Consider the following 57,671-nt stretch of genomic DNA (forward strand, 5'->3'; position numbering starts at 1 on the left):
GCGCGGCCGGCTGGCCGCCGGCGGCCGGCGCCGGCGCATCGGCGAGCCGGCCGGTCAGCTGGGCCGGGTCGTCGGCGAATCGTTCCAGCAACGCGCGGATGGTGTCCAGCATCTGCCGGACCACCTCGGGGGCGACGCGGTGCGCATCGTGCGCGATCTGGAAGCTGACGCGCGTATCCGGGTGTACGGTCAGGGTCAGCGGGTAATGCGCTTCCGCGAAGGCGCGGGTGTCGAGGATCTCGATGTCGTCGGGCCCGAGATCGGGGGCGGCGGCAACCGGGAAGTTCTCGAACACCAGCAGGCTGTCGAACAGGCTGTCGCGGGCGGGCAGTTCGCTCCACGACTGGATATCGACCAGCGAGCTGTACGAATGCGGCTCCATCGCCGTCTGGGCTGCGTGAACCGTCGCCAGCCATTCGATGAAGGGGCGTTCCGGCGCGATGCGCAAGCGAAACGGCAGCGTGTTGATGAACAGGCCCACGATCGACTCGACGCCGTCGAGCTGCGGCGGGCGACCGGACACGGTGACGCCGAAGACGACGTCGTCCGTCCCGGCGTGGCGCCGCAGCACCAACGCCCAGACCGCGCGGATCAGGACGTTGAGGGTGAGGCGATGGGTTCGCATGAGCGCTTGCAGCCGAGCGGTCAGGGCCTCGTCCAGCAGGAATTGCTGGGTCCTGCGTTTGTCGTGCCGTGCGGCATCGCCGGAGATCTGCCCGGCCGGATGGGCTGCGATCGGCGTGGCGGCATGAAACCCGGCCAGTTCGGCGCGCCACCAGGTTTCGTCGGCCGAACGAGGATGGCGCGCGAGCCAGTCGATGTACCTGCGGTATCCCGGCGCCGACGCTGCGACCGCAGGCACGCCGGTGCGGACGAGCGACAGGTAATCGGCGAACACTTCCTTCATCAGGGTGGCGGTGCTCCAGCCGTCGAGAATGATGTGGTGTGCGCTCCAGCAGAACCGATGGCGTGCCTCCGCTTCCTGAATCAGCGTGCAGCGGAACAACGGCGCCCGCTGCAAATCGAAGCCGCGCTGCCGGTCGTCGGCGAGGAATGCATCGAAGTCCTGCGCGCGGCGGGATGCATCGCGGTGTCGCCAGTCGAGGAACGTCCACGGCAGATCGACCGTGTGCCGGACGGTCTGGACGGGATGATCGCGATTGGCCCACGCGAACGCGGTACGCAGCACGGCATGGCGCGCGAGCGCATTGGCCCAGGCTTGCCGGAGCGCCGGCACCTGGAGCGGGCCGCTGACGACGAAGCTGAACTGCTGGAAATAGGCAGCGGGATCCAGCTCGTATAGCGAATGGAACAGAATGCCCTGCTGCAGGGACGAGAGCGGGTAGCTGTCTTCGAGGTCGTCCCACGCGGTGTCGGGAACCGACGCCGCGAAGTCGAGCAACCGGTCCTTGAAGTGCGCGGCCAGGTTTTCGACCGTCTGCCGCTGGTGGAGACGCTCGCCGTAGCGCCAGTCCACCTGAAGCCTGCCGTCGGAAACGGCGGCGACGATCTCGAACGCATGCGTGCGCAGGGCTCGCTCGGAGCGCAGCGAACCGAGGTCTTCGGCAGCCGGGCTCCAGCCATCGGATTGCTGCAGCACGGTATCGAGTTGTCCGTGATAGTTGAAGAGGATGTCGGCATTCGGCAGCGCGGCGAGGCTGTCACGAACGGCGTCGTCGGGGCCCAGGTAGCGGAGCAGCGAATATCCGAGGCCTTCGGCCGGAATCCGGCGCAACTGTTGCTGCGCGTCGCGCAACGCCTGCTCCGGCGTCTGCGTCGCGTCGACCTCGAGGACGATCGGATAGATGGAGGTGAACCAGCCCACCGTCCTGCTGACGTCGATCGGCGCATCGGACACGTGGCGGCCGTGACTTTCGACATCGATCCGGGTGCGCGCGTTGCCCGTGACCATGCTGCATGCTTGCGCGAGCGCGACGAGCAGGACGTTGTTGATGCGGGTGTCGTAGGCCCGCGGCAGCCGGCGCAGCAACGCCGCGGTTTCGGCTTCGTCCAGCTCGAATGAAACGGATGCCGCGTCGCCGACCGCGTTGTGGGCCGCGCCCGCGGCCGGATAATCGACCGGCATGGGCTCGACGTCCTGCGACAGGAGGGCTTGCCACAGTGGGGCTTCGTCGCCGATGGCAGGCGACCGGGCCAGTTGCTGCAGGTGCAGGGCCCATTCGCGGAACGAAGTCGTCTTCTCGGACAACGGCTGGCCGTGGTAGGCGGCATGCAGGTCCTCGAGGAGCACGCGCCATGACACGCCGTCCACCGCAAGGTGATGAATCGACACGAACAGGCGGGCGAGCGGCTCGTCGGCAAAGCAGAAAAGCCGGGCCGCCAGCAACGGGCCATGCGTGATGTCGATGCCGCGTTCCGCTTGCGCAGCGGCTGCGCGCATGGCCGCCATGCGCTCGCCGGCGTCGCCTGCTATCGCTTGCTTCGCAAAGAGCGCCGGCATCTCGCCAGCTGCGACGACTTCTTGCGTCCAGCCGCCGGCGCTGCGCGAGAAACGCAGGCGCAACGCATCGTGATGTTCGTAGACTTGTCGGAACGCGTCGGCGAGCTTCGACGCGTCGATATCCGACGGCACCTGAATCAGGACCGTTTGATTGTAGTGCGACGGCGCATCGATCTCCTGTTCGAAGAACCAGTGCTGGACCGGGGTGAGCGGCGCATCGCCCAGCGGGCTGACGCTCGGCGCATGCGCTGCCCGTTCTTCAGGCGCGGCGGCCAGTTGGGCGACGGTCTGATACTGGAACAGTTGTTTCGTCGTCACGCGAAGTCCCGCCTGATTGGCGCGCGAGATCACCTGGATGCTCAGGATGGAGTCGCCTCCAAGTTCGAAGAAATTGTCGTGAATGCCGATGGACTGCAGTTGCAGCACGTCTTGCCAGATGGACGCCAGCAGGACTTCCCTGGGTGTGACGGCAGGCGCGTGCAACCGGGCCGCGTTGACCGTGTCCGCCGGGACGGGCAGCGCCTTGCGGTTGATCTTGCCGTTGGGCAGCATCGGCAGGGATTCGAGCGCGACGAACCTCGACGGCACCATGTAGTCCGCGAGCTTGCCGCTCAGATGGCCGCGCAGATCGGCGATGTCCGGCGATGCGGTCGCGACATAGGCGATGAGGAACGTTCGGGCTCCGTCGGTTTTCGCGATCACGACACAGTCGTCGACCGACGGATGCTCGCGCAGCGCGGCCTCGATTTCGCCGGGTTCGATGCGCAGGCCGCGCAGCTTGATCTGATGGTCGATGCGGCCGAGGAACTCGATGTTGCCGTCGGGCCGGTAGCGCGCGAGATCGCCGGTGCGATAGAGGCGTGCATGCGGGGCGGCGGAGAACGGATCGGCAATGAACTTCTCGGCGCTCAGTTCGGGCTCGCCGTGGTAGCCGCGGCCGACCGGCGTGCCGCCGATCAGCAGCTCGCCCGCCACGCCGACCGGCACGGGTTGCAGCTGCGCGTCCACGATATAGAGGCGGGTATTGGCGATGGGCCGGCCGATCGGCACGATGCGGTGCGGGTCGTCGCGCCGGCATTCCCAAGCGGTCACGTCGACGGCGGCCTCGGTGGGGCCGTAGAGGTTGAACAGCCTGACGTCGAGGCGCGCGAAGCAACGCTGCTGCAGGTCGAACGGCAGGGCCTCGCCGCTGCATACGACGCGGCGCAGCGACGCGCAGTGCGCGTCGAGGTCCGGATGATCGAGAAAGGCGCGCAGCATCGACGGCACGAAATGGATCGTGGTGATCCGTTCGCGCTCGATGAGTTCGACCAGGTAGTCGGTCTCGCGCTGGCCGCCGGGGCGGGCGAACACGAGGCGCGCGCCGGTGATGAGCGGCCAGAAGAATTCCCAGACCGAGACGTCGAAGCTGAACGGGGTTTTCTGCAGCACGGCATCGTCGGCGTCGAGCGCGTAGGCGTGCTGCATCCAGAGGATGCGGTTGGTGATGGCGCGATGGGTGTTGAGCGCGCCCTTGGGCCTGCCGGTCGAACCGGAGGTGTAGATCATGTAGGCGAGGTTCTCGCCGCTCAGCGCAGGCGCGGGGTTGGACGCGGGCGCGGCGTCGAGGTCGAGCGCGTCGCGATCGACGACGATCACGCGGGCGTCGGTGTCGGGCAGCGCGTCAAGCAGATGCTGCTGGGTGAGGAGCCAGCGCAACTGCGCGTTGTCGATCATGAAGCGCACGCGCTCGGCGGGGTAGTCGGGATCGACGGGGACGTAAGCGCCGCCGGCCTTGAGGATCGCGAGCAGCACGACGATCATGTCGAGCGAGCGCTCCATGGCGACGCCGACGAGAGCATCGGGAACGACACCGAGTTCGATGAGGCGATGGGCGAGGCGGTTGGCGCGCAGGTTGAGTTCGGCGTAGGTGAGCGAGGCGTCGTCGCAGACGGCGACGACGGCGTCGGGCGTGCGCTCGACTTGCTGTTCGAACAGCCAATGCAGCGGTTGTTCGGCGTCGGCGCCGAAATCCATCTCGGTCCGGTTCCACTCGACAGTCAGCAGGTTCCGCTCCGCATCGCTCGACAACGAAAGCTCGCTGAGCGGCCGGTTCGGATCGGCGACCACGGCATCGACGAGCGTGCGGAAGTGTTCCGCCATGCGATCGATCGTGGCGGCGTCGAACAGGTCGAGGTTGTATTCCAGCGAGCCCGCGAGGCCGTGGTCGGCATCCTGGATATGCAGCGTGAGGTCGAACTTGGCGGTGTGGGTCTCCACCGACACCGGCGTTGCCACGAGACCGGGGAAGTTCACCGCATGGGGCTGCGCTTTCTCATACGCGAACACGGCCTGGAAAACCGGCGTGCGGCTCAGGTTGCGTTCGAGCTTGAGCGAGTCCACCACCTGCTCGAACGGAATCTCCTGGCGGCTGTAGCCGTCCAGCGCGACGCGCTTCACGCGCGCCAGCAGTTCGCCGAAGGTCGGATTGCCCGACAGATCCACGCGCAGCGCGAGCATGTTCGCGAAGAAGCCGATCAGCGGCTCGGTCATGCTGGAACGCCGATTGGCGATCGGGGAGCCGATGACGAGGTCTTGCTGGTTGCTGTACCGCGAAAGGAGCAGCGCATACGCGGCGAGCACGACCATGAACGTGCTGGTGCCGGACGCACGCGCGATCGCGCGCAGGCCGTCCGTGCGTTCGCCGTTCAACTGGAACGGCAGAACCGCGCCGTGAAAACGCTGGATGGCGGGCCGGGGGCGATCGGTGGGCAGTTCGATCAGGTCCGGCGCGTCAGCCAGCGCCGCGCTCACGAGCGCCAGTTCCCGATGCGTGTCGGCCGACGCCAGGCGTTCGTGCTGCCAGGCGGCGTAGTCCGCGTACTGGACGGCCAGTTCCGGCAGAGGCTGGCCGGCATAGAGCGCGGCCAGTTCGCCGATGAGGATGCCTGACGACCATGCATCGGAAATGATGTGATGCATCGTGATGCCGAAGACGTGCAGGCGCTCATGCACGCGATACAGCACGACACGATAGAGCGGCCCGGCGGCGAGATCGAATGGGCGGTCGGCTTCCTCGGCGAGCAGCGCGAGCGTGTCGGACTCGGTGTCGACGTCGACGACGTCGAGCGCGACCGGCGCCGGCGGGGCGATGCGTTGAACCCCGCGGCCGTCGACCGCGGGAAACGTGGTGCGCAGGATCTCGTGACGCCGGCTGATTTCGGACACGGCGGCCCGCAGGCGCGCGATGTCCAGATCGCCGTCGAAACGCAGCGCGCTCGAGATGTTATAGGTGGCCGACGGGCCTTCCAGTTGCGCGAGGAACCACAGGCGCTGCTGCGCAAAGGACAGCGGCAGGTCGTTCGCGCGCGAGCGGGGCAGGATGTTGCCGGCCGTCGAACCGGTCCGGTGCGACGACGCTTCGATCAGGTCGGACACCGCGCTGATGGTCTGGAGTTCGAAGATCGCGTCGATGCCGATTTCGACGGAGAAACTGCCCCAGATCCGCGAGACGAGCTGCATGGCCTGCAGCGAATCCCCGCCGTAGTCGAAGAAGCGGCCGGTGAGATCGACGGCCGGATTGTCGAGCACTTCGCGCCAGATGCGCACCAGTTCGAGCTGGATCGGCGTGGCGTCGAGACTGGCGGCGTCGAGACTGGCGGCGGCAGGCTCCAGGGCCAGGAGCGCCGGGCGATCCAGCTTGCCGTTGGCGTTCAGCGGAAATTCGGCGATCGGGACGATGTCGGACGGGACCATGTAGTCCGGCAGTTTCCCGGCCAGATAGGCCCTGAGGTCCGGCACGCTCAGGCTCGCGGAACCCTTGACGTAGGCCGCCAGCTTGCGCACCCCGTGGGCCGATTCGCGCAGCATGACCGCCGCGCCGACGACATCCTCATGCGCGGCGATCGCGGCCTCGATCTCGCCGAGTTCGACGCGGTGCCCGCGGATCTTGACCTGATCGTCGACGCGTCCATAGCACTGGATCTGTCCGTCGGGCAGCCAGCGGCCGATGTCGCCGGTGCGATAGAGGCGCGCTTCGCCGGTGAACGGATGCTCGACGAATTTCGCGGCGGTGACGTCGGGCCGCTGGTGGTAGCCGCGCGCGAGGCCGTCGCCGGCGATGCAGATTTCCCCCGGCACGCCGATCGGAACCGGCCGCAGCGCTTCGTCGAGCATGTACACGCGAGTGTTGGCAATGGGCCGGCCGATCAGCACCGTGGACGGCGCGTCCTCGACGCGCTCGACGATGCAGCCGACCGTCGCCTCGGTGGGACCGTATTCGTTGTAGATTTCGATCGCGGGATCGATCTTCCGCAGCGTGGCGATGTGCTGGGGCGTCAGTTCCTCGCCGCCGACGATCACCTTGCGCACGCCGGAGCGTGCCAGGTTCATGTATTCCAGCAGGTGAATGTGGGTGGGCGTGAGCTTGAGGGTGTCGACGCCGCTGCCGGGCTGGAACATCCGGGCCAGGATGGTGTCGATGCTTTCCGACTGCGGATAGATGCGCAGCGTCTTGCCGCGAACCAGCGGGCAGAAGATGTTGGTCAGCGTGAAATCGAAGCACAGCGAGCTGTACAGGCCGAAACTGCCGGTCGAGCTGTCCGGAAAGTAATACCCGGCGGCCCAGGCAATGTAGTGGGCCAGGTTCCGGTGTTCGAGCAGGCAGCCCTTCGGTCGGCCGGTCGAGCCGGACGTGTAGATCACGTAGGCCAGGTTCGCCGGCTCGGCGCGGCGCGGCGGATTGTCCGGCAGCGGCGTCCAGCCGGGAAGCTCCTGATCCAGCAGCAGCGTCGCGCCGGAGAATTCATACCACTGCGCCAGTTGACTCGACTGGGTCACCAGCAGCGGCAGGCCGGTGTCGCCGAGAATGTGATTGATCCGTTCGGCCGGATACGCCGGATCCAGCGGAACGAACGCCGCCCCCGCCTTCAATATGCCGAGAATCGCGACGATCATCCATTCGGAACGGTCGAGCATGACGCCGACCAGCGATTCCGGGCCGACGCCGTAGTGGTTGACCAACTGATCCGCCAGACTGTTGGCCCGGGCGTTCAGGTCGGCGTAGGTCATCAGCGAACTGTCGGTGACCAGGGCCGGCGCCGCCGGCGTGCGGGCGACCTGCGCCTCGAACATGTCGACGACCGTGAGGTGGCCGGGCCCGGCCGCCGCGGTTTCGTTGAAGGCGGCCAGCAGCCGGCGCTCTTCCGGCGGGCTCGATTCGATGTCGCCGACCGGCTTGTCGAGGTGTTCGAATGCCTCCAGCACCGCGCCGAGGCTGTTCGCGAAACCGTCGATGACGAACGGCTCGATGGCGCCGGTATGACGGAGCTCGATTTCGCCGCGCGCGAGCCGCAGGTGCAACTGCAGGTCGTCGTCCTGATCGGTCAGCGCGTGGTGCACCCGATCATCCACCAGCGCGACTTTCGTGAGCTGCGCGAGATCCATGTCCTTTTCGTTGCGCACGAGCGTTTCCAGCGGGAAATGGTGCTCGGCGTAGCTGTCTTCCACGATTCCCGCCACGCGCGACAGGTAGTCCTCGACGCGCTCCTCGGGACGGACCTCGATGATCAGCGGAACGGTGGCGGCACGGGCCGGCGGATGCTCGGCAAGCCCCGGCGTTCCGAGCACCGTGACCGGAATCCGGAAGTATTTCCAGAGCAGGAACGCAATGCCCGCGGCCGTGACGGCGAACTCGGCAAGCTCGCCGTCGCCGATGCGCCGCAACAGGTCGAGCGACGCGGGCGTGAGCGGCACCGTGCGGGACAGCAGGCGACCCGGCTGCCGACTCGGGGCGTGCGCTGCGATCCGGTAGACGCCGGTCACCAGGGAAAGGCTTTCGCGCCAGAAGCGCGCGGTATGCGCATAGCGATGGTCGGTGACCAGCACGTTATTGTCTTGCACAGGAAACTCCTTGAGACGTTTTGTTCACCTGAAACAACCCGAAGCAGCGCGCACGGCGCCCGCTGCTCGAACTCCGGCCGGCCCGCATCACGTCTTCTCCTCGAGCACGTCGTCGGCCGTGACTTCGGGCGCGCGCTTCAGGCGCAGGCCGACCCGGACCCTTGGGCTGGCGGCGGGCGCGTCGGCGGAGAGCGGGATGCGATCGACCGGCGTGGTCGGATCGCGGCGGAAGACGTCGTGGATCGCGAGCAGTCGATCGCGCATCGCGGCGATGGTCGCGGGGCGGAACAGGCGGGTGTTGTAGATGAACTGGATAAGGTGCCTGCCTTCGCTTTCCACGATCTGGAAGGACAGGTCGAACTTGGCCGTGCTGTCCGTCTGCGAGATGTCCGTGATGTGCAGACCGGGCTGCGGCGCGGGTATCGAAACGTAGTTCGCTTGAATGTCGAAGATCGGGAAATGGCTCGCCGGGGTACGGATCTTCAGGTCTTCCAGCAGCACGTCGAACGGATAGGACGCATGCTCCAGCGCTTGCGTGGAGGCCTTCGCCACACCGTCGATCACCTCGGCGACGGTCGCGGATTTCCGCACCGGCACGCGGAGCACGACGGTGTTGAGGAACACCCCGATCTGCGATTCGAGCTGTTCGCTGTCACGCCCGGCCGACACGCTGCCGATGACGATGTCTTCACGCCCCGTGTAGCGGTGCATCAGCACGCAGAACGACGCCAGGAGCACCGCATAGAGCGACGTATGGTGAGCGCGGGCCAGCGTCGCGAGTCCCGCCGCCTGCGGCTCCGACAGTTCGACTTCGAGCGTCTGCCCGGCATGACCGAGCCGCTCGGGACGCGGGTAGTCCGATGCCAGTTGCAGGCGGGGCAGCGGCGGCGCCAGTTGCTCGAGCCAGTAGGCGCGATGCGCGGCGGCGCGCGGACCTGCGAGGCTCGCGTTGTGCCACGCGGCGTAGTCGCGGTACTGGATCGAAAGCGGCGGCAGGTCGCGTCCCGCATAAAGCGCATGCAGGTCGTCGGTCAGCACGCGGATCGACCACGCATCCGATATCGCGTGGTGCATGTTCAGCAGCAGCAGATGTTTCGTCGGCGAGAGCCGGACCAGCTTGACGCGAAAGAGCGGTCCCGACGCGAGATCGAACGGCTGCTCGCTTTCCGCGCGAATCAGCGCATCGATCGTTTGCGGGCCGGCATCGTCCGCCAGATCCATTTGCTCGACCCGGAATCCGGATGCCTCGCGGGTGAGGATGCGTTGCCGCAGCTCGCCCTCGATCATCGCAAACACGGTGCGCAGGCTCTCGTGGCGATCGACCAGCGCGTCAAACGCGCGAACGAGGCGCGCCGTATCCACCGCGCCGTCCAGCTGCAGCGCGCCTGCCATGTTGTACGTGGACGGATCCGCGCTGCGGCTGGCGAGCCAGATCCGCTTCTGCGCGCGAGACACCGCGTAGGACGGTTGCACGGCAAGCGCCGGGATGATCGCGTCGCCGCCGGCGCCGTCGACGGGCGTGGCAGCCAGCTTCTGCGCGAGCGCGCGCGGCGACGGCGCATGGAAGATGTCGGCGACCGCGACGTTCAGTTTCAGTTCGCGCCGGATCCGGCTGACCATCTGGATCGCCTTGAGGCTTTGGCCGCCATGCTCGAAGAAATCGTCGTCGACGCCGTTCGGCCGGCGGCCGAGCACCTCGGCGAAGATGCGCAGCAGCGCCGCTTCGACAGGCGTCTGCGGTTCGGCCGGCACGCCGTCGGGGACGGACGCGGCATCCGGGAGCGGCAGCGCGGCGCGGTTGATCTTGCCGTTCGGCATGACGGGCAGCGCCGGCAGCAGCATCACGGTGTCGGGCACCATATGCGCCGGCAGCTTTTCGCGCAGTGCGTCGCGCAGGCCTTTGGGCGTCCAGCCGGTACCCGACGCGTAGCCGCACAGGGTCTTTTCCGGGCCCGACGTCTCGCGGGCGACCACGACGGCGTTGGAGATGCCTGCGAGACCGGTCAGCGCGGCTTCGATTTCCCCGAGCTCGATGCGATACCCGCGGATCTTGACCTGGAAGTCGCGGCGGCCGAAGAAGTGGAGATTGCCGTCCGGCCCGAAGCAGCCGATGTCGCCGGTGCGATACAGGCGCGCACCCGGTTCCGGACTGAACGGATCGTCGCGGAACACCGCCCGGGTGCGTGCTTCGTCGAACAGGTAGCCGCGCCCGACGCCGACGCCCCCGATGCAGATCTCGCCCTTGACGCCGGCCGGGCACGGATTCATGTCGGCATCCACGACGTAGAGGCGCAGGTTCTCGATCGGGCGGCCGATCGGAATCGCCGGCAGATCCGGCGCACGCTCCATGCTGTAATGCGCGACGGAGTCCGACGCCTCGGTCGGCCCATAGGCGTTGATGAGCCGGACCGCCGGATTCAGGCGGAACCAGGCTTGCGCGGCGGCGGGCTGCAGGGTTTCGCCGATCGTCAGCAGCGTTTCGAGGTGCGGGAAGGCCGGCGCCGCGTGCCGTTCCAGCTCGCCGAGAAAGGTCGCCAGATAGGACGGCACGAATTGCATCGCCGTGATGCGGTCGCGGTGCAGGCTGTCGATCAGGCGCGCGGGCTCGAGGATGACGGCATCGGGATAGATCACCGTCGTGCCGCCCGACGCCAGCGCGGCGAAGCACTGCCAGACCGAAATATCGGAGCAGTGCGAAGCGGTCTGGGCGACCGCGCTCTGAGCGCCGAGCCCGACCCTGCGCGCCATCGCGAGCACGTGATTGAGCATGCCGCGATGCTCGACCATCGCGCCCTTCGGTTGGCCGGTCGAACCCGACGTGAAGATCACGTAGGCGAGGTCCGCGGGCCGGCAGCGCGGCGTCGGCGCTCCCGTGTCGTGACGGACGGGCAGGCGGGCGGGATCGACCAGCGGGATCGACGCCAGCGCCGGCGGCGGCTGGCAGTCGGTGCCGACGATGATGGTCGGCCGGGCCAGCGTCAGGATGGTCTCGACCCGCTGGGCCGGATAGGCGGGATCGACCGGAACATACGCCGCGCCGCACTTCCAGATGGCCAGGATCGTTTCCAGCATCAGCGGCGAGCGCGGCATCCAGACGGCGATCCGGTCGTCCGGCCGGATCGGCGCCGTCTGCAGCAGATGATCGGCGATCCGGTTGGCGCCTTCGACGAGGTCCCGATAGGTGCGGACCTCCGTGCCGTGGCGGATCGCAATGCGCTCCGGGTGAGCGGCGGCGACGGCCTCGATCAGTTCGGGCAGCGTCCGGTCGGACGGAACCGGCGCGACGGTATCGTTCCAGCCCAGCAGGATGGCGTCCCGCTCGGCGGCGGTGAGGAGCGCAACGCTGCGGTTCGGGCGATCTGCCGCGCCCGCCAGGCCGACGAGCAGGGTTTCGACATGGCGCAGCAGGCGGACGATCGTTTCGCGATCGAACCGGCCATCGTCGTACAGCACCTGCAGCGACAGGCGCTTGCCCGGCGTCACGACCAGCGTCAGCGGGTAATTGTTCGGATCGGACACCTGGAATTCGCCGATCCGCAAGCCGGGCAGCGCATCGGCCAGCGCTTCCTCGACCGGATAGTTCTGGAAGATGAGCAGGCTCTCGAAGAGCGGTACGCCGGGCGGCAGGCCGGCGAATTTCTGGATGTCGGCCAGCGGATAGTGCGCATATTCCTCCTGCTGCGCGAGATCCATCTGCAATTGCGCCAGCCACGCGGACGTCGGGCGCGCGTCGATGCGGACCCGCACCGGCAGCGTGTTGATGAACAGGCCGACCATCTCGTCCGACGCCGGCAGCGACGCCGGGCGACCGGAAACGATCGTGCCGAACACGACGTCCGCTTCGCCGCTATAGCGGCTCAGCAACTGCGCCCACGCGCCCTGCGCGAGCGTGTTGAGGGTGAGGCGATGGGTTTGCGCGAAGGCGACGAGCCGTTGCGTGTCGCTTTCGGAGAGCAGCAGCGGCTCTTCCACATAGGCGCCCGGCGCGGCCGTGCCGTCGAGTTCGGGGCGACCCAGCACGAGCGGCGTCGTCGCCGGGAAATCCGCCAGCTTCGTCTTCCAGAAGCGTTCCGCCGCGGCGGCGTCCTGGCGCGCCAGCCAGCGCACGTAATCGGCGAAGGCGGGCGGCGCGGCCTGCTCCGTGGCGCCTTCGTCCGCCAGGTCCTGATAGGTGGCGGCCACTTCGCTCAGGAGTCGGGCTGAGCTCCACCCGTCGAGCAGGATGTGGTGATGGCTCCAATGGAAGCGCCAGGCCCGATCTTCCACGCGGAACAGCGCGAGCCGCATCAGCGGTGCGCGGGTAAAGTCGAAGCCGCGCGCCCGGTCTTGCGCCACGTGGGCTTCCCAACGCTGCTCGGCCTCCACGGCGGACGCCGCGCGCAGATCCTCCTCGTGCCACGGCAAGTCGATACGGCGATGCACGACCTGCACGGGGCTTTCGATTTCTTCCCAGTGAAACGAGGTTCGCAAGATGTCGTGCCGGTGCGCCACGGTATCCCACGCGCTGCGGAACCGTTCGACGTCGAGCGCTCCGTCGATACGGAAATTCAGGCTGCTGAAATAGGCATCCGACGCGGGTTCGTACAGGCTGTGAAACAGCATGCCCTGCTGGGTCGGCGTCAGCGCGTAGACGTCGGCGATCTCGTCCGGCATGACCGAGGCCGGCGCCTGCGGCAGACCGGTCGCGGGCCGGGTCGATGCGGATTGGACGGCATGGTCGGCGACCAAAGATTCGAGCGCCGTGACGTAGGCTTGTGCGACGCGCCGGATGGTGTCCGTGTCGTGGCAGGCCCGGCTGAATTCCCACGCAACGTGCAGGCGGTTGCCGGTCACGTAGGCGTTGACGTCGAGCAGGTGCTCGCGCAGCTGGTTCGCATTGCGGCCGTCTCCGCTTGGCTCCGCGGCCTGTTTCCAGTCGCGTGCGGCGTTCAGCATCTGGTCGGTCTGACCCAGGTAGTTGAACAGCAGTCGAGGCTGCGGAACAGGGCCGTCGAGCCTGTCCTGCAGCAGACCGTAGGTGATGCCCGCGCTCGGGACGGCGCGCAGTTGCGTCTTGACCGACGCAACCAGGCGAGCCGGATCGTGCGGGCCGGCATCGACCGTCAGCACGACCGGGAAGACGGACGTAAACCAGCCCACCGTGCGCGAGATGTCGAGGTCTTCGATCAGTTCCTCGCGACCGTGCGCTTCGAGATCCAGCAGCACGTCGGCGCATCCGCTCCAGTCGCTGACGGCACGCGCGAGCGCGGCAAGCAGCACGTCGTTGATCTGCGCGTCGTAGGCGCGGGGCGCTGCGCCCAGCAGGGCCGTGGTGGCGGATTCGCCCAGTTCGACCACGATCGTTGCGGCGGACGACACGGTATTGGCGTCGGCCGACGCGGCGCGATCGAGCGGCAGGCCGGGCAGCGCGGAACGCGCCAGGGCGTTCCAATGGGCGATGTCGGCGTCGGCGGCGCCGGAGCCGGCCCAGTTCGAGATGGCCCGGGTCCAGGCGGTCCACGTCGCGCCGCCGCCCGCGAATTCGGGCGCCTGGCCGTTGCGCAGGCGGGTATAGGCGTCGTACACGGTTTCGAGCAGTGCGCCCCACGACACGCCGTCGACGACCAGATGATGGGCGACCAGCAGCAGACGCAGCGAACGGCCTTCATCGAGGCGGAACAGGTCCGCGCGCACGACGGGGCCGTCCGACAGATTCAGGCTCGCATGAGCCTGCGCGACGTGCTGCGCGAGCTGATCGCGCCGGATCTCGAACACGCCGACGGGGATATCCGGATCGTCGACGACTTCCTGAATCCAGCCGGACTCGCCCGCACGAAAGCGCAGCCGCAGCGCGTCATGCCATTTGATCGCGTGCCGCAGCGCCTGGCGCAGCAACACCGGATCGAAATCCGCCGGCACGTCGAGCAGGACCGCCTGGTTGTACTGGGCCTGGTCGTCCTTGCGCTGCGCGAAGAAATCCTTCTGGATGGGCGTCAGCGGCAGCGGGCCGGACGACGCGACGAACTCCGCCGCGCCGACCGTGCCGCGCGTAGCCACGGCGGCGAGCTCGGCGACCGTCGGATGCTGGAAGATGAGCCGGGTGGTGAGCTTCAGGCCCGCCTTGGCGCCCAGCGACACGATGCGCATGCTGAGAATCGAATCGCCGCCCAGCGCGAAGATGTTGTCGTGGATGCCGGGCGGCGCAATACCCAGCGCTTCTCCCCAGATGCGGCACAGCAGCGTCTCGGTGGGCGTGCGGGGCAGCGTCGGCGCGTGTGCCGCGGCGGACAGCCGCGACCGGTCCAGCGGGGGCAGCGCTTTGCGGTCGATCTTGCCGTTGCCGCTCAAGGGCAGCGCGTCGAGCACCACGTAGATGCCGGGCACCATATAGTCCGGCAGCGTGGCGGACAACGCGGCGGCAATCTCGCCGTCGCTCAGCGACGCGCCGTCGCGGAACGCGACATACGCGCACAGCGCGGCGCGGCCGGTCTCGTCGCGATAGTCGAGCGCGGCCGCCTGGCGGATTTCCGGAATGGCGGCCAGCGCGTTGTCGATCTCCGCGAGCTCGATGCGGTAGCCGCGGATCTTCAGCTGGTGGTCCTTGCGGCCGTGGAGCACGATCGTTCCATCGGGGAGATAGCAGCCGATGTCGCCGGTGCGATACAGGCGGACACCGCGGTCCGGATGGAACGGATCCTCGACGAAAGCCTCCCGCGTAGCGGCTTCGTTGTTCAGATAGCCGCGGCCGACGGCGACGCCGGACACGTAAAGTTCGCCGGGAATCCCGATCGGGCACAGGTTCATCTGCGGGTCGACGACGTAGATGCGCACGTTGCGGATCGGCTTGCCGACCGGTACGTAAGGCGTGGTCGGCGCACACGTCATGCGGTGCTGCGCGACGTCGTCGGACGCTTCCGCCGGGCCGTACGCGTTCACCATGGGGATGTCCGGGAACACGTCGAACCACTGTTTCACCAGCGCCGGGCTGACCATCTCGCCGGTGACGAGCAGGTGCCGCAGGTGCCGCATCAGCGCCGGCCGTTCCGATGCGCGGTCGAGCACGGCGGACAGATAGGACGGCACCAGTTCGACGATGCTGATCCGGCTGGCTTCCAGGGTCGTGACGAAACTTGCGGGATCGCGAATGCATTCGTCGTCGACGATCACGGTCCTGCCGCCGACGAGCGGCGCCGTGAAGAATTGCCAGACCGAAATATCGAAGCAATGCGGCGCGGTTTGCGCGATCACCGACGACGCCGAGATCGAAAATTCGTCGATCTCGGCGAGCATATGATTCAGCATGCCGGCGTGCTCGACCATCGCCCCTTTGGGCTTGCCGGTGGAGCCGGACGTATAGATCACGTAGGCGAGGCTGTCGGGCGATACGGGGCGGCCGGGATTGGTGTCGTCGACGATATCGGTGGCGTCGTCGAGCGACACGACCGGTGCGAGCGCGGCCAGCTCGGGGGGGAGGAGGCCGTCGCAGGTAATCACGAGGGCGGCGCCGGAATCCTCGAGAATGGTGCGGATGCGGGCCACCGGATAGTTGGGGTCGATCGGAATATAGGCGGCGCCGCACTTCCAGACGGCGAGGATCGCCTCCATCAGGCGCGCCGACCGGTGCATGCAGATCGCGACCAGCGTGTCCGGCCCCAGCTCGGCGGCGGCCAGCAGGCGGTGAGCGGTGCGGTTGGCGCGCGCGTTCAGTTCGCCCGCGCTCAGGACGTCATCCCGGTACTCGACCGCGGGCCGCTCGGGGTGGTCCGCGGCGGCCTGCTCCAGGCGATGCACCACGGTGCGCGCGGCGTCGAACGGCACGGCGGTGTCGTTGAAGGTCTCCAGCAACTGCCGGCGTTCGGCCTCGGGCAGGATCGGCAGGCGGCCGAGCAGCCGGTTCGGATCGGCCGCGAAGGCGTCGAGCGTCGCGGCCACGTGGCCCAGCATCCGCTGCATGGTGTCTTCATCGAAGCGCCGCGGGTCGAACGACAGTTCCATCTTCCAGTCGTCGCGCGCCGTCACCACGAATTCGAGCGGAATGTCGGCGCGGTTGTACAGCAGCACCTCGTCGACCGCCAGCCCGTGCGCGCCATGCGTCAGCGACGCGTCGAGCGGGTAATTCATGAACGTGAGGTTGCTCTCGAACAGCGGCGTCGTCAGCGGCACTTCGCTGCAGCGCTGAATGTCGGGCAACGGGGTGTGCTCGAACTGCGCGCGGGCGGCCACGCGCGCCTGGATCATCTTCAGCCAGGGCACCAGCGGCTGCCGCGGGTCGACCCGCACCCGCACCGGAACCGTATTGATGAACAGGCCGAGCATGGTTTCGATCCCCGGCAGATTGGCGCCCCGTCCGGACACGACCGCGCCGAACACCACGTCGGCCTCCCCGCTGTAACGCGACAGCACGAGCGCCCAGGCCGCTTGCGCGAGGGTATTGAGGGTGACGTGATGCCGGGCCGCGAATTGCCGCAGGCGTGCGCTCAGGTCGGCCGACAGGTCGGCCTGCACTTGCGCGAGACCCTGGCCGAAGCGCTCGCCCGCTTCCGCGCGCGCGGCCGTGGGCAGCGGGGTCGGCGAGTGGAAACCTTCGAGATAGCGTGTCCAGTACTGCTGCGCGGCTTGCGGCTCGCGCTGCTGCAGCCACTGGATATAGTCGCGATAGGGGCGCACCGCGGGGAGCGCCGGCGGCACGCCGCGCGCGAGCGCGCCATAGACCTGGAAGATCTCCTCGATGACGAGCGACAGGCACCAGCCGTCGGCAAGGATGTGATGGTGGCTCCAGCTGAACAGGTATGCGTCAGCGGCGACGCGCACCAGGCGACAGCGCACGAGCGGCGCGCGATCCAGCGCGAAGCCCTCGGCCAGGTCGTTTTCGAGATGCGCGCGCCACCGCGTGCGCTGTTCGTGTTCCGGCAGGTCGCGCCAGTCGTCCTGCACCCACGGCAGCGTGGCGTGCGCGTGCACGACCTGCATGGGCTTGTCGAATTCCTCCCAATGGAACGACGTGCGCATCACCGGATGCCGATCGATGAGCTGCTGCCATGCGGCATGAAACAGCGCGGGATCGAGGCTGCCGGTGATCCGGCAACCGAGCTGGTTGAAGCTGCTTCTCGTGCCGGGCGAGTGCACGGCATGAAAGAGCATCGCCTCCTGCATCGGGGAGAGCTCGTAGATATCGGCGATGGTGGGGGATGTCACGATTTGATCCTTGAGACAAGGGCGTCCAGCGCTTCCTGGCTGATGCGCGCGGCCGGGAAGTCCGACGGGCTCAGCCCGCGCGGGCCGTCGCCGCTGGCCGCGACGATCGACAGCAGACGGCTGCGGTAGCACTGCGTCAGCTGCTCGATGACGCCGGGTGTGCAGGCCTCGCGGTTGTAGTGCCAGGTCAGGTGCAGACGCCCGTCGAACACCATCCCGTCGATCTCGAACAGATGGCCGCGACGCGCGCGCGGGCTGTGCTCGGGGCTCTGGAAGTCGAGCACCGGTTTCCAGCCCGTGTCGTCGGCCAGCACGCGATCGACCTGGCCGAGATAGTTGAAGCGCACCGGCGCCGGCGGCTGCCGTTCCAGCGCCGCCGCGATGCCTTCGTCGTTGCCGAGGTAGCGGGCGATGCCGTAGCCGAGCCCGCGCATCGGCACCGCGCGCAGCTGCTCCTTGACGTGGCGCAGCGCCTCGACCGCCACGGTGGCGTCGCCGGCGTTCAGGAACACCGGATAGTGCGCGGTGAACCAGCCGATCGTGCGTGACGTATCGACGCCGTCGAAGAGGTCCTCGCGGCCGTGGCCTTCGAGATCGACGACCAGCGACGCGTTGCCGGTCCAGTCGCCGAACGCGAGCAGCAGGGCCGTCAGCAGGACTTCGTTGATCTGGGTATTGAACGCGCGCGGCACGTCCTGCAACAGCGCGAGCGTTTGCTGCGCGTCGAACTCGATGACCGCCGTGCCGGCTTCGGCGACGGTGCCGACCGGCATGTCGTCGAAGCACGCGTGCTCGTCGGCGTGCTCCCGGAGCCAGTAGCCCAGCTCGTCGAGCGCGGTCGCGCCGAGTTCGGACAGACGCGCCGACCAGTCGCGCCAGGCCGTCGTCCTGGCCGGGAGCTGCACCGCTTCGCCCGCTTCGAGCTGGCGACACGCGGTGTACAGGTCTTCGAACAGGATGCGCCACGAGACGCCGTCGATCACCAGATGGTGCGCCACCACGAGCAGGCGTTGCGGTTCGTCGGGGCCGAACTGGAACAGGTGAGCGCGCAGCAGCGGCGCCACGGACAACGTGAAGCTTTCCTGCATGCGGGTGGCCGTCGCGAGCATCTCGGCCTGCCGTGCGGCGGGCGCCGCGTCCGCCAGCGACGTGACGCCGAGCGGAATCGCCAGCGGCGGCGCCGCATGCGATTGCTGCCACACGCCGGCGACGCGCTCGAAACTCAGCCGCAGCGCGTCGTGATGCGTCGCGACGGCCGCCAGCGCGCGCTCGATCACGTCCGGCTGCAGCGACGCGGGCACCTCGATCATCGTCGACTGGTTGTAGTGGTGCGGATCCGCCACGTCCTGCGCGAAGAACCAATGCTGGATCGGCGTCAGCGGCGCGGGGCCGACCACCGGCTCCTGCGAAATCCGGATCGACGGCGCCTGCACCGCAACCTGCGCCAGCTCGGCGATGGTCGGATGCGCGAAAAACTGGTCGGCGGTGAATTTGAGGCCGATTTGCTGGGCCAGCGACATCACCTGGATGAGCAGGATCGAGTCGCCGCCCAGTTCGAAGAAATTGTCGTGCACGCCGATCGGCTCGCGGCCCAGCACCTCGGACCAGATCTTGCCCAGGCGCGCTTCGACGTCATTGGTCGGCGCGGCGTACGCGGTTTCGCCCGGCACGGGCGCCAGTTCCAGCGCGGCGAGCGCCTTGCGGTCGGGCTTGCCGTTCGGCGTCAGCGGCAGGCGTTCGAGCGTCACGATCGACGCCGGCAGCATGAACTCGGGCAGGCGTTCCTTCAGGTGTTCCCGCAGGCTGGCGACGCTGGCCGTCGCCGTCGCGACGCAGGCCACCAGCTGCTTGTGCTGCGGCGCGTCCTCGCGCACGAACACGATCGCGTCGGCGACGTCGGCGTGCTGCCTGAGCGCCGCTTCGATTTCGCCCATTTCGATGCGATAGCCGCGAATCTTCACTTGCGTGTCGCGGCGCCCGGTGACTTCCAGGTTGCCGTCCGGCAGCCAGACGCCGAGGTCGCCGGTGCGATAGAGGCGCTCGCCCGCCTCGAACGGGTGGTCGACGAAAGCGGCGGCCGTCAGGTCGTCCCGGCCGAGATAGCCGCGAGCCAGTGCGGTGCCGGACACGCAGATCTCGCCCGTGCAGCCCTCGGGGGCCAGCGCCCCGTGCTCGTCGAGCAGGTACAGGTGCGTATTGTGGATCGGGCGGCCTACCGGCAGGCGGGCGCCGTAGGCGGTTGCCGGGTCGACCACGTAGTCCGCGATGCACACGGTTGCCTCGGTGGGGCCGTACGAGTTATGGCACGTGCGGGTCCGGGCCAGTTCGCGCAGATCCGCCGCGCGGGCGTTGTCGCCCGCGCTGATGACGCGTTTCACGGCGCCGAGCGCGGTCCAGTCGAGCGCGGCGAGATAGGCAGGCGTCGCGTTGACGGTGGTGACGCCCTGCTGCGCGATATATTCGACGAAACGCGGCACGTCCCGGATCACGGCGGGCTTCGCCAGCACCAGGCGCGCGCCCGCGAGCAGCGTGACGAAAATCTCCATGATCGAGCCGTCGAAGCCCGGCGAGTAGAACTGCACGAACCGGTCGGCGGCATCGAAACCGAAGGCGTCCACATGGTACTGCGCCATGTTCAGGAGCCCTGCGTGTTCGAGCACGACGCCCTTGGGCACGCCCGTGGAGCCGGACGTGTAGATGATGTACGCCGCATCGTCCGGCCGGACCTCGACCTGCGCCGCCGCCGCTGCAGGCGCCAGCGTGTCGAGCTGGAAGTCGAGGGCGAACATCGGGATCGCCCAGAAATCGGCGAGCAACGGCAGGTGTTCCGAGTGCGTCAGCAGCGCCTTGACCTTCGCGTCCTCGATCATGAAGCGCAGCCGCTCCCGCGGAAACTCCGGGTCGAGCGGCAGATACACCGCGCCCGCCTTGAGGGCGCCGAGCATGCCGACGATCCAGCGCTCGGAACGGTCGGCCACCACGCCCACCACGTCGCCGCGTTCGATCGCGTATTCCGCGAGCAGGAAGCTCGCCAGCCGGGACGCCTGGTCGTCCAGCTCGGCATAGGTCAGCGATGCATCGGCGGTCACCACGGCGATGTCGTCCGGCGCGGCCGCGACCCGTTGCGCGAACTGCTCCAGGAAGGTTCCATGTACCGCGACGGGCGCCGCATGCGAACGAAGGCGCGCGCGTTCGTCGTCGTCGAGCAGCGAGACGGCGTCGAGCTGAGCGTCCAGCGTGCCGAAGCCGGCCAGCACGTTGCGCAGGTGTCGCGCGACATGCTGCAGATAATGCAGCGTGAACACCGTCGGCCGGCCCGTCAGCACGATCTCGTAGCGCTCGCGATGGCGGATCTCGATCGACAGGTCGTAGTCGGCCGACGCCCAGGCTTCGTGCAGACCGTCGAAGCGCACGCCGACGTTGGTCGTGCGCCGTTCGCCATGCCGCTTGTGCGCGAGGGCGGCGATCGGAAAATCCTGATACGAATAGCTGCGCTGCACCCTGTCGCGCACCTGGTTCAGATACGCGCGAACCGTGGGGCCGGGCTCGATGGCGTCGAGCAGCGGGACGCGATCGGCGGAACCGCTCGCGGGTTCGGCGATCAGGCGCGGCGTATCCAGGAACAGGCCGGCCGCGCCGTTGTAGCGCCCCAGCACACGGAACAGCGCCGCCAGCAGCACGACGAACGCGCCCAGCTCGTTGCCGGCGGCGAGCTTCTCCAGCACCTGCGCCGCGTCGCGGTCGAGCTCGAACGTCAGTTCCGGCGCGGGGCCGAGCGGCAGCGCATACGCCTGCCACGCCTGCTGAAGGCGGAAGTCTTCGTCGATGCGGCCGAGCGCGTCGCTCCAGAACGCCACATGTTCCTGGTATTGCCCGCTGGTCGAGAGCGTGTTGAGATTCAGTTCTGACAAAGCACGATCTCCCTCGTCGCGTACAGGATTTCGGAAGCGATGCCCTTGGCCTTGCAGTGCGCGACGAACTGGGTGGACTGGATATGGCTGGGCGAGTTTTCGTCGAAGGTGTTGTCGAGGAGGTGGTTCAGCCACGGCTCCTGACCCATCGCATAGACATACGCCGCGTTGAACGCGAAGTCGTCCACCAGCGCGGCGGCCTCGCCGAACTGGCAGCCCCGCGCCCGCCGCGACTGATCGATGTCGCGCGGCAGCGCGTTGGGAAACAGCGGGCCATAGACCCAGGACGGCGGCGCGCCCTCGGTTTCCATCCCGACGAACAGCGTGTCCGGCTTGCCGGCGAGGCGGAAGACATGCTCGTAAAGGGCAGGGTCCAGGTTGCACGAATCGGCGATGCACAGCACCGAGCGCGTGCCGAAGCGGATCATGAAGCTCTGCTTGCTCTGGATCGCCAGGTCGTTGTGTTCGCCCAGGAACGGAATGGCGGTGATGGCCCCGTTGGGCACCTTGATTTCCTGAGCATCCCGAACTTCCAGCACGTCGTCGAAGCCGAGCTTGCGCAACGCCAGTTCCAGTGACGGATCTTGCGGAAAGCCGTCGAGATTCCTGCCGACCACCACGGTCTTGACCTTGTGGCGAAGCTGCAGCAGCGTTTCGAGGACGATGTGATCGTGATGGCTGTGCGTGATCAGCACGTAGTCGATCTGGTCCGGCAGGTCGGAGAAGGTATAGCGCGGCAGCGCGGTGTCGTAGCCGTAGCTGATCACCGGATCGATCAGGATGCTCACGCCCCGGCTCTGGACCAGCAGGCACGCGTGGCCGTAGTAACGGATGCGGATGTCGTCGCCATCGAACGAACGATCCGGTTTCGGTTCCGGCGCCTCTTCGACGAAGAACGAGCGGAACAGCGGCTCGTCCTTCTCCTCCACGCGCATCAGGTCGACGATTTTCGCGTAGCTGCCGGGCGTGTCGCGCATGCGGAACAGCGCGTCGAGCGCGCGATCGTCGAAGGCCATGTTGCTGAACAGCGTGCGCTCGTCGCTGAGCCGGGGCGTGCTGAGAATGAATGGTCGGGGCGTGTTCTCCTCGATCGCCGACAGCGCGATGCTCTGCGCATCGCGCGCATAGAGCGGGCTCGCGTACAGCAGGCTTTCGAACACCCGGAAGGACGGGTTGTGGTTCAGGTCGTAGTAGATCTCGACATAGCCTTTCAACACCTCCGGAATCTCGGGGTAGAGCGGGTCCGAAGCCATTCCCTTGGCTCGTTCCAGCAGCAGCGTGGAGAACGCCTTGTAGGCCTTCGCCAGTTCCAGCTGCCGGGTCGCGCGCCGGGTGGTCTGCTCGATCAGCGCGCGGATTTCGTCGACGCGCTTGCCGCCCAGGTCGAGGAACGGGCCGCCGCGCATCGCCGGATCCTTGCAGGCCGCCGCATGCATCATCGGCGATGCGGCATAGGACTTCAGCAGCGGCAGGAACCGCTCGGCCACGTTGAGGGCGGCGGTCAACGGCGGAAGCGTGTGAAACCACGCGTACCAGCCGTTGATCAGCGGTTCGAACTGGATGTTTTGTCGCAGGTAGACCTGCGTGTTGGACGAAATAGTCAACGAAGGCTCCTTAGAATGCGCTGAGTTCGACGGTGGGTTGGCGGGCTTCGGCGTGCAGCGCGCGTTGTCCCAGGGTCAGGTTCCGGATGCGAACGCCCGGATTGGCAAGCACTTCCCCGATGACGGACGTCAGTTCGTCGGCGAGGCCTTGCACCAGGGCCTCGCTGAACCGCCCGGCGTGATAGACGACGCTGATCGCGAGGCCCTCGGCGCGCGGTTCGGCCAGGAACCAGAAGTCCGTCGCGGCTTCCGCGTCCGCGCCCTGCAGGTCGTGGTCCGGCAGTTCGGCGATGTGCACTTGTCCCGCGTAGCGATCGACGGCGCCTTGTCGCTGGTTCTGCAGCGTCAGGCCGATGTCGAAGAGCGGATTGCGCCCCGCAACGCGCTTGATGTGCAGCTCGTCGAGCAAGCGATCCAGCGGATACAGCGGGTGCGAGAACGCTTCGAGGGTGGTGTCCCGCACCCGGGTCAGCAGCGTGTCGAACCGATCGTCGCCGGCGACGCGATCGCGCAGCGCCAGCACGTTCAGGTAGGGGCCGACCTGCGACTCGAGTTCGGGCAGCTCGCGGCCCGCGACCGGCGTGCCGACGACGATGTCCTCCTGGCCGGAACGGCGGTAGAACAGCGCCTTGATCGCGGACAGCAGCGCGATGAACAAGGTCGCGCCGTGGCGCTTGCCGAGCGATTCCAGCGCCGTCGTCTCGGCGGCGGGCAGTTCGAATTGCCAGGATTTCCAGCTCGGCGCGGCCGGCTGCTCGAGGTCGCCCGGCAGTTCCAGCGCGCGCAGGCCGCCGCCCAGCTTGGTCAGCCAGTATTCCTTCATGCGTTCGCCGTCCGGCCCGGCGAGCAGGCGGTTCAGCCAGCCGGCGTAATCCTTGTACTGGATCGGGAGGGCGGGCAACGGATTGTCGCGACGCTGGACGAACGCGTCATAGATCTTCGACAGGTCGTCGAGCAGCACCTCCGTGGACCAGCCGTCGCTCACGATGTGATGCATCGTGCAGATGCAGACGTGACGGACTTCGGAGAGCCTGAGCAGCTTGACGCGGAAGAGCGGACCGGTGGCGAGATCCATCGGCGCGAGCCGTTCGCTCGCATGGATCGACATGGCCTGCGCATCGCGGTCCTCGGCATCCTGCAGATCCACGACCTCGACCGCGAAGGCGGCTTCGCCGGGCGGCAGCACTTGCTGGACCGGCTGATTGCCTGCCAGCACGAAACGCGTGCGCAAGATCTCGTGACGTTCGCTCAACGCGCGGAACGCCCGCACGAGCGCGTCCACGTCCAGCACGCCCTCGAACAGCAGGGACGTGGGCAGCGGCCCGCCGGCTTGCGCCGCAGTGAGGCGATCCTGGACCCACAGCCGCGTCTGGGCGGGAGAGAGTTCGTAGTGCGCCTGCGCCGGCAGCGGCGTCACCGGCGCGTAATCGATCGGCTGCGTATCGGCGATGCGCTTCGCGAGGCTCGAAATGGTGGGGTGCGCGAACAGGCTGCGGATTTCCAGCTTCGCATGCAGATCGCGACGGATGCGCGCGACGACCTTCGTCGCGGAGAGCGAATTGCCGCCCAGCTCGAAGAAATTGGCGGTCGTGCTGATCCGCGCCTTGCCGAGCACTTCCTGCCAGATTGCCGTCAACTGCGCTTCGAGCGCGTTGACGGGCGCAACGTGGTCCAGGCCGTCGCCGGGTTCGGGCAGCCTGGCGCGATCGAGCTTGCCGTTGGGCAGATGCTCGAACGCGGTCACGACGACGAACGAGGAGGGCACCATGTAATCCGGCAGCCGCTGCCGCAGGTGGCCGCGCACCGCTTCGATCAGTTCGGCTTCGGGGTGCGACGAGCGCAACCATGCGACGAGTCGCGCGCCGTCGTCCACGCCGCGCAGCGCCACGACGGCGGCGTCGACCAGCGGGTGCGAAGTCAACGCCGCCTCGATTTCGCCGGGTTCGATGCGCAGGCCGCGCAGCTTGATCTGATGGTCGATGCGGCCGAGGAACTCGATGTTGCCGTCGGGCCGGTAGCGCGCGAGATCGCCGGTGCGATAGAGGCGTGCATGCGGGTCGTTGGAGAACGGATCGGCGATGAACTTCTCGGCGCTCAGTTCGGGCTCGCCGTGGTAGCCGCGGCCGACCGGCGTGCCGCCGATCAGCAGCTCGCCCGCCACGCCGACCGGCGTGGGCTGCAGCTGCGCGTCCACGATGTAGAGGCGGGTGTTGGCGATGGGCCGGCCGATCGGGACGATGCGGTGCGGGTCGTCGCGCCGGCATGCCCAGGCGGTCACGTCGACGGCGGCCTCGGTGGGGCCGTAGAGGTTGAACAGCGAAACGTCGAGGCGCGCGAAGCAACGCTGCTGCAGGTCGAACGGCAGCGCCTCGCCGCTGCACACGACGCGGCGCAGCGACGCGCAGTGCGCGTCGAGGTCCGGATGATCGAGAAAGGCGCGCAGCATCGACGGCACGAAATGGATCGTGGTGATCCGTTCGCGCTCGATGAGTTCGACCAGGTAGTCGGTCTCGCGCTGGCCGCCGGGGCGGGCGAACACGAGGCGCGCGCCGACGGTGAGCGGCCAGAAGAATTCCCAGACCGAGACGTCGAAGCTGAACGGGGTTTTCTGCAGCACGGCATCGTCGGCGTCGAGCGCGTAGGCGTGCTGCATCCAGAGGATGCGGTTGGTGATGGCGCGATGGGTGTTGAGCGCGCCCTTGGGCCTGCCGGTCGAACCGGAGGTGTAGATCATGTAGGCGAGGTTCTCGCCGTTCAGCGCAGGCGCGGGGTTGGACGCGGGCGCGGCATCGAGCTCGAGCGTGTCGCGATCGACGACGATCACGCGGGCGTCGGTGTCGGGCAGCGCGTCAAGCAGATGCTGCTGGGTGAGGAGCCAGCGCAACTGCGCGTTGTCGATCATGAAGCGCACGCGCTCGGCGGGGTACTCGGGGTCGACGGGGACGTAAGCGCCGCCGGCCTTGAGGATCGCGAGCAGCGCGACGATCATGTCGAGCGAACGCTCCATCGCCACGCCGACGAGGGCGTCGGGAACGACGCCGAGCTCGATGAGGCGATGGGCGAGGCGATTGGCGCGCAGGTTGAGTTCGGCATAGGTGAGCGAGGCGTCGTCGCAGACGGCGGCGATGGCGTCGGGCGTGCGCTCGATCTGTTGTTCGAACAGCCGATGCAGCGGCTGCGTGGCGTCGGCGCCGAAATCCGTCTCGGTCCGGTTCCATTCGACGGTCAGCAGGTTCCGCTCCGCATCGCTCAGCAACGGCAGCCGGGCAACGGCAGCCGACGCATCGTCCGTGAGACGCATCAGCAAGGTCCGGTAGATGGCGAGGAAACGTTGCACCGTGCTCGCGTCGAACAGATCGGTGTTGTAGTCGCAATCGATCAGGAGTTCCTGCCCTGCGTCGAGCACGTTGACGTTCAGATCGAACGCGGTATAGCGGATCAGCGGGGCCACGAGGCCGACCGTCAGGCCGGGCAGTTCGGGCAGTGCCGACACGGGTTCGAGGTTGAAGACCGCCGATACCAGCGGCGCGGCGTTGAGATCGCGCTGTGCGCCGATTTCGCGGACCAGCTCGGCGAACGGATAATCCTGGTGCTCGAGCGCATCGAGCAGGTTCTGCCGGGTGCCGGCCAGGAAGCTGGCCACGGTGGCCTGCTCGGGCAGCGTGGAGCGCAGCGGCAGCAGATGCGTGCAGTAGCCGGCGAGGCGATCGCTGCCGGCCACGGAGCGGCCGGTCACCGGGATGCCGGTGACGATCTCCTGCTGGCCGGCGATGCGGTGCAGGAACAGATTGAAGCCCGCGAGCAGCATCATGTAGAGCGTGCAGCCGTTCTGACGGGCGGCGGCGCGCAGCGACCCGGCCTCCGCCGCGTCCAGATGCAGGGACACGCGCTCGCCGTGAAACGTCTTCACCGCGGGCCGCGAGTAGTCCAACGGAAGATTCAGCGGTTCGGCCCGGCGCGCGCATTGCTCGAGCCAGTACGCGCGATTCGCTTTCGTTTCCGGGCTGTGGCGCTGGCCGTCGAGCTGCTTCAGGTACTCGCGGAACTGCAGCGGCGCCGCGGCCGGTGCCGCACCGGCATACGCGCGGGCCAGATCCTCGAGCAGGATGCCGAACGTCGAGCCGTCGCAGATGATGTGATGGGCCGTCATCACCAGCAGGTGACGCTCGCTGTCCAGGCGCACGAGCGCGGCGCGAAACAGCGGACCGTTCACCAGGTCGAACGGCTGGCGGCTTTCGTGGTCCCGCCACGCGTCCTGGTCCGTGTCGATCAGCGGAATCTGGAGTTTCAGCGACGGATGCACGATCTGGCCCGACCCGTCCGGCGTCAACGTGGTGCGCAGCGCCTCGTGCCGATCGACGAGACCCTGGACGGCCGCGCGCATGGCGGCCTCGTCGAGCCGGCCATTCAGTTCGAGGGTGGTGTTGACGTTGTAGGCCAGCGATCCTTCGGGATCGACTTCCGACAGGATCCACAGCTGGCGTTGCGCTTCGCTCAGCGCAGCCACCGTGCCGTGCTTCGAGTGCGGCCGGATGAAACCGCCCCGGCGCAGGTCGGCGACGCTGTCCTTCACCGCCCGGATGAACCGGTCGATATCGGCATCCGTATGCGCGGTGGAGAGGAAGCAGGTGCGCCATTCCCAGATGTAGATGCCCTTTTCGAGCATGTGATAGAAGAACAGGTCGAGGTTCTCGGTGAATTCGAAGCGGAACATCGAGCCGAACCACGTGACCTTGATCGGCGCCTCGGCCTCCGCGAAGAACGCATTCAACGTCTCGGCGATTTGCGCGGTCCGTTCGTTGAGCGCGGCCTGCAGCGCCGGACCTTCCTGTTCGATCTTCTCCAGCACGGCCAGCGCGGCCGCCATCGCGAGCGGATACTGGCAGAACGTGCCGCCGAACGCGGTGCGGTCCGCGGCGGGGAACGAGTGGTCGCCGTAGGTCCACATGCCGCCGTCGATGGCGTCCATGAAGCGGCTGGTGCCGGCGATGACGCCCAGCGGCAGGCCGCCACCGATGATCTTGCCGTACGTCGCGAGATCGGCCCGGATGCCGAACATGGCCTGGGAGCCGCCCGGGTGGACGCGGAAGCCGGTGATCATTTCGTCGAAAATCAGCGCGACGCCGGCCTCCTCGGTGATGCGGCGCAACTCCTTGAGAAACGCGACGGGCTGCAGGGACGGGTTGCGGCTCTGCACCGGCTCCACCATCACGGCGGCGAGGCTCGACGCCATGCCGCGAATGGCCTCGAGCGCGGCGTCGCTGCCGTAGTCGAGCAGGATCATGTTCTCGACCGAACCGAACGGCACGCCGGGGGCGATGGTTTCCGTCACGCCTTCCGCGTTCGCCGCGGCGAGCGTGCCGTCGGCATGGCCGTGATACGAATGCGTGAACATCACGATCTTGTCGCGCCCGGTCACGGCGCGCGCGAGCCGCATGGCGGTCATGACGGCCTCGGTGCCGGTGTTCGAGAACGCCACGCGATCGAGGCCGGTGACGCGGGCAAAGCGCGCGGCCACTTCGCCGACGAGGCTGGAGCGCGCGCCCAGTTCGAGCGGGCGTTGCCATTCGCGGGTGACCTGCTGCTGGATGAAGTCCGGCGTGTGACCGAACAGATGCACGCCGAAGCCCATCGTGAAATCGATGTACTCGTTGCCGTCGATATCCCACAGCCGCGAACCGGCCGCGCGATCGCCGACGATCGGATACAGCATCTCCTTGGTCGAAAAGCGGAAGCCGACCGTGGCACGGCTGTCGGCCAGCACCGGGCGGGACGCCTGCACCGAGTCCTTCGATTTCCGGGTGCGCGTCGTGTAGCGCACGATCAGCGCTTCGAGATGCTCCTGCTGCACGGCGGACAAGCCGCGCGCCCGCTGTTCGACCGGGCTGCCCCACGGCATCATCGGCTTGGACGGTCGATTGTCCGCCGCGGCCGCAGCTGCAGGCGCGGGCGCGGGCTTCGTTGCGGACGCGGCGGCCGGGACCGCGATCGCGGCCGTGGGTGCGACGCTCGCCGTGCTCGCGACGGCTTGTGCGGCGAGCGTCGTCGGCCGGACGCCGGCCTGGCCGGTCAGCGACGTGTGCAGCAGTTCCATCTGCTGGCTCATCACGCGGGACAGCAGCTGATTCTGCTCCCGCAACACGCGCTCGACCGTGGAGCCGCCTTCGGCCGCCACCCATTCCGCCGGGGCGGCGGCGAGCGGCGCAAGCACCTCCGCAGACTGCGCGACCGCGACCGCCGCCGTGGACGGCCCTGCGACGGACTCGGCCTCGGACGGCGCGGCGGCCGCCGGCAGATTGTCCGCGACATACTCGGCGAGCGCCTGCACCGTCGCCAGGTCTTCGAAGAAGCGGCGCATGGCCAGCTTCACGCCGTACTGCTTCTCGATGTGCCGGATGGCCTCGATCAGCACGATCGAGTCGGCGCCCATCTCCAGGAACGGCAGGTCGATGTTGATGGTGGCGGGATCGGCCTGGATCAATTCGCCGATCTTGCCGCGAAGCCATTCGAGAACCTCGCCGCTACGGTTGTGCGCCGGCGTGGCGGCGATGGGTGATGCGATTGTCTGAGTCATGGACGTGTCCGCTTTCTGGAACCAGGTACGGCTGCGTTGGAAGGGATAGGACGGCAATGCGACGCGCGTGGGCGCGGGTGTTTCGGTCGAGGCCCAATCGACATCGACGCCGCGGGCATACAGGCTCGACAGCGTTTCGACCAGCGCTTGCTGCTCGACTTGCGGCCGCTGCAGGCCAAGGAACTGGATCCCGGCGTCCGGCGCACAGCACGCGCGGGCCAGGTTGACGAGCACCGGCTTGGGGCCGATTTCTACCAGCACGTTGAAACCGGCTTCGGCGAGGCGCTCGACGCTGCTCGCGAACTGCACCGGCTCCCGGCAGTGACGGCGCCAGTACGCGTCGGTGGGCGCCTCGTCCATCACGGCGCCCGTGAGATTCGAATAGAACGGGATCGCCGGGCGCGCGACGCGCACGGCTTTCGCCACGGCCTGGAAGCGGTCCAGCATCGGCTCGACCAGCGGCGAGTGGAACGCGTGCGACGTATTGAGCATCACGGACCGGATGTCCTGCGCAGCGAACGCGTCGACCAGCATCGCGATACGCTCGCGCTTGCCGGAGATCACGATGCTCGCCGGACCGTTGACGGCCGCCACCGCGACGTCGTGCGGATAGGCCTTGATCGCGCGCTCGACCGTCGCGAGGTCGGTGAAAATGGCCGCCATCTCGCCGTCGCGGGGCAACGCCTGCATCAGCCGGCCGCGTTCGGCGATCAGCCGCAGGCCGTCTTCCGGCGAGAAGACGCCGGCCGCGCAAGCCGCCGCGTACTCGCCGACGCTGTGGCCCATCACGGCGTCGGGCACCACGCCGAACGACGCCAGCAACGTGGTGAGCGCGAACTGCAGCGAGAACAGGGCCGGCTGGCTGTAGCCGGTCTGGTGGATCTCCTCGCCCTGGGCGGACAGCACCTCGAGCAACGGTTTGTCGAGCAGCGGATCGGCCACCGCGCGGCAGCGGTCGATGGCGTCGCGGAACACCGGATACGCGTCGTACAGACGGCGGCCCATGCCGGCGTATTGCGAGCCCTGGCCGGTGAACAGGAATGCCATCTTCACGCGGGGGGCGGGCCGCGCCGCGCCGGCGGGTTCCTTCGCCTGGAATGCGCGCAGCTTGTCGATGGCGTCCTCGAGCGACGTCACCGGCAGCGCCAGCCGATGCGCGAAATGCGAGCGGCCGGTCGCCGCCGAAAACGCCACGGCCGCGATATCGAGACCGGGTTCGGCTTCGAGCCGCCGCTGATAGCGCCCGGCAAGCTCTCGCAATGCCGCCGGCGTCTTGGCCGACAGCACCAGCGGATGCACCTTGTGTTTCGACGGCGTCGCCGGCCGCGCCGGCGCGGGCGCTTCTTCCAGCACCAGGTGGGCATTGGTGCCGCTCGCGCCGAACGCGCTGACGCCGGCTCGCCGTGGCCGCTCGCCGCGCGGCCACGCGCTCGCCTCGGCGCAGATCTCGAGCGGCAGCGCGTCCCACTGCACCAGCGGGCTCGGGTGGCGGAAATGCAGGTGGGCGGGAAGGCGGTCGTGGTTCAGCGACAGCACGACCTTGATGACCCCCGCGATGCCGGCGGCGGATTCCGTGTGGCCGATGTTGGTTTTCACCGAGCCGACGCGCAGCCGCCGGCCCCCGTCGCGGCCTTCGCCGAACACCGTCGCCAGTGCCTGCACCTCGACGGGATCGCCCAGCGGGGTGCCGGTGCCGTGCGCTTCCACGTAATCGATGGACGCGGCGGGAAGCCCGCCCAGCGCCTGGCGGATCACGGCTTCCTGCGCGCGTCCGTTCGGCGCGGTAAAGCCGCTCGACGCGCCGTCGTGGTTGACGGCCGAGCCACGCAGCACGGCCAGCACGCGATCGCCCGCGGCAAGCGCATCGGACAGGCGCTTGAGCACCAGCGCGCCGCAGCCTTCGCTGCGCACGAAGCCGTCCGCCGCCGCGTCGAAGGTCTTGCAGCGGCCGTCGGGCGCCAGCGCCCGCGTGCGCGAGACGGCGATGGAGTTGTCCGGCGACAGGATCAGATTGACGCCGCCCGCGATCGCGAGATCGCACTCGCCGGTGCGCAGATTCTGGCTGGCGGTATGGATCGCGGTGAGCGACGACGAGCAGGCGGTGTCGATCGCCATGCTCGGCCCCTGCACGCCCAGCCCATAGGAGATGCGGCCGGCCGCCGTGTTGAGCGGATTGCCGGTGAAGAAATAGCCGTCGATGCCGCTGCCGCCGCCGTTGCGAAGCTGCAGGTTCGCGTAATCGTTGGTGGTGATGCCGACGAAGACGCCGGTCCGGCTGCCCTTGAGACTGTCGACGGGAATGCCGGCATGCTCCAGCGCTTCATGACTGACTTCGAGCAACAGGCGCTGCTGCGGGTCCATCGCGGCTGCTTCGCGCGGCGTGATGCGGAAAAAGGCCGGATCGAACTGATCGACGTCGTCGAGAAAACCGCCGAAGCGGCAGTACATGCGCCCCGGCGCTTCCGGATCGGGATCGTAGTACGCGTCGACATCCCAGCGCTCGCGCGGCACTTCGGAGATCGCATCCACCCCGTCGTTCAGCAGCCGCCAATAGGCGTCGAGATCGTGCGCGGCGCCCGGAAACCGGCAACTCATGCCGACGATGGCGATCGGTTCCGGCGTGCCGGCCTCGCGGGCCTCGATGGCCGGCGCGACCGCCCGCGGCTGCGCCGGCACGGCCTGCGTCGGCGCCGCGTGCGCGTCCGGCGCCGTGCCGGACGACTGCTCCGCCAGGAAATCCGCGAGGGCGTTGACCGTCGGATGATCGAACAACAGCGCGACCGACAACGGGATGCCCAGCGCCTTTTCGAGGTGCGTGCGCACGTCCAGCGCCATCAGCGAATCCATGCCCATCTCGAAGAAGCCGAGGTCGCGATCCAGCGTCCCCGCTCCGTAGCCGAGCACCTGGGCAACCGCGCGATCGATGCTGTCCGCCAGCAGGCGCTTTCGCTCGCGCGGCGATGAGCCGCTCAACGCCGGCATCGCCGGCGCGCCCGGCGGGCTTCCACCCACCCGCACGCGGTCGAGGAACGGCTTGGGTCCGCGCGCCTCGTAGGAGCCCTGGAACAGCGCCAGGTCGATATCGACGACCGCCACCTGGGGCACGGCGGGGAGGTGATCCAGCACGTCGAGCGCACGATCCGCCGCCAGCGAACGGATGCCGACACGCCGCAGCAGTGCTTCCGCCTCGGGGAACGTCATGCCGCCTTGCGCCCAGGGCCCCCAGTTCACGCTCAGGGCCGGCAGGCCCCGGCTGCGGCGATGATGCGCGAGCGCGTCGAGGAATCGATTCGCGGCACTGTAGTGCGCCTGCTCACGCGAACCCCACGCGGACGCGATCGACGAGAACAGGATGAAGAAATCGAGCGGGAAGTGCTCGCTTTGCTGATGGAGCAGCCACGCGCCGGCGACCTTGGGTTGCAGGACCGCGTCGAGCTCCTCGCGCTCGACCTGCATGATCGGCTTGTAGCCGACGATGCCGGCCGCATGCACGATGCCCCGCAGCGGCACGCCGTCGCGCCGGAGCGCGGCGAAAAAATCGGCGACCGCCACCGGGTCGGCGATATCGAGGCGCTCGCAGCGCAGCGACACGTTCCGCTCGCGCAGCTCGGCGATCGCCCGCCGGCTCTCGTCGCTCGCGGCGCCTTGCCGGCCGACCAGGATCAGCGTGCCTGCCCCGCGCGCCGCCAGCCACCGGGCGGTGTGCAGCCCGAGCGCGCCGAACCCGCCGGTGATCAGGTAGGCCGCGTCCGGTTCGACCCGCAGCGCGGCCGTTTCGGCTTGCGCGAGCGGGCTCAGGCGCGCGGCATGGCGCGCGCCGTGCCGCAACGCCACCTGTTCTTCGCGGCTCTCGCCGAGCATCTCCTGAAGCAGCGCCTGCGTCTCGTCTTCCGGCGCGGCCGGATCGAGATCGATCGCGGTTCCGAACCATTCCGGATGCTCGATCATCGCCCCGCGTGCCAGGCCCGACAGCGCAGCCTGTGCGAACCCCGACACGTGCGGCGCTGCGCCGGCTTCCACCGCGTCGCGCGTGACTACCCAGATCCTGGGCCGGGTCGAAGGCGTCCACTCGCGCTCGCTGCCGACCAGCGCATGCACGAGATGCAGCAGGGCAGTGGACATGCGCGTCTCGCCGACGGCTTCGTCCAGCGCCCATAGAAAGACGATGCGCTGGCCGGGGGCGGCGGTCTCGTTCAGCAAGCGGACGAAATCGTCCGGCCGCTCGGGCGCGATCTGCCGGCCCGCTTCCGCGCCGGCGCCATGGTCAGGGCCGGGGCGCACCAGCGAGCAGGATGCGCCGCGCTCCCGCAGCAGCGCCGCGAGCCGCTCGCCGACACCGCTCTCGTCCGCGAAGATCAGCCACGGCGACGCGTCGGCGGCGAACCGGGCCGCCGGCAACGCGGCTTGCGGCTCCCACACCACGTGATAGAGCGGGTGTGCGGTCGGGGCGGCGGTTGCGGCGGGGGCGAACGCAGTCCTGAGCAGGTCCGGAAAGGCGTTCAGCACGTCCTCCGAGTACTTGCCTGACGACTTGAGGTGCCGCAACGCTTCGTCGATGCTGCCGGCATCCATGCCGACGATCGGCGACTGGATCTGCTCCAGGCTGAAGCGCTGCCGCTCGAACGGGTAGTTCGGCAGGGTCGTGGCGGGCTGGGCGGGCGCCGGGAACAGCGCGCTCCAGTCGAACTGCCAGCCCTGCACGTACCGCACCGCGAGTGCGCGCTCCAGTGCATCGCCGGCGCATGGCGGCGGCAGCCAGCCGTCGACGAGCCCCTCCGGCGCGTCGGCTTGCTCCGACGCCCCGGCAAGCTGCAGCCAGTACTGCGGATGCGTCACCTCGTCGGTCACTTCGGCACCGAGGCAGCCGGAGATCAGGCGGACCGACGGCCGTGCGAGCGGCGTGTCCTGAAGTGCGGCGCGCAACGCTTCGGCATCCGACCGGGCGGCCACGAGGCGCAGCGCGTCGGCAACGCTCACGACGCCCGCCACGCAGGCCGCGACATATTCGCCGACGCCGTGGCCCGACACGACGGACGGGTGGATGCCCCATCCCTTCCACAGTTCCGCCCACGCGAACTGGATCGCGAAGCGGCCCGCGTCGGTATCGAGTGCCTCCAGCGGCACCGAGCAACGCGCGAACGCGTCGCGGAACAGCGGTTCCGACGCGTGGAGCTCGCGCGCGACGCCGGTGTCCGGCGCGCTGAAACTGAAGCCCATGCGCAACGGCTTGCCCGTGCGCGCCGCGGCCGCCGACGCTTCCCTCACGCCCGACACATAGGCCGCGCGAAACGGATAGTGACTCCGTCCGGTGGCCGCGGCGCGGCAGATGGCGGCCAGCTCCCGCGGCGTCGCGCCGGCGATCGCGCGCTCGTAGCGTTGCGCGAGCGCCGCCAGCGCCGCTTCGGATTTGGCCGACAGCAGCAGCAGCCCGCGCTGCGCTGCGTGCGCCGGCGCGACGGGCGGTTCCTCGACGATCGCGTGGGCATTGGTGCCGCTGAATCCGAACGCGCTCACCCCGGCGATTCGCCTGCGTTCCCCGCGCCGCCACGCGACCGGATCGGCCGCGACGCGGATCGGGATGTCCTGCCACGGCGTATGCGGATTGGGCTGCGTGAAATGCAGGTGCGCCGGAATCCGGTCGTGCTCGAACGACAGCAGGACCTTGATCAGGCCGGCGATGCCGGAGGCCGATTCCAGATGCCCGATATTGGTCTTGACCGAACCGATCACGAGCGGCTCGGTCGCCGCGCGCCCGGGGCCGTAGACGCCGGCCAGCGCTTCGACCTCGATCGGGTCGCCGAGGGACGTCCCGGTACCGTGGGCCTCGACATAGGAGACGTCGCCGGGCGCGAGGCCGGCCTGGTTCAGTGCGCGGCGGATCACCCGTTCCTGCGAATCGCGGCTCGGAACGGTCAGCCCGCCGCCCGCGCCGCCCTGGTCGACCGCCGTGCCGCGCACGATGCCGAGCACCCGGTCGCCGTCGGCGAGCGCGTCGGCGAGGCGCTTGAGCACCACCATGCCGCACCCTTCGCCGCGCACATAGCCGTCCGCCGCCGCGTCGAAGGTCTTGCAGCGTCCGTCCGGCGACAGCATGCGCGCTTGCGAGAAACTGACCATCACCTCGGGCGACAGCATCAGGTTGACGCCGCCCGCGAGCGCCATGTTGCTTTCCCGCGAGCGCAGGCTTTCGCAGGCCAGGTGCAGGCAGACCAGCGACGACGAGCAGGCGGTATCGATCGCCATGCTCGGGCCGGTGAGGCCCAGCACGAACGACAGCCGGCCCGCGGCCATGTTCAGCGCGCTGCCCGTGCCGGCGTAGCTGCTCGACGGCATCGACGCATTGGACACCTGGATCGCATGATCGAAGCAGGTAATGCCGACGTACACGCCCGTGGCGGACTGCCGGAAGCGCTCGGGCGCGAGATGGGCGTTCTCGAGCGCCTCCCAGGCCACTTCGAGCAGGAGCCGTTGCTGCGGATCGAGGTAGGTCGCTTCGCGCGGCGCGATCCCGAAGAACGCCGCGTCGAATTGATCCACACGTTCGAGAAAGGCGCCGTGGCGGGTCGCCATCTTGCCGGGCGTGGACGGATCGGGGTCGTAATAGCGATCGATGTCCCAGCGTTCGCCCGGCACTTCGGTGACGGCATCGCGCGCGTCGTCGAGCAACTGCCAGAACGCGTCCGGCGTATCGCTGCGGCCGGGGAAGCGGCAAGCCATGCCGATGACGGCGATCGGCTCGTTGCGGTCCGAACGCAGCGCCGCGATTTCCGCGCGCCGCAGGCGCAGTTCGTCGAGCGCGGCTTTCAGTGCATGCGTGGCCTTGGCGTTCATTGGGCGCCGATCTCCTGGGCAATCAGTTCGGAAAGGTCGTCCTCGTCGAGGTCGTCGGATGCTTTATCGACGACAGGCGCGGGGAGCGACGGCGACAGTTCGTCGAGAACGAACCGGGCGAGCGTTTGCAGGTTCGGATAGGAAAAGAACAGCGTCGCGCGAAACGGCCTTCCGAACACCTTGGTGAGGCGGTCGGTCAGTTCGAGCGCGATCAGCGAATCCAGGCCGAGATCGAGCAGCGATTGCTCGGGCGCAATGGCGTCGGGGCCGGAGAGCCGCAGCGTCTCGGCCAGCATCTTCGCGAGCGTGTCGGTGATGAGCTCGATCCGCTCGCGCGGCGGGCACGCATGCAGCTGGCGCAGCAATGCCGTCTCTTGCTGCGCAGGCTGCGCGGCCGGTTGCGCCAGTTCGGAAAACAGCGCCGACCCGGCGGCCGGCGCATCGACCCGGAACAGGGTCGGCCAGTCGATGCGCGCCACCCCGGACTGGGCGACGCCCGACGCCATCAGCCGTTCCAGCGTCGCGATGGCCAGTTCGGGCGGCAGCGTGCCGACGCCGAGCGCAGCCAGTTGTTCGTGCGCGCGCCGTCCGTAGTCGGTGGCGGCATGGCCGATGTCCGCCCACGGCCCCCAATTGACGCTGAGCCCCGGTTTCCCCTGCGCGCGCCGATGCTGCGCGAGGGCGTCGAGGAAGCTGTTCGCCGCCGCGTAGTTGCCCTGGCCCGGCATGGTGATCAGCGCGGCCATCGACGAGAACAGGACGAAATGGTCGAGCGGCAAGTCGGCCGTCAGCTCGTGCAGATACCAGGCGCCGTCGGCCTTGCCGCTTCCGGCGCGATGGAAGAAGTCGTCGTCCTGGCGCGTCAGCAGCGCATCGTCGAGCGCGCCGGCGAGGTGAAATACCCCCTTGAGCGGCGGCATCGAACGCGCGATTTCGCCGAGCGCTTGCGCGACGTCCTCGCGACGCGACAGGTCGGCGCGAACGAACTGCGCGTCGAGCGTCCGCAGGATTTTCTCGGCTGCCGGGGAGGGCGCGCCGCGCCCGAGCAGTACGACTTTGCCGGCGCCGTTGGCGGCGAGCCAGGACGCGAGCCGCAGGCCGAGCCCGCCGAGCCCGCCGGTCACCAGATAGGTCGCGTCATGGTGGAACCTGATCGGACGGTGGCTGACGAATTCGCGATCGTCGCGGGCGATACGCGCGACGTAGCGCTGTCCGCGGCGAAACGCGATCATGTCTTCACGGCCGCCGGCCTGTACCGCTTGCACGATGTGCGCCGCTGACGGCTGTGCGGGATCGAGGTCGACCAGCCCGCCCCACATCGCCGCGTGCTCCACGGCGATCGCGCGGCCCAATCCCCACAGGGGGGCCTGCGCGACGGCGGTCGATTCGCCGTCCAGCACATTCATCGCACCCGACGTCACCAGCCACAGACGCGCCTGCCGGGCTGCCGGTGCGCGTGACGCGAGCGCCCTGACCAGTTGCAGCACGCTCGCGCTGGCACGTCGTCTCGATTCGATGTCGGCGGGCGCGAGATCGAGACTCCACAGGTGAATGACGCCCTTCAGCGGCCGGTCGAGCGCGGGCAGTTCCGGCGTCGCGTCGGCGAAGCGCAGCGTGCACGTATCGCCGGCGCTCTCCAGCAGGCCGGACAGTTGCGCGCCGACGCCGCCACGGTCCGCGAGAATCAGCCACTCGCCCTGCGCCGAACCGCCGGTTGCCGCGTCGACGCTCGACGGTCTCCAGACGCGCCGATAAAGCAGCGCGGACAAGTCGTGCCGCTCGACGGTTCGCCCGGAACGCACATGCTGCAACCGCAGCGCATTGATCTCGATCAGCAGTCGCCCGGCGAGGTCGTGGACGCGGATATCGCCCTCCAGCGCGCCTTGCCCGCTCGGCTTGCGCAGCGTGGCGTGACTCCACGCATCTGCTGACGACAGCGGCTGATGAACCCGTACCGCGCCGATCGAACTGGGCAGGTACAGGTCGCCCGCCTCCAGCGCGTCCGGATCGATGGCGGCGGCGAGCACGCGGCTGCACGCGTCGAGAAAAGCGGGGTGCACCTGGTATTGCGACGATGCCAGCGCGTCCGCCGGCAGGCTGATTTTCCCCAGCGCCTCGCCGGCCGTGCGCCAGATCTGCTGGATTGCGTTGAACACGCCGTCGATCTGCACGCCGTGCTGCCGGATTTCGCCATTGAAGTCGGCGCCCGAAGTCGTTTCGGTGCAGCGGGCCTGCACCGCAGCGGCATCGAATCTCGTCGGCGCGGCGGATCGCCTGGGGGCGCACATCTCCCGTAGTCGACGCAACTGCGGAAGATTGCCGAGGATCAGCTCGACCGGCGGACCGAAATCGAGCAGGCAGGCCACTTCGTCCACGCCGATCGACTCGAGATCCCGCACCAGTTCGACGCAGGTTTCCGGCGTGCCGATGAGGCCGCGCGATTGCGCGAAGCGTTCATAGAGAAACTCGACGAACTCGTCCAGTTCGCGCGCGCCCATCGCGCGCACGTCCACCGACTGGCCGCGGCTCTGCGCCAGCCCGTTCAACAGCCCGATATTGCTGCGGATGTAGTTGCAGAACGGCGCGCGCGCCTGCTCGCGCACCCGCGCCGCATCGTCGCCGACGAACGTGTGCAGCATCACGGACACGGTGCCGGCCGCCGGATCGAAGCCATGCTTTGCGCGCGCGTCGCGGTAGAGGGCGATCTTGTGCGCGAGCTGGTCCCGATCCTGGTCGAGCACGTGGGTCAGCAGGTTGGCGCCGACTTCGCCGGCGCGCACGAAGGTCTGCGGATTGCTCGCGGCAGTCACCCAGACGGGCAGTTCCGGCTGCACCGGCGTCGGATAGATGCGCAACTGCACCGGCTTGCCGACGCCGTTCTTCGCATCCAGCGACCCGCCGCGCCACAGATGCTGGACGGCGCGCATCGTGGTCAGCATGTCGTCCTGCCGGGTCGCGTATTTGTCCGGCGCGAACACGAAGTCGTCCGGATTCCATCCGGACGCGAACGACACGCCCACGCGGCCGTTCGACAGGTTGTCCACCATGGACCATTCTTCCGCGATCCGGATCGGGTTGTGCAGCGCTGCGACCACGCTGCCCGCGACCAGCTTCACGCGTCGGGTGGCAGCGGCAAGCGCGGCGTGCAGGACAGCGGGATTCGGGTACAGCGAGCCGAATTCGGTGAAATGGCGCTCCGGCACCCAGACGCTGGAAAACCCGTTCGCATCGGCGAAACGCGCGCTTTCCATCACGAGCTGGTACTTGTTGCCGGACAGCGCTTCTTCACTGCTGGCGAAGAACATCAGGCCGAATTTCATGCGTGGCTCCGATCCGATTCGTGAATTTCGGCACTCGCGCACATCTGCCATGTCGCGGCGGCGCTGGTGTCCTCGATCCGGTGATAGACAGCAAACGAAAACGGTCCCCAGGACTGGCGACTCAGCACGGTCTGCACGGTGCACGATTCATGCGGATGCAGCGGCAACGGCGCATGCAGTGCGAGGTCCTTCAACGTGGTATGGCTGGCGGCGCCGATTTCCGAGGTCGCCGCCAGCGCCATTTCCACATAGGCGGAATAGGGCAGCACGGGCGATCCCTTGACGCGATGACCGCTGAGAAAGGTGGTTGCCGGAGCGTCAAGACGCGACTGCCAGATCCACGTGGCCGGCGAATGCGCGTGCGGCTCCATGAGGCGCCCGAGCAACGGATGCCGAGGCGCGCGTGGACTGATCCAGAAGCCGCGACGCTCGAACGGGTAGGTCGGCAGGGCGAGCCGGCGGCGCGGGGCGTCCTGCTCCACGGCATCCCAGTTGATGGACGCGCCGCGTATGTAGAGCTCGGCGAGCGTGTGCAGGATCGTGTCCCACGCGGCCGTATGCGCGCCGATTTCGATCACGATGCCGGGGTTTCCCGCCGCACCGCCGTCCGGCACCTGCGGCACGCCCGCCAGCGAGGCTGCGGCGCGATGCCCGTCGCCCGTGCTGCTGACGGCGTCCGGCGTAATGCCGAAGGACATCCACAGTTGCGCGAGCGCGCGCTGGAATGCCGTGAACCCGGCTTCGGTGGAGACGTGCCCGGGCGCGTCGGATGCGTCGGATTGCTGCTGCATCAGCGCGCCGAAGGCGGGGCTGGCTGAACGCAATTGCCGAACCGCGTCGGCGCTGCCGCCGTCGTCGGCGCAAAAGTGGAAGGTCACCGCAGGCGGTGTTTCGGCGGGCTCGCCGGCCGAAACGGCGTCCAGTTGCGAACGCAACGTATCGAGACTCGATGCGACGATGGCCGCTCGCCGCGTGAAGTGGGTGCGCCCGGTATTTGCCGTGAACGCGACATCCCGCACATGGACCTCGGGATGGGCGTCGAGATACGCCGCATAGGACGCCGCCAGCGCTTGCAACGCTTCGGGCGTGCGCGCGGAGAGCGTCACGACGCGCGCCGCGGGCGCCGCCGAGTCGGCTTCGATCCCCCCGGGCCGTGGGGCTTCGGACAGGATCATGTGCGCATTGGTGCCGCCGAAGCCGAACGAACTCACGCCGGCCATGCGCGGCCCGTGTTCCGAATGCCAGGGCGTGACCTGCTGCGGAATACGGAAGGGCGTGCCGTCGAGCGCGATTTGAGGATTGATCGACCGGAAATGGAGGTTCGGCGGAATGGCACGATGGTGTAGCGCAAGGGCGGTCTTGATCAGGCTGGCGATGCCCGCCGCCGACTCCAGATGGCCGATGTTGGTCTTGACCGAACCGATCCAGCAGTGATCGTCCGGCCGACGAGATTCGCTGAGGACCGCCGCCAGCGAGTTCAACTCGATCGGGTCTCCGAGCGGCGTTCCCGTACCGTGCGCTTCGACGAAGCCGATGTCCTGCGCGCGTACGCCGGCATCGCGCAGCGCACTGCGAATCACGGCCTGCTGGGCCGGGCCATTGGGCGCGGTCAGGCCATTGCTGCGTCCATCCTGATTCACCGCGGAGCCGCGGATCACGGCGAACACGGTGTCGCCGTTCTCGAGCGCATCGTCGAGCCGCTTGAGCAGCACCATGCCCACGCCTTCGCCGCGCACATAGCCGTTGGCTGCCGCATCGAACGCCTTGCATCGGCCGTCCGGCGAAAGCATGCCCGATTGCGTGAACGAGGCGCTCAATTGCGGCGCCAGAATCAGGTTGACCCCGCCGGCAAGCGCCGCATCGGACTCGCCGCGCTGCAGCGCGCGGCACGCCTGATGAACCGCGACGAGCGAGGACGAACACGCGGTATCGACCGCCCAGCTCGGGCCGCGCAAATCGAGCGTGTAGGAAATGCGGTTGGCGGCGACGCTGAGCGCATTGCCGGTCGCGACATAAGGGCCGACATCCGCGACTTCTTCCTGCGCCAGACGGATGTAGTCCGAATTGCTGATGCCCACGATGACCGCGGTGCGTCCGCCGGCGAGACTCCGGGGCGCGATCCCCGCATGCTCGAGCGTCTCCCACGCAACCTCGAGAAGCAGACGCTGTTGCGGATCCATCGATTCGGCTTCGCGGGCGCTGATGCCGAAGAACGCCGCATCGAACAGATCGACCTGTTCCAGCAGTCCGGTGGGCGGAAGGTCGCCGGCGCGCCGCTGCGACGCGCCGACCGCGTCCCGGCCCTCCTGCAGAAGCTGCCAGAATGCGTCGGGATGACTGGCGCCGGGGAAACGGCATCCCATGCCGACGATCGCGATATCCGCGCGTGCTTCGGCCGAACCGGGCGCCTGGTCCGGCATGGCATTCCCGGTGCCGCTCAAATGGCGCGCGAGCAGGGCAATACTCGGAAAATCGTAGACGACGGTGGGGGAAACCGGCAGCCCGAGCCAGTCCTGCAACTCGCCCGAGAGCATGATGGCGTCCTTCGAATCGAGCCCATAGATGCTGAACGGCGCGTCGGGGTCGATATTGCCGGAATCGATTCCCGACAGACGAGAGACACGCTCGACGCACCATTGCACCAGCGCTTGCGTGTCGCGTGCCGCGGCGGTGGAGGGCGCGACCTCCGGGGAAAACGAACGCCGCCACTCGCCCGCGATCGCGAGCCCCTGTTCATCGAGGAATGCCTGTCTGATTCGGCTCCTCTGGATTTTTCCGCTGGACGTGCGCAGGATCGTGGCGGGCTTCAACAGGATCGCCGCATACAGATCGACGTCGTGCTCTTCGGCGAGCTTGCGCCGGATCTCCGCGGCGACGGCTTCGGCGTTCAGGGTGTTGAGCGCTTCCCGGCGCACTTCGCATGCGATAACGACCCGCTCCACGTCATCGACGTTAATCGAGAAAGCCGCCGACGCGTTGGGCGACAGCGCGGGGTGGCTTCCTTCGGCGGATTGCTCGAGATCCTGCGGGTAGTGATTGCGGCCGGCGACGATGATGAGGTCTTTCAAACGGCCGGTGACGAAGAGGTTATCGCCATCGACGAAGCCGAGATCGCCGGTGCGCAGGTAACGCGCGTCATCGCCATCCAGCTTCGCGCGAAAGGTGCGCTCCGTTTCCTCGACGCGGTTCCAGTAGCCGACGCCGACGCTCGGGCCCGTCAACCAGATTTCGCCGATCCGGTCGGGCGGGCAGCGCTCACCGGTATCCGGATTCACGATCTGCAGGCGGTGCTCCGCCCAGGTCCGACCGCATGAGACCAGCGCGTGGCGCTTGCCGCGGTCGCTTCTCGTCGCCACGCCTCGTGCCAGGTCGTCGGCGTGGTAGTCCGCCACGAGCGGCAGCGAGCGTGCCGGCTGACCGGAGATGAACAAGGTCGCCTCGGCCATGCCGTAGACCGGGCGCATGGTTTGCGCGTGGAAGCCGCACGCGGCGAATGCGCGCGAAAAACGTGCCACCGACTCCGCGCGCACCGGTTCAGCGCCGTTGAATGCCACCCGCCAGCTGCTCAGATCCAGTTGCGCGCGGGCTTCATCGGATATTTTGCGCGCGCACAGGTCATACGCGAAATCCGGAGCGGCGCAATGCGTGCCGCGATACTTCGTGATTGCCTGCAGCCAGCGGATGGGCTTCTGCACGAACGCCGCGGGCGCCATCAGCACCGACAGCACACCGAGATAGATCGGCAGCAGCACCTTCCCGAAAAACCCCATGTCGTGAAACACCGGGAGCCAGCTGACGAACACCGTCGACGCATCGGCATCGCTCGCCTCGGCGATGACCGCCATATTGCTCAGGATGTTCGCGTGGCTGATCATCACGCCTTTTGGCGTACCGGTGGAGCCTGACGTGTATTGCAGAAGCGCCAGCGTCTGCGGCGTGATTTCCGGTGCGCGCCATTGTTCGGCCGGTGCGTCGAAGCTCTGGTCCGTCGCCAGGATCTTCAGTTCCAGCGTGTCGGAATAGCCGTCCGCGCGATGCACCATGCCGTCGAGCGTGGCTGCGTCGGTCAGCGCGACGACCGGCCCGGCGTCGGCGACGATGGCCTTGAGACGATCCGCGGGACGATGCCTGCGCGGAGGATAGGCAGGCACGCCGATCAGGCCGGCGTACAGGCATCCCACCCATGCGCAGATGAATTCCAGTCCGGGCGGATAGACCAGCAGGACGCGATCGCCCGGTTGCGCCATGCCTTGCAGCCTGGCGGCGATGCCGCGAGCCCGCTTGTCCAGGTCGCCGAACGTGAGTCGAGTCAGTTCCGATTCGCCGTTCTCGAGAAAAATGAATGCCGTCTTCTCCGGTTCGACCTTGCCGCGAAATATCAATATTTCCGTAACAGTCCTGAATTTTGTATCGGGAAGCATGCTCAACCTTCGTTGTCTGCCAAACGTTGAATTCATCAGGACCATTTGCGGCGATCCCGCCAAGCTTGCTTGTTGAATTGGATGGTATTGAAATTAGAGCATCGCTCTAATCCGACGTCTGCCCCGTAATCCATGGACATGGCGTTTCGCGCACTTGATCAATATGGATTTTTATTAATTCGTGCGCTCGCGCTGGCTAACGGTCGGCCATTTCTTCGCTGTCGGGGGAGTACGGGTCCAGCAATGACACGACGACCTTGCGCTCGCCTTCGAATGGGTTGCGGCCATGCGCGAAGCGCATGTTGTCGACCAGCAGGACGTCGCCTCGTTGCCATGGAAACGTGATGGCGCATTCGCGGAATGCGTTGCGGATCTGCTCGATGTCGGCGAGATCGAAGGGACTCCCGTCGCCATAGAAAGCGTTGCGCGGAATTCGGTCATTGCCGAACAGGCTGACGATCGAACTGGCGAGCGATGCTTCCAGGTTCGAGATATGAAACAGATGTGCCTGATTGAAGAACACCCTGTCGCGGGTTACCGGATGGTAAGCCACACCCTGGTTGATCTGTGCGGTGCGTAACGTGTCGTCGTCGAGCCATTCGAGCTCGATGCCGTTGTCTGCGCAGAAGGCCGCAACCTGGCTGCGGTCGGAGGTCTGAAAGACGGTTTCCCACGGAATGTCGACGTGCCGCCGGTAGTGCCTGACATAGCGGACCTGTTTCGCCTCGAAGTTCTCCAGGATGCGCGGTCCGATCCTGCGGCTCACCTCGCGCATGTCGGCAATCGGCGTTTCGCCGCCGATCGCGGCCGGAGTAAGGCAACAGAATGCCACGCTCAGCGGCCAGCTTCGTTGATACGCGTTTTCGCAATGAAGTGCGATTGTCTCGCTCGGCGGATACTCGGTTGCGGTGAATATGCCATTGCCGATCGAGGTGCGCGGAGTGGAACGATAGACGTAGTCGGACTTATGGGCCGAAATCGCGTCGGCAAACGCTTCGAAGCCGCCCACGGATGACACGTCGAAGCCACGAAACAGGAGCGCGCCATGTTCGAGAAGCCGGGATTCCAGCTCCACCCGGTTGTCGTTCACCGCCAGCACGATATCGCGCCCGTTCGACGCAGGCTCCAGCAGCCACGGAGAACTCCCGTCGGCAAGCAGCTTGCGTTCCGTCATGCCCAGCATGGTCAATAGTCCTTTTCCGAACGTGGATCACGGCGAAACCCGAACCGGTCGGTCTGCATGGTCGCGCCGCGGTCGGCTATGCACGGCAGGCGGTTTCCACCGCATGCTCGAAGCGATTGAGAATCTCGTGGATATCCGCTTCCGAAACGATCAGCGGCGGCAGGAACCTGAGTACCGCGCCGTTGCGGCCGCCGGTTTCGATGACGAGTCCGTTTCGCAGGCAGTTCAGCTTGATGGCTTTTGCCCGTTCCGCATGGGTCGGGCCTGTTTGGCCATGTGGGCCGGGTATGACGACTTCAACGCCGATCATCAGGCCGCGGCCGCGTATCTGGCCCAGACAGGGGAAGCGTTCGGCAACCGCTTCGAGGCCGGCAACCAGTAGTTTTCCGACTCTGTCAGCGTGCGCCGACAGACCGTCTCGTTCGACGATGCGCATGGTCGACAAGCCGGCCACCATCGCAATCTGGTTGCCTCGAAAGGTGCCGGCGTGTGCGCCGGGCGGCCAGGTATCGAGGCGCTTGTCATAGACCACCACCGATAATGGATAGCCGCCGCCGAATGCCTTCGACAACACCAGTACGTCCGGCTGGATGCCGGAATGTTCGATCGCGAACAGCGCGCCGGTTCGACCGAGTCCGGTCTGCACTTCATCGACGATCAACGGGATTTCATGCCGCAGCGTCAGGTTGCGCAACTCGATCAACCAGGCGTCGGAAGCGGGGATGCAACCCCCTTCGCCTTGCACGACTTCGACAATGATTGCCGCCGGTTTCGTTATCCCGCTCTCGGGATCGGACAGGACGGTCCGAATATAGTTGATGCTGAGTTGATCGGTCGCCGAGCCATCGGTGCCGAACGGGCAGCGAAAAGCATAGGGATAAGGCAGGAAATGAACGTCGCGTCCATTGCCGCCGGCCGATTTCGGCGTGAGATTTCCCGACACGGCGAGTGCGCCGGCCGTCATGCCGTGGTAGGCGCCGTGGAACGCCATGATCGTCGAGCGGCCCGTATGGTGCCTGGTCAGCTTGATAGCCGCTTCGACGCCATCCGCCCCACTGGGACTGCAAAACTGGATCTTGCCGGATTCGGCGATATTGTTGGGCAAGAGCGAGAAAAGCTGCTCGACGAACGCGTGCTTTGCCGGCGTCGCCAGGTCGAGTGCCTGTTGCATTTGATCGGACGACAGAAACCGCATGACGGCTTCATTGACTTCCGGGTGATTATGTCCGAGCGCGAGCGTACCTGCATTTGACAGACAGTCGATGTATTCCTGCCCCTCGGAGTCGCGTAAGCGTATGCCTTTGGCATGGGTGAACAGCCGTGGGAAAGATGTCGCGTAGGTTCGCGCCTTCGATTCGACATGCTTCAGATACTCAAGTTTTTCCATGCGCGGAGATCCGGCTTGCGAGGCGGATTGATGGACACTGGCATCGCTTCATCCTGGCCAATGGCGTAACGGTACGGCCTGATTGGAGCATGTAGTCCATATCGCGTCTGTCACGTAAAAATGGGACACGGGCGATGCAACGTCACTACGTCATGCCATCGCATCCCGATCGTCGAAGCGTGGTTTCCGGACGCGGCGTCAAGCCGGCATGGTCGCGCGAAAATAGTCGATGGTCCGCCGGAGCCCCGCTTCGAGCCCGACCGTCGGCTCCCAGTCGAGGTGGGCGCGTGCGAGGCCGATATCGGGGCAACGTTGTGTCGGATCATCCGTCGGCAGCGGACGGAATACGAGCCGCGACTTCGAGCCCGTCAGGCGCAAAATGATCTGCGCAAGTTCGCTGACCGCGATCTCGTGCGGATTGCCGAGATTGATCGGGCCGGTGAGGTCCGCGGGCGTGGCCATCATCCGGATCAAACCGTCGACCATATCGTCGACATAGCAGAACGCCCGGGTCTGGCTGCCGTCGCCATACAGCGTGATGTCCTCGCCGCGCAGCGCCTGCACGACGAAGTTGGAAACCACGCGGCCGTCATTGGGATGCATGCGCGGCCCGTACGTGTTGAAGATGCGTACCACCTTGATTCGCACGTTTTGCTGGCGGTGATAATCGAAGAACAGGGTCTCCGCGCAACGTTTTCCTTCGTCGTAGCAGGCGCGCGGCCCGAGCGGGTTGACGTTGCCCCGGTAACTCTCCGGTTGCGGATGCACATCGGGGTCGCCGTACACTTCGCTTGTCGAGGTTTGCAGAACGCGTGCGTGCGTGCGCTTGGCGAGCCCCAGCATGTTGATCGCGCCCATCACACTGGTCTTGGTGGTCTGCACGGGATCGAATTGATAGTGGATTGGCGAAGCCGGACAGGCGAGGTTGTAAATCTCGTCGACCTCGACGTACAACGGAAAGGTCACGTCGTGGCGCAGCGCCTCGAAGCTCGGGTTGCCGAGCAGCGCAGCCACGTTCTGCTTCGTGCCGGTGAAATAGTTGTCGACGCACAATACGTCGTGACCGAGTTCGACCAGACGCTCGCAAAGATGCGAACCGAGGAAACCCGCGCCACCTGTTACGAGGATTCGCTTTCGATTACGTTGCACAATTGCACTCCATGTATCGCGCGCAAGGAAGCGACGCGCGGCCTCCAGGCATGCTTGACCGGCCCGCGGCTCCGGCATGGAAGCCGATAGGGCGCGCGAGCCTCTTCATTCGACACGGCACCGGCCGGCACGCCGATCGCGAGGATCGGCCCGTCATGCCTGCAGTGCGCTCAACGCAACGTGTTCCGCGCGCTGCAGGCGCGCCGCGATGATGCCGGCCATCGCCCGCATTTCGCTTCTCATAAAGAAATGATCTCCTTCGATGACGTGAAAATCGAACTGCCCGGTCGTCTCGGCGCCCCAGCCTGCAACGGAATCAACGGGGACCTGTTCGTCTGCGCGGCCCGCGAATGCGGTGATGTCCACCGCCAGCCTGCGCCCGGGCACGGGCCGGTAGTTTTCGATCATCGTGAAATCCGCACGCAGCGCCGGCATCAGCAGCGCCATCAGTTCGCTGTTGTCCAGCACCGGCTTCGGCGTGCCGCCCATCTCGTGCAGTGCATCGAGGAAGGCGCGGTCGTTCAGCGCCTGCATGCGTCGAACAGGCCGCTCCTTGCCCGGTGCGGCGCGCCCGCTCACGAACAGATGCCGCAGGTTCGGTTGCGCCTGGGCGGGAAGCCGCAGCGCCAGTTCGACGGCAATAGCCGCGCCCATGCTGTGTCCGAGCAGCGCGAAGGGACGATCGAAGCAGTTGTCCAAGTCGAGCAGCAACGCGTCGATCAGCGTCGACATGTCTCGTACGGCAGGCTCGGACAGGCGGCTGCCTCGGCCTGCAAGTTCATGACGGCGCACTTCGATGCCGGGCAACAAGGCTTGCAGACCACGATAAACGGCGGCCGAGCCGCCCGCATAGGGGAAACAGATCAGACGCATGCGAGCGGGTACTCGATCAGCTCGCTTGCTACTGGCGCACAGGAGATCGCGCTGCGGAAATTCACGTGTTCGGCGTTTTTCACCATTAAAGTTCCGGTCATGATTGCCATGGCGATGCATCGGCAATCTTCACTGGGAGAGAAACGGGCGCGACAGCCAGGTGCGCCGTGGTTCACACGCCAATAGCCGGTTCGTCATCGCGGTACAAAGGCAGTGCGTGAAGCACACCGGAAGTCATGGAAGCATTGAGCCGCTTCGTGAACATTCAAGATGCGCGCCGCTCGGATTCGGAATACGCCCGATCCGGTTTGGCATGAGTTAAACATGAGGCCGCGTGGATGTATGTCGTAGGAAAAGGGGACGCGCGTAGTCGAAAATGTCGTCCCCTGATTTCACACCTAAATTAAGGTTGGTTTTGTTGCGTTTTTTTCCTCGTTTTAAGCATTACGCAGTATCGAAGGTCTGCGCCTGGCAAATTGACACGCAAGCACATGCGCGGGCTGGTGCGGCCATAACGAATTTCGACGCACGATTGCCGCCCCATCAATCCGAGTAAAAAACTCTAACAAAATGAGTGTTTGGGGGCTGTTAACCCGCCGCGCGTTTTGTTAACCTCTTCGTTGTTTCGCTGACGAGGAGGCCATGGCCAAACCGATACTCGATGACGAACTGTGGTCGCTGATCCAACCGCTGCTGCCTCCACCGAAGCCACGCCGTACGCGATACCCGGGCCGCAAGCCGCTCGACGATCGCGCCGTGCTGACCGGCATCCTGTTCGTGCTGCAATCCGGTATTCCCTGGGAAATGCTTCCGCAGGAAATGGGCTGCGGCTCGGGCATGAGCTGCTGGCGCATGCACCAGGCCATGGGGACGGAGCGATATGTGGTGGGGTCGAAGCCCGCGATCACATGTTGAAGCGTAGGGCACGGCATAGGTTCCAGGCGGGAGGGCGGCCAAATATCGACCTACTTCACGTCCCGGGCCACGCGAAACCCGTTCGCCGAAAAACGTACGCTGCTGTCGTATTTGAAGCGTGTCGAGACCGGCATGTAGGCCGCACCATCACGCCACGAGCCGCCGCGTATGACGCGTACCTGGCAATTCGGCTCGTCCCACGAGCGGCCGTCGGCAGGTGCATTCTTGTACGAGGTGTGCCAGCAATCGCTGACCCATTCCCACACGCCACCGGCCATGTCGTAGAAGCCGAGCGGATTGGCCGCGAACGTGCCGACGTTATCCGGTGCATCGGCACGCCACGGTGGACCGCAGTCCTTGCAGTTCGCGTTGCCCGTGCGCATCTCGTTGCCCCACCAATAGCGCGTTGCGGTGCCGCCGCGCGCCGCGAATTCCCATTCGGCCTCGGTCGGCAGTCGGTAAGGCTTGCCGCTTATTTTCGACAGCCATTTCACGTACTGTTGCGCATCGTCCCAACTCAGGTCGCGCGCAGGCGCGTTCGCTACCGTATTGCTTTCGCTGGGCAGGCGCGGACAGGCGCCCGCATCACGGCACGCGTTCCATTGCGCGACCGTCACCACATACTTCGCCATTGCGAAGGAATGATCGAGCGTCACGCGATGCGCAGGTTTTTCCGACGGATCGCCAGAATTGCTACCCATTGCGAACGTCCCTGGACCGACCGCCAGCATCACGGGGCATGCAGGGCAATCCCGGATTTCATTGGCGGCCGTCGCGCCACCTTTCTGCGGTGGTGCCGATGGGTTCGCCACCGCAGCGGGAGGCGGTGCCTTCGGCGGTGATCCAGGCGTGTGCGCAGGTTGCGCCGCCGTCGATGCCGGCGCCGGAACGGGGGCGGGGGCCGGCGTGGGGCTCGCCGTCCGTGCGGGCGCGGACGCCGCGGGCACCTTGGGCGCGGCCGCGCGCAGTCGTGCGAGACGGGCCTGCGCCAATTGCGCGAAGCGGCCGTTCGGGTAAGTCTTCAGATAGGCCTCGTAATCGCCGGCCTCCTTGCTGTCCTTGATCGACTCCCAGAACGCAATTTCGTACTGTTCGGCGCTGTCCTTGGGCATCACGCCCCGGCTATCGGGCGTGACGACGCCGACATCGGCCAACACGTCGGATCGTTGCGCCGTACCGCCGCCGGCATGCACCACGCCGGTTCCTGCACGACGCGACCCGGTGAACGCAAACGTCGCTGCCCCATCGGAAAGGGAAGACGCGATCCAGGGCATCTGCCGATGCCCGGTGGCGCTCGCAACCATCGCGCCGGCACGGTCAAGGACCTGTTCGATACCGAGTCCCGGCATCGCGAGCGCCTGCAACAGCGCCGCCGTATAGACACCATGCGTTGCACCGTCGGCGGCGCCTTCGCCAGGCGCTGCCGCATAGGCGACGAGCGTATGCGGCGGTGGCTTTCGGGCCGATACGTTGCCGGCACCGGGAGGTGCGATCAGGCAGGAATCCAGAATGATCAGATCAAAGCGGTCGCCGTGCGGCCGCGACGTCGCATCGAACACGGTCTGCAGGTCGATACCCGTTCGCGACAGGCCGGCCGGAGAACCGACGTCGGCGTCGACCGGCGCGAGCCAGGTCGTTCCGCCCGCGCTGGCGCCGTGGCCCGCGAAATAGACCAGCCCGGTGCCACTGGCCGCGATGCGGCGCTCGAAGGTGGCAAGCCCGTCGAGCATTTGCTGCCGGGTCGCGTTGCGCAACGTGATGACATCGAAGCCGAGCGCCTGCAGCGCATCGCCCATCGCATCGGCATCGCGGACGGGATTGGCGAGCGGGTGGTCGCGATATGCGCCGTTGCCGATCACGAGCGCGACGCGATGCGGTTCAATTGACGGTGCACGCGCGGAAGCTGCCGGCGGTCCTGCAAAAGGATGCATGTCCTCGCCGGAGCAGGGGCCCGAGGCCACCGAGATCGACGCAAACAGGCATGCGGGCAAGAGTATTCGCCACATATTCGGCCCCCCAGGGTGCGCCGTCGGACGAGGTGCCGAAGGCGGAGCGCAGCCGTTGCCGGGTGTCCTGTCGCGGCGAGCGCAATGCCGACGTGCGGCGGGCACTGGCAGGACACATTCAAGATAGCACGTGCGCTCGGCGGCGATCTCCGGATCCACCCGCGTGTTTTGCAAAAAACAGGCATACGCGGACACGCATCGCGGTCGGCCCATTCCCCCGGGACATCGTTATGTGTCTTCCTGTCGATTACGTCCTAAGCTGTTAGACACGCTCCACTGTCCGACGCCGCGCGCCGCCACCAACGCGAGGAGCAATACGATGCGAAGAAGGGCTACGTTGTTGGCTTTGGCCGCCACCGTCCTGGCGCCGAGGATCGCGTTTGCCGCCGGGCGTACGTCTTCGCCGCCCGGCGCCGAGGTATACATCATCTGGCCGTCGGACGGTGCGACGATCACGGGCGGCAAGTTCTGGGTGCGCATGGGCCTGCGCAACATGGGCATCTGCCCGAAAGGCATCGAGCGGCCCAACGTGGGCCATCATCATCTGCTCATCGATACCGATCTCCCGCCGCTGGACCAGCCGATACCGTCGGACCGGAATCATCTCCATTACGGTGCCGGTCAAACCGAGGCGCGCATCGAGCTTCCTCCCGGCAAGCACACGCTGCAGTTGCTGATGGGCGACCACGACCACGTGCCGCACGATCCGCCGGTGTACTCGAAGAAGATCACGATCACGGTCAAGTAGCGCGCCATGCCGCGCCTGCCGCACGAACCGGGAATTGCCGCCATGAACAAGCTCATCCTCTTCGCCGTTGCCTTGACGCTGCTATGGACAGGGTCGACGACCGCGGAGACCAGCACGCATCCCCCGAAGGCCATCGTCTACATCGGATGGCCCAACGATGGCCAGGTTCTGCCGGCGGGACGTCCGTTCCGGGTGTGGTTCGGCTTGCGCGACATGGGTGTCGCGCCGTCGCATGTGCCGTTTCCGAACACGGGCCACCATCACCTGCTGGTCGATACGGACCTGCCGCCGATGGACCAGCCGATTCCGTCCGACCGGAATCACCTGCATTTCGGCGCGGGCGAAACCGAAACCACGCTGGAGCTTCCTCCGGGCAAGCACACGCTGCAACTCCTGATGGGCGACGCCAACCACGTGCCGCAAAATCCCCCCATCTACTCGAAGAAAATCACGATCAACGTGAAGTGACGTCGCGCGCACCGAGCCACGGACGCGTGGCGTGCGCGTGCGCGAGCGGGCGCGCTCCAGACGGCAACGCTGGGCAACGCTGCCGCCCATCGCGCGAGCACACGTGTCTGTGCATTCCCGACATCATGGGCCGGAACTGTCGGCGGCGACCCGCCATGCTTCCTTGAGCCGGGTGTCGCGCACCGATCGCCGGCACCCCTGTCTTCGTCGCTCGAACCCGCGCCGACAAGCCACCCGGCGAGATTTCCGCTGATCCTGCGCACGGCTGGCACGCCCCATGCGGTATGAGACGCGAGCGTGCCACGCAGCGGCATCAACACCAACACATCCACCCGATCCCGCATCGTCGCCGCGTTCCTCCCAAGGAGCCGATCGTGAACATCCACCTGTCGCCGACTGCCACGCGCAACCGCCGCGGTCTCACGCGGTCGCTGGCCCGCATCGCCGGTTGCGCCGGCGCATGCGCGGCGTTGCTGTCTGGCTGCATGGACCTGAACATGCCCGTCTACCAGCGCCCGGAGATGCCGGCAAAGACCACCTGGGCGCACGCGCACGGGCCGGTATCCGCATCGGACGCGGTCAATGCCGAATGGTGGAAGCGCTTCGACGATCCGACGCTCGACGCGCTCATCGACAAGGCCATCGCGGGCAACGTCGACATCAAGGTGCTGGCGGCGCGCATCGGTGTGGCCGGCGCACAGGTCGGCGAAGTCCAGGCGGGCGCGCTGCCGAGTGTCGATCTCGGCGCGGGCATGGACTTCGAGAAGAACACGCATCAAGCGCCGTCGAGGACCTACAACCTCGGCAGCCAGGTGAACTGGGAGATCGACATCTGGGGCAAGGTCGAGAAAGGCGTGCAGGCGCAGAAGGCCGAATATCATGCGACCGAGGCCGACTGGCGCGCGGGCTACCTGACGCTCGTCGCCGACGTGTCGAGCACCTATTTCGAGATCCTCCGGTTCGACGACCAGATCGAGCAGGAACAGCGCACGCTCGACAAGAACCGCCAGATCCTCGCGATCTACCAGTCGATGTTTGCGAACGGCGTCGCGCCGCAGACGGAAGTGCTGCGGCAGAGCGCGGAGATCAACGGCCTGGCGAACCAGCTGATCGAACTGCATCGATCGCGCGACACGGCCGAGAACGCACTCGCGACGCTGCTGGGCGTCCCGGCCGGCGAGTTCAGGATGCCTGCCGGCCATCTCCGGCAGCGCGTCAAGCTGCCGGACGTGCCGATGGGACTGCCCGCGCAACTGCTCGCGCGCCGGCCGGATGTCGTGGCCGCGCAGTATCGCGTGCTCGAATCGTATGACGAAGTGGGTGCGGCGAAGCTGGCGCAATTGCCGTCGATCAGCCTGACGGGGCGCGGCGGCACAGCGGCGTTCGCGCTGTCGGATCTCTTCAAGGCTTTCACGTTCAGCTTCCTGCCTAGCATCAACCTGCCGATGTTCGACCCGAGCGTGCACGCGCACATCAAGACGACCGAGGCGCAGACCCGGGTGGCCGAGCAGCAGTACCGGCAGACCGTGTTCACCGCGTTCAAGGAAGTGGAAAACGCGCTCGTCGATCTCGACGCGCACAAGCAGCAGCGCGTGCAGTTGCAGCAGCAGAGTGCGCGTCTGCGCACCGTCGCCGCGCAGGTGGAGGCGCAGCTCAAGGAAGGGCTCGTGTCGCAGCTCGAGGTGCTCGAATCGGAACGCGCGGTGGCATCCGCAGAACTCGCGCTGCTCGCGAATCATCAGCAGATTCTGAGCGACACGGTCACGCTCTACAAGGCAATCGGCGGCGGCTGGCGCGCGGTCGAAATCTCGAATGCAAGCAGCGAGCCGGTCCGGCAAGCGATGCAATGAACACGCCAGCCCTGCGCAGCCGCGCGATCGGTGCCAGCCGATTGACTACCGCAATCCGTCGCCTAAACTTTTTTCACGATCGTGTCGCCGCGTGCCTTGGCGGCGCGGCTTCACACGGGTGGTTCGAAAGCGCGTCGCGTTTCCTGCGCCGCATGCCCATTGGCGGGCGCATGTCGATCGTTGGCCGAATCATGGTTCCAGACGCCGCTTCGATTGCCGAGAAACAAGCCGCGCTCGCCCGGCAGTTCGACATCGTGCTCAAGCCGGTTTCGCATCCGGAGCTGAGCGAGATCCGGATCGACAAGGCGCTGTTCGCAGTCGGGCGGACCAACACGCCGTTCGCGTCCGCGCGGCCCGAACTGGTGGCCGACCTGTCGCGCCGGCATGCGCGCATTTTCTGTGAAGGCAGCGCGGCCTATGTCGCCGATCTCGGCAGCAAGAACGGTACGGCCGTCAACGGTGTCGATGTCGGCGACAAGCCGCACCTGCTGCGCGACGGCGACGAACTGCGCTTCGCCGGCGCGCTGGCGTATCGCGTCGCGTTCGTGCCGCGCGCGACGCATCAGCCGGCGCGGCCGGCCGTCGTCACGCTGTCGCCGGAGCGCGGCGATCTCGGCCTGCAACCGGTCATCATTACCGCCTTCCCGTTCCTCGTGAGCAAGACCGACGACACGTTCGCCTGCTACCGTAACGCGTATCCGCATCAGGTCAACTATCTGTCGCGACGTCATGCGCACATCTACGTGCAGGACGACGACGTCTTCGTGGAAGACCTCGGCAGCACGAACGGCACGTTCGTCGACGGCCGGCGCCTCGATGAGCATGCGGCGCCGCTCGGCGACGGCGCGATGCTCGCGTTCGGCGGCGATCATTTCGTCTATCGCGTCGCGGTGCAGCGCGAGCCGGGGCCGGACTCGACCGTGACGGGCACGTCAGCGCCCGGCGCTGCCGCGAATGCGGTCGCCGCAGACCCCGACCGTACGACCTTCGTCGATACCGCGCATTCGTTCCTCGACATCTTCTGCACGGTGCCGGCCGTTCAGCAGGACGACGAGGTCAACCCGCACGCCGCGCATGGCGCCGCCGAAACCGCGCATGACGCGCGCCACCGGCGCGGCAGGGTCGAAGTCTTCCTGTCGGAGCTGAGCGAGGCGTTCGGCGGTAGCGGGCGCGTCAACCTGCGCCGGCTCGGCTGGTGGAGCGGCGGGTTGCTCGCGGCGGTCGTCCTGCTGTTCGCGACACTGTATTTCCGCGATGCGCCGCTGCGCGAGATGCATGCGTTGCTGGCGCGCGGCGACACCGCGCAGGCGGCGCAACTCGCCGACCGCCATCTCGCGAGCCATCCGGACGACCCGGCGTTCCTCGCGCTCGGTACCGAGGCACTCGTTCGGTCGAAAGTCCCGGACTGGATCGCCGCAATGAACGCGCGCGCGTTCGACCGCGCCCGCGCCGTCGTGCAGGAGATGCGCGCGCTTGCCCGTCATAACGCCGACGCACAGCCGCTCGTCGACGAAGTGGCGTGGATCGGCGAGCTGCAGGCGTTCGTTGCCGGTCGCGGCGGGGCGGAAGCGCCGATCCGCATCTACCGCGACGAAGCGCCGATCAAGGCATTGACCGGCCGCTGGAACGACGACCCGGGCGCGCATCAGCGGCTGCTCGACCGGATTTCGTCATACGTTCCCGCGTTCGGCGCGCTGTATGCCGACGCGCTCAGCCAGTTGCGCAAGCTGCAGAGCGACAACTCCGTCTATGTGGCCGCGCTCGAGCGGTTGCAGCGCGCGATCGCGTCGGCGCTCGACGACGACCGGCTCGACGCGCTCCCGGCGCTGCTCGCCGATGACGAGCAGCGCTATCCGCGCCTCGGCGGCCTCGACGCCGTGCGTGCCGATCTGCAGCAGTACCTGCAGTTCGAGAGCGACGCGCGGGCCGGGCACGGGCCGGCCGTACTGGATCGCCTCAAGCAGTTCCGCTTCGCGACGCCGCAATTCGCCGCACATGTCCCGACGCTGGAACGGCTCGCTTCTTCGGGAGGGCGCGGTGAAGCTCGACAGTCTCCTTAAGCGCGCGCGGCAGGCAACGCCGCCGGAGCCGCCGCGCTCGCTGGGCGAGGCGCTGGAGGATCACAGCGTCGAAGGCATCGCGATCCTGACGGCGCGGCCATGGCGGCTCACGCAGGCGACCATCATCGCGATGGTCGGGCTCGTCGTGTGTGCACTGCTGTGGTCGTTCGCCGGCCGCGCCGATGTGATCGTGACCGCGCAGGGCGCGCTTGCGCCGGAGTCCGAGGTGCGCCGCATCTACGCGCCCGTCGACGGCGAACTGGTGGACATCTATATCGCGGAAGGTCAGCCGGTCGAAAAGAACGACGTCATCGGCCGGATCAACGCGCGCGGCGCGATCGAGGCGGCGACCAACGCGCTCGATGCACGCCTCAAGCTCGACGACGCGGAGCGCGAATGGAAGCAGTTCCCGGACAAGAAGCAGCTGATGGAGCGCAAGGCCGACGCACTGAAGCAACAGATCGAGGTCGAAGAGCACCTGCACCAGAACCGCATTGCCGAAGGCACCAGCAAGCTCGCGCAATCGCAGCGCGCGCAGATCGACGAAGCGCGCAGCAATATCGACAATGCACGCCACGCACTCGATCTCGCGAAGGACGAACAGGACAAGTACGCGCGCCTGTTCGCACTGCCGGGCGGCGGCGGCGTGTCGCAGAGCCAGGTGGAACAGAAGCGCAGCGCGTACCTGCAGGCCCAGGACAGCTACCGCGTCGCGCAGGCGCGGCTCTCGCAGCTCGAGGCGCAGCAGAGCCACGAGTTCGCGCAGGCGAAGGCGCAACTCGAGGGTAGCGGCGAGACGCTGACCGGGCTGCGCATCCAGTACGACGCGACCGTGCGCGACATCGCGAACACCGAA

General features: G+C 67.2%; 17 protein-coding genes and 2 pseudogenes (1 of these 19 running past the window's edge). 6 read left to right on the forward strand and 13 right to left on the reverse strand.

All coding sequences use genetic code 11. The annotated features are described in order from the left end of the window. The 11 genes from ACPUER_RS11285 to ACPUER_RS11335 all read right to left on the reverse strand — a co-directional run. Window positions 1-8,341, reverse strand: an 8,341-nt coding sequence (locus ACPUER_RS11285; RefSeq protein WP_425131096.1) for an amino acid adenylation domain-containing protein, incomplete at its 3' end; no start/stop codon positions are given. An 87-nt stretch (window positions 8,342-8,428) separates the two neighbouring features. Further along, a complete protein-coding gene (locus ACPUER_RS11290) occupies window positions 8,429-17,515 on the reverse strand; it encodes an amino acid adenylation domain-containing protein (protein WP_425131128.1) in 9,087 nt (3,028 codons plus the stop codon). Further along, window positions 17,512-21,426 carry an amino acid adenylation domain-containing protein gene (locus ACPUER_RS11295; protein WP_425131097.1) on the reverse strand — a complete coding sequence of 1,305 codons (3,915 nt, stop codon included), beginning with the start codon at window positions 21,424-21,426 and terminating at the stop codon, window positions 17,512-17,514. Before ACPUER_RS11295 ends, ACPUER_RS11290 begins: the two co-directional genes overlap by 4 nt. Next, window positions 21,414-23,030, reverse strand: coding sequence for an MBL fold metallo-hydrolase (locus ACPUER_RS11300; protein WP_425131098.1), 1,617 nt, complete (start codon window positions 23,028-23,030; stop codon window positions 21,414-21,416). The genes ACPUER_RS11295 and ACPUER_RS11300 overlap by 13 nt, the downstream gene beginning before the upstream one ends. Before the next feature lie 10 nt (window positions 23,031-23,040). Beyond that, window positions 23,041-36,435: an amino acid adenylation domain-containing protein gene (locus ACPUER_RS11305; RefSeq protein WP_425131099.1), complete on the reverse strand. Its 13,395-nt coding sequence runs from the start codon at window positions 36,433-36,435 to the stop codon at window positions 23,041-23,043. Beyond that, window positions 36,432-39,755, reverse strand: coding sequence for a type I polyketide synthase (locus ACPUER_RS11310; protein ID WP_425131100.1), 3,324 nt, complete (start codon window positions 39,753-39,755; stop codon window positions 36,432-36,434). The genes ACPUER_RS11305 and ACPUER_RS11310 overlap by 4 nt, the downstream gene beginning before the upstream one ends. Further along, window positions 39,752-44,176, reverse strand: a complete 4,425-nt coding sequence (locus ACPUER_RS11315; RefSeq protein WP_425131101.1) for a beta-ketoacyl synthase N-terminal-like domain-containing protein — start codon at window positions 44,174-44,176, stop codon at window positions 39,752-39,754. Before ACPUER_RS11315 ends, ACPUER_RS11310 begins: the two co-directional genes overlap by 4 nt. A gap of 196 nt (window positions 44,177-44,372) precedes the next feature. Continuing rightward, entirely contained in the window at window positions 44,373-45,359 is a 987-nt protein-coding gene (locus tag ACPUER_RS11320; RefSeq protein WP_425131102.1) for a TauD/TfdA family dioxygenase, read from the reverse strand. Between the two features lie 76 nt (window positions 45,360-45,435). Further along, a complete protein-coding gene (locus ACPUER_RS11325) occupies window positions 45,436-46,746 on the reverse strand; it encodes a diaminobutyrate--2-oxoglutarate transaminase family protein (protein ID WP_175962952.1) in 1,311 nt (436 codons plus the stop codon). Between the two features lie 198 nt (window positions 46,747-46,944). Further along, window positions 46,945-47,895, reverse strand: a complete 951-nt coding sequence (locus ACPUER_RS11330) for a UDP-glucuronic acid decarboxylase family protein (protein WP_175962951.1) — start codon at window positions 47,893-47,895, stop codon at window positions 46,945-46,947. A gap of 153 nt (window positions 47,896-48,048) precedes the next feature. Next, entirely contained in the window at window positions 48,049-48,888 is an 840-nt protein-coding gene (locus ACPUER_RS11335; RefSeq protein WP_425131103.1) for a thioesterase II family protein, read from the reverse strand. Between the two features lie 522 nt (window positions 48,889-49,410). Between ACPUER_RS11335 and ACPUER_RS11340 the strand changes: the two are divergent. Further along, window positions 49,411-49,620 (forward strand): annotated as a pseudogene (locus ACPUER_RS11340) (transposase); the annotation flags it as partial. Window positions 49,621-49,733: 113 nt separating this feature from the next. On the opposite strand, the gene ACPUER_RS11345 reads toward ACPUER_RS11340, so the two are convergent. Continuing rightward, window positions 49,734-50,987 carry a formylglycine-generating enzyme family protein gene (locus ACPUER_RS11345; protein WP_425131129.1) on the reverse strand — a complete coding sequence of 418 codons (1,254 nt, stop codon included), beginning with the start codon at window positions 50,985-50,987 and terminating at the stop codon, window positions 49,734-49,736. A 3-nt stretch (window positions 50,988-50,990) separates the two neighbouring features. Next, window positions 50,991-51,902, reverse strand: a pseudogene (locus ACPUER_RS11350) (caspase family protein); the annotation flags it as partial. Window positions 51,903-52,008: 106 nt separating this feature from the next. Between ACPUER_RS11350 and ACPUER_RS11355 the strand changes: the two are divergent. The 5 genes from ACPUER_RS11355 to ACPUER_RS11375 all read left to right on the forward strand — a co-directional run. Next, a complete protein-coding gene (locus ACPUER_RS11355; RefSeq protein WP_175962949.1) occupies window positions 52,009-52,437 on the forward strand; it encodes a DUF4399 domain-containing protein in 429 nt (142 codons plus the stop codon). A gap of 42 nt (window positions 52,438-52,479) precedes the next feature. Further along, window positions 52,480-52,905, forward strand: a complete 426-nt coding sequence (locus tag ACPUER_RS11360) for a DUF4399 domain-containing protein (protein WP_124629207.1) — start codon at window positions 52,480-52,482, stop codon at window positions 52,903-52,905. A gap of 284 nt (window positions 52,906-53,189) precedes the next feature. Next, window positions 53,190-54,755, forward strand: coding sequence for an efflux transporter outer membrane subunit (locus ACPUER_RS11365; protein WP_425131104.1), 1,566 nt, complete (start codon window positions 53,190-53,192; stop codon window positions 54,753-54,755). 191 nt (window positions 54,756-54,946) lie between these two features. Beyond that, window positions 54,947-56,815 carry an FHA domain-containing protein gene (locus ACPUER_RS11370; protein WP_425131105.1) on the forward strand — a complete coding sequence of 623 codons (1,869 nt, stop codon included), beginning with the start codon at window positions 54,947-54,949 and terminating at the stop codon, window positions 56,813-56,815. Next, a protein-coding gene (locus ACPUER_RS11375; RefSeq protein WP_175962947.1) for an HlyD family efflux transporter periplasmic adaptor subunit crosses the window boundary here: on the forward strand, window positions 56,793-57,671 show its 5' portion. It continues 531 nt past the right edge of the window; 879 of the gene's 1,410 nt are visible here — the first part of the coding sequence; it begins with the start codon at window positions 56,793-56,795; its stop codon lies off the right edge, out of view. The genes ACPUER_RS11370 and ACPUER_RS11375 overlap by 23 nt, the downstream gene beginning before the upstream one ends.

The organism is Burkholderia sp. DN3021, from assembly GCF_049805555.1.
In the GTDB taxonomy this organism is placed as follows: Bacteria; Pseudomonadota; Gammaproteobacteria; order Burkholderiales; family Burkholderiaceae; genus Burkholderia; species Burkholderia pyrrocinia_C.

What these genes read in the sequence shown, in the direction of transcription:
- ACPUER_RS11370 (WP_425131105.1), top strand. Translation starts at nt 54,947, where the DNA reads ATGGTTCCAGACGCCGCTTCGATTGCCGAGAAACAAGCCGCGCTCGCC.
- ACPUER_RS11355 (WP_175962949.1), top strand. Translation starts at nt 52,009, where the DNA reads ATGCGAAGAAGGGCTACGTTGTTGGCTTTGGCCGCCACCGTCCTGGCG.
- ACPUER_RS11360 (WP_124629207.1), top strand. Translation starts at nt 52,480, where the DNA reads ATGAACAAGCTCATCCTCTTCGCCGTTGCCTTGACGCTGCTATGGACA.
- ACPUER_RS11315 (WP_425131101.1), bottom strand. Translation starts at nt 44,176, where the DNA reads ATGCTTCCCGATACAAAATTCAGGACTGTTACGGAAATATTGATATTT.
- ACPUER_RS11345 (WP_425131129.1), bottom strand. Translation starts at nt 50,987, where the DNA reads ATGGTTGCGAGCGCCACCGGGCATCGGCAGATGCCCTGGATCGCGTCT.
- ACPUER_RS11320 (WP_425131102.1), bottom strand. Translation starts at nt 45,359, where the DNA reads ATGCTGGGCATGACGGAACGCAAGCTGCTTGCCGACGGGAGTTCTCCG.
- ACPUER_RS11325 (WP_175962952.1), bottom strand. Translation starts at nt 46,746, where the DNA reads ATGGAAAAACTTGAGTATCTGAAGCATGTCGAATCGAAGGCGCGAACC.
- ACPUER_RS11310 (WP_425131100.1), bottom strand. Translation starts at nt 39,755, where the DNA reads ATGAAATTCGGCCTGATGTTCTTCGCCAGCAGTGAAGAAGCGCTGTCC.
- ACPUER_RS11335 (WP_425131103.1), bottom strand. Translation starts at nt 48,888, where the DNA reads ATGCATCGCCATGGCAATCATGACCGGAACTTTAATGGTGAAAAACGC.
- ACPUER_RS11365 (WP_425131104.1), top strand. Translation starts at nt 53,190, where the DNA reads ATGAGACGCGAGCGTGCCACGCAGCGGCATCAACACCAACACATCCAC.
- ACPUER_RS11305 (WP_425131099.1), bottom strand. Translation starts at nt 36,435, where the DNA reads ATGAACGCCAAGGCCACGCATGCACTGAAAGCCGCGCTCGACGAACTG.